At 70.5% G+C, this 57,671-nt stretch carries 50 protein-coding genes and 1 tRNA gene (2 of these 51 cut by a window edge); 17 read left to right on the top strand and 34 right to left on the bottom strand.

What is annotated here, in order from left to right:
* The 4 genes from mfd to HCT63_RS05165 all read right to left on the bottom strand — a co-directional run.
* Window positions 1–1,663, bottom strand: the start of a protein-coding gene (gene mfd / locus HCT63_RS05180) for a transcription-repair coupling factor (RefSeq protein ID WP_167001715.1). It extends 1,925 nt beyond the left edge of the window; the window shows 1,663 of its 3,588 coding nt (coding positions 1–1,663); the start codon lies at window positions 1,661–1,663; the stop codon falls past the left edge of the window.
* Window positions 1,664–1,768: 105 nt separating this feature from the next.
* On the bottom strand, window positions 1,769–2,962 hold the full coding sequence (locus tag HCT63_RS05175; protein ID WP_167001714.1) for a ScyD/ScyE family protein: 1,194 nt from the start codon (window positions 2,960–2,962) through the stop codon (window positions 1,769–1,771).
* A 105-nt stretch (window positions 2,963–3,067) separates the two neighbouring features.
* The gene (locus tag HCT63_RS05170) at window positions 3,068–4,159 is read right to left on the bottom strand and encodes an LCP family protein (protein ID WP_167001713.1); all 1,092 of its coding nucleotides are present in this window, start codon (window positions 4,157–4,159) and stop codon (window positions 3,068–3,070) included.
* Window positions 4,160–4,231: 72 nt separating this feature from the next.
* Window positions 4,232–4,978 carry a 3'(2'),5'-bisphosphate nucleotidase CysQ gene (locus HCT63_RS05165; protein WP_167001712.1) on the bottom strand — a complete coding sequence of 249 codons (747 nt, stop codon included), beginning with the start codon at window positions 4,976–4,978 and terminating at the stop codon, window positions 4,232–4,234.
* A gap of 112 nt (window positions 4,979–5,090) precedes the next feature.
* Here HCT63_RS05165 and HCT63_RS05160 point away from each other — a divergent pair, with 112 nt between their 5' ends.
* Window positions 5,091–6,239: a glycosyltransferase family 4 protein gene (locus tag HCT63_RS05160; protein WP_167001711.1), complete on the top strand. Its 1,149-nt coding sequence runs from the start codon at window positions 5,091–5,093 to the stop codon at window positions 6,237–6,239.
* Between the two features lie 4 nt (window positions 6,240–6,243).
* Here the strand turns inward: HCT63_RS05160 and HCT63_RS05155 are convergent, their stop codons facing one another.
* A complete protein-coding gene (locus HCT63_RS05155) occupies window positions 6,244–6,690 on the bottom strand; it encodes an adenylyltransferase/cytidyltransferase family protein (protein ID WP_167001710.1) in 447 nt (148 codons plus the stop codon).
* 186 nt (window positions 6,691–6,876) lie between these two features.
* On the opposite strand from HCT63_RS05155, the gene HCT63_RS05150 reads away from it, so the two are divergent.
* From HCT63_RS05150 to HCT63_RS05130, 5 genes are read left to right on the top strand one after another with little or no spacing between them, the layout of a single operon-like run.
* Window positions 6,877–7,623 carry a CDP-alcohol phosphatidyltransferase family protein gene (locus tag HCT63_RS05150; RefSeq protein ID WP_167001709.1) on the top strand — a complete coding sequence of 249 codons (747 nt, stop codon included), beginning with the start codon at window positions 6,877–6,879 and terminating at the stop codon, window positions 7,621–7,623.
* An 11-nt stretch (window positions 7,624–7,634) separates the two neighbouring features.
* Window positions 7,635–8,789, top strand: coding sequence for a DUF1972 domain-containing protein (locus tag HCT63_RS05145; RefSeq protein WP_167001708.1), 1,155 nt, complete (start codon window positions 7,635–7,637; stop codon window positions 8,787–8,789).
* Window positions 8,773–10,059, top strand: coding sequence for a hypothetical protein (locus HCT63_RS05140; RefSeq protein WP_167001707.1), 1,287 nt, complete (start codon window positions 8,773–8,775; stop codon window positions 10,057–10,059). Before HCT63_RS05145 ends, HCT63_RS05140 begins: the two co-directional genes overlap by 17 nt.
* Window positions 10,056–11,288 (top strand): hypothetical protein, encoded by a 1,233-nt coding sequence (locus HCT63_RS05135; RefSeq protein ID WP_167001706.1) that lies wholly within the window; start codon window positions 10,056–10,058, stop codon window positions 11,286–11,288. The genes HCT63_RS05140 and HCT63_RS05135 overlap by 4 nt, the downstream gene beginning before the upstream one ends.
* Complete coding sequence (locus HCT63_RS05130; RefSeq protein ID WP_167001705.1) at window positions 11,285–11,956, top strand: hypothetical protein; 672 nt, start codon at window positions 11,285–11,287, stop codon at window positions 11,954–11,956. The genes HCT63_RS05135 and HCT63_RS05130 overlap by 4 nt, the downstream gene beginning before the upstream one ends.
* Here the strand turns inward: HCT63_RS05130 and HCT63_RS05125 are convergent.
* The gene (locus tag HCT63_RS05125; RefSeq protein WP_167001704.1) at window positions 11,941–13,578 is read right to left on the bottom strand and encodes a polysaccharide biosynthesis tyrosine autokinase; all 1,638 of its coding nucleotides are present in this window, start codon (window positions 13,576–13,578) and stop codon (window positions 11,941–11,943) included. The two genes, HCT63_RS05130 and HCT63_RS05125, sit on opposite strands and share 16 nt — an antisense overlap.
* A 234-nt stretch (window positions 13,579–13,812) precedes the next feature.
* Between HCT63_RS05125 and HCT63_RS05120 the strand changes: the two genes are divergently transcribed.
* Both HCT63_RS05120 and HCT63_RS05115 read left to right on the top strand, forming a co-directional pair.
* Window positions 13,813–15,315, top strand: coding sequence for a formyl transferase (locus tag HCT63_RS05120; protein WP_167001703.1), 1,503 nt, complete (start codon window positions 13,813–13,815; stop codon window positions 15,313–15,315).
* Between the two features lie 91 nt (window positions 15,316–15,406).
* Window positions 15,407–16,465: a hypothetical protein gene (locus HCT63_RS05115; protein WP_167248924.1), complete on the top strand. Its 1,059-nt coding sequence runs from the start codon at window positions 15,407–15,409 to the stop codon at window positions 16,463–16,465.
* Window positions 16,466–16,495: 30 nt separating this feature from the next.
* Here the strand turns inward: HCT63_RS05115 and HCT63_RS05110 are convergent, their stop codons facing one another.
* Window positions 16,496–17,641 carry a GNAT family N-acetyltransferase gene (locus HCT63_RS05110; RefSeq protein ID WP_167001701.1) on the bottom strand — a complete coding sequence of 382 codons (1,146 nt, stop codon included), beginning with the start codon at window positions 17,639–17,641 and terminating at the stop codon, window positions 16,496–16,498.
* Window positions 17,642–18,005: 364 nt separating this feature from the next.
* Between HCT63_RS05110 and HCT63_RS05105 the strand changes: the two genes are divergently transcribed.
* The gene (locus tag HCT63_RS05105) at window positions 18,006–19,640 is read left to right on the top strand and encodes a right-handed parallel beta-helix repeat-containing protein (RefSeq protein ID WP_167001700.1); all 1,635 of its coding nucleotides are present in this window, start codon (window positions 18,006–18,008) and stop codon (window positions 19,638–19,640) included.
* Between the two features lie 24 nt (window positions 19,641–19,664).
* Here HCT63_RS05105 and HCT63_RS05100 read toward each other — a convergent pair whose 3' ends face one another.
* The 9 genes from HCT63_RS05100 to HCT63_RS05060 form a co-directional block, all read right to left on the bottom strand.
* Complete coding sequence (locus HCT63_RS05100; protein ID WP_167001699.1) at window positions 19,665–23,210, bottom strand: PKD domain-containing protein; 3,546 nt, start codon at window positions 23,208–23,210, stop codon at window positions 19,665–19,667.
* Window positions 23,211–23,323: 113 nt separating this feature from the next.
* A complete protein-coding gene (locus tag HCT63_RS05095) occupies window positions 23,324–26,896 on the bottom strand; it encodes a PKD domain-containing protein (RefSeq protein WP_167001698.1) in 3,573 nt (1,190 codons plus the stop codon).
* 132 nt (window positions 26,897–27,028) lie between these two features.
* Window positions 27,029–27,667 carry a hypothetical protein gene (locus HCT63_RS05090; protein WP_167001697.1) on the bottom strand — a complete coding sequence of 213 codons (639 nt, stop codon included), beginning with the start codon at window positions 27,665–27,667 and terminating at the stop codon, window positions 27,029–27,031.
* A complete protein-coding gene (locus HCT63_RS05085; RefSeq protein ID WP_167001695.1) occupies window positions 27,667–29,058 on the bottom strand; it encodes an exopolysaccharide biosynthesis polyprenyl glycosylphosphotransferase in 1,392 nt (463 codons plus the stop codon). Before HCT63_RS05085 ends, HCT63_RS05090 begins: the two co-directional genes overlap by 1 nt.
* A 138-nt stretch (window positions 29,059–29,196) precedes the next feature.
* Window positions 29,197–29,781 carry an aminoacyl-tRNA hydrolase gene (gene pth / locus HCT63_RS05080; RefSeq protein ID WP_167001694.1) on the bottom strand — a complete coding sequence of 195 codons (585 nt, stop codon included), beginning with the start codon at window positions 29,779–29,781 and terminating at the stop codon, window positions 29,197–29,199.
* A 27-nt stretch (window positions 29,782–29,808) separates the two neighbouring features.
* A complete protein-coding gene (locus HCT63_RS05075) occupies window positions 29,809–30,465 on the bottom strand; it encodes a 50S ribosomal protein L25/general stress protein Ctc (protein WP_167001693.1) in 657 nt (218 codons plus the stop codon).
* Window positions 30,466–30,704: 239 nt separating this feature from the next.
* Window positions 30,705–31,685 (bottom strand): ribose-phosphate diphosphokinase, encoded by a 981-nt coding sequence (locus tag HCT63_RS05070; protein WP_167001692.1) that lies wholly within the window; start codon window positions 31,683–31,685, stop codon window positions 30,705–30,707.
* Entirely contained in the window at window positions 31,682–33,154 is a 1,473-nt protein-coding gene (gene glmU, locus HCT63_RS05065; RefSeq protein WP_167001691.1) for a bifunctional UDP-N-acetylglucosamine diphosphorylase/glucosamine-1-phosphate N-acetyltransferase GlmU, read from the bottom strand. The genes HCT63_RS05070 and glmU overlap by 4 nt, the downstream gene beginning before the upstream one ends.
* A 36-nt stretch (window positions 33,155–33,190) precedes the next feature.
* Window positions 33,191–33,270: transfer RNA gene (locus tag HCT63_RS05060), tRNA-Gln, on the bottom strand.
* A 168-nt stretch (window positions 33,271–33,438) separates the two neighbouring features.
* Between HCT63_RS05060 and HCT63_RS05055 the strand changes: the two genes are divergently transcribed.
* Window positions 33,439–34,383: an acyl-CoA desaturase gene (locus HCT63_RS05055; protein ID WP_167001690.1), complete on the top strand. Its 945-nt coding sequence runs from the start codon at window positions 33,439–33,441 to the stop codon at window positions 34,381–34,383.
* A gap of 44 nt (window positions 34,384–34,427) precedes the next feature.
* Here HCT63_RS05055 and HCT63_RS05050 read toward each other — a convergent pair whose 3' ends face one another.
* Window positions 34,428–34,661: a hypothetical protein gene (locus tag HCT63_RS05050; protein WP_167001689.1), complete on the bottom strand. Its 234-nt coding sequence runs from the start codon at window positions 34,659–34,661 to the stop codon at window positions 34,428–34,430.
* 160 nt (window positions 34,662–34,821) lie between these two features.
* On the bottom strand, window positions 34,822–35,688 hold the full coding sequence (locus HCT63_RS05045; RefSeq protein ID WP_167001688.1) for an alpha/beta hydrolase: 867 nt from the start codon (window positions 35,686–35,688) through the stop codon (window positions 34,822–34,824).
* Window positions 35,689–35,965: 277 nt separating this feature from the next.
* Here HCT63_RS05045 and HCT63_RS05040 point away from each other — a divergent pair, with 277 nt between their 5' ends.
* A complete protein-coding gene (locus HCT63_RS05040) occupies window positions 35,966–36,616 on the top strand; it encodes a TetR/AcrR family transcriptional regulator (RefSeq protein WP_208322270.1) in 651 nt (216 codons plus the stop codon).
* A 128-nt stretch (window positions 36,617–36,744) separates the two neighbouring features.
* Here HCT63_RS05040 and HCT63_RS05035 read toward each other — a convergent pair whose 3' ends face one another.
* Both HCT63_RS05035 and HCT63_RS05030 read right to left on the bottom strand, forming a co-directional pair.
* Window positions 36,745–37,272 carry a Clp protease N-terminal domain-containing protein gene (locus HCT63_RS05035; RefSeq protein WP_167001686.1) on the bottom strand — a complete coding sequence of 176 codons (528 nt, stop codon included), beginning with the start codon at window positions 37,270–37,272 and terminating at the stop codon, window positions 36,745–36,747.
* 1 nt (window position 37,273) lies between these two features.
* Window positions 37,274–37,486 (bottom strand): RNA polymerase subunit sigma-70, encoded by a 213-nt coding sequence (locus HCT63_RS05030; RefSeq protein ID WP_167001684.1) that lies wholly within the window; start codon window positions 37,484–37,486, stop codon window positions 37,274–37,276.
* Window positions 37,487–37,600: 114 nt separating this feature from the next.
* Between HCT63_RS05030 and HCT63_RS05025 the strand changes: the two genes are divergently transcribed.
* Window positions 37,601–38,095 (top strand): MarR family transcriptional regulator, encoded by a 495-nt coding sequence (locus HCT63_RS05025; RefSeq protein WP_167001682.1) that lies wholly within the window; start codon window positions 37,601–37,603, stop codon window positions 38,093–38,095.
* Window positions 38,096–38,144: 49 nt separating this feature from the next.
* Here the strand turns inward: HCT63_RS05025 and HCT63_RS05020 are convergent, their stop codons facing one another.
* The 11 genes from HCT63_RS05020 to rsmI all read right to left on the bottom strand — a co-directional run bounded on the left by HCT63_RS05020 (window position 38,145) and on the right by rsmI (window position 51,991).
* Window positions 38,145–40,238 (bottom strand): efflux RND transporter permease subunit, encoded by a 2,094-nt coding sequence (locus HCT63_RS05020; RefSeq protein ID WP_167001680.1) that lies wholly within the window; start codon window positions 40,236–40,238, stop codon window positions 38,145–38,147.
* A gap of 43 nt (window positions 40,239–40,281) precedes the next feature.
* A complete protein-coding gene (locus HCT63_RS05015) occupies window positions 40,282–42,039 on the bottom strand; it encodes an ABC-F family ATP-binding cassette domain-containing protein (RefSeq protein WP_167001678.1) in 1,758 nt (585 codons plus the stop codon).
* 63 nt (window positions 42,040–42,102) lie between these two features.
* Window positions 42,103–43,020: a 4-(cytidine 5'-diphospho)-2-C-methyl-D-erythritol kinase gene (locus HCT63_RS05010; protein WP_167001676.1), complete on the bottom strand. Its 918-nt coding sequence runs from the start codon at window positions 43,018–43,020 to the stop codon at window positions 42,103–42,105.
* 9 nt (window positions 43,021–43,029) lie between these two features.
* Window positions 43,030–43,887, bottom strand: a complete 858-nt coding sequence (gene rsmA / locus HCT63_RS05005) for a 16S rRNA (adenine(1518)-N(6)/adenine(1519)-N(6))-dimethyltransferase RsmA (RefSeq protein WP_243842887.1) — start codon at window positions 43,885–43,887, stop codon at window positions 43,030–43,032.
* A gap of 8 nt (window positions 43,888–43,895) precedes the next feature.
* Window positions 43,896–45,002, bottom strand: a complete 1,107-nt coding sequence (locus tag HCT63_RS20660) for a resuscitation-promoting factor (RefSeq protein WP_167001672.1) — start codon at window positions 45,000–45,002, stop codon at window positions 43,896–43,898.
* A gap of 156 nt (window positions 45,003–45,158) precedes the next feature.
* Window positions 45,159–46,004: a TatD family hydrolase gene (locus tag HCT63_RS04995; RefSeq protein ID WP_208322269.1), complete on the bottom strand. Its 846-nt coding sequence runs from the start codon at window positions 46,002–46,004 to the stop codon at window positions 45,159–45,161.
* A complete protein-coding gene (metG, locus tag HCT63_RS04990) occupies window positions 46,001–47,851 on the bottom strand; it encodes a methionine--tRNA ligase (RefSeq protein WP_167001669.1) in 1,851 nt (616 codons plus the stop codon). Before metG ends, HCT63_RS04995 begins: the two co-directional genes overlap by 4 nt.
* 23 nt (window positions 47,852–47,874) lie before the next feature.
* Window positions 47,875–49,053 (bottom strand): hypothetical protein, encoded by a 1,179-nt coding sequence (locus HCT63_RS04985; protein WP_167001667.1) that lies wholly within the window; start codon window positions 49,051–49,053, stop codon window positions 47,875–47,877.
* Window positions 49,050–49,877 carry a hypothetical protein gene (locus HCT63_RS04980; protein ID WP_167001665.1) on the bottom strand — a complete coding sequence of 276 codons (828 nt, stop codon included), beginning with the start codon at window positions 49,875–49,877 and terminating at the stop codon, window positions 49,050–49,052. The genes HCT63_RS04985 and HCT63_RS04980 overlap by 4 nt, the downstream gene beginning before the upstream one ends.
* Window positions 49,870–51,054 (bottom strand): hypothetical protein, encoded by a 1,185-nt coding sequence (locus tag HCT63_RS04975; RefSeq protein ID WP_167001663.1) that lies wholly within the window; start codon window positions 51,052–51,054, stop codon window positions 49,870–49,872. The genes HCT63_RS04980 and HCT63_RS04975 overlap by 8 nt, the downstream gene beginning before the upstream one ends.
* Before the next feature lie 112 nt (window positions 51,055–51,166).
* A complete protein-coding gene (gene rsmI / locus HCT63_RS04970; RefSeq protein ID WP_167001660.1) occupies window positions 51,167–51,991 on the bottom strand; it encodes a 16S rRNA (cytidine(1402)-2'-O)-methyltransferase in 825 nt (274 codons plus the stop codon).
* Between the two features lie 76 nt (window positions 51,992–52,067).
* Here rsmI and HCT63_RS04965 point away from each other — a divergent pair, with 76 nt between their 5' ends.
* From HCT63_RS04965 to HCT63_RS04955, 3 genes are read left to right on the top strand one after another with little or no spacing between them, the layout of a single operon-like run.
* Complete coding sequence (locus tag HCT63_RS04965; RefSeq protein WP_167001658.1) at window positions 52,068–53,744, top strand: phospholipid carrier-dependent glycosyltransferase; 1,677 nt, start codon at window positions 52,068–52,070, stop codon at window positions 53,742–53,744.
* A 28-nt stretch (window positions 53,745–53,772) separates the two neighbouring features.
* Complete coding sequence (locus tag HCT63_RS04960) at window positions 53,773–54,018, top strand: ribbon-helix-helix domain-containing protein (protein ID WP_167001656.1); 246 nt, start codon at window positions 53,773–53,775, stop codon at window positions 54,016–54,018.
* Between the two features lies 1 nt (window position 54,019).
* A complete protein-coding gene (locus HCT63_RS04955; RefSeq protein ID WP_243842886.1) occupies window positions 54,020–54,361 on the top strand; it encodes a type II toxin-antitoxin system PemK/MazF family toxin in 342 nt (113 codons plus the stop codon).
* Between the two features lie 2 nt (window positions 54,362–54,363).
* Here HCT63_RS04955 and HCT63_RS04950 read toward each other — a convergent pair whose 3' ends face one another.
* Both HCT63_RS04950 and HCT63_RS04945 read right to left on the bottom strand, forming a co-directional pair.
* Complete coding sequence (locus HCT63_RS04950) at window positions 54,364–55,611, bottom strand: DUF6596 domain-containing protein (RefSeq protein WP_208322268.1); 1,248 nt, start codon at window positions 55,609–55,611, stop codon at window positions 54,364–54,366.
* Window positions 55,596–55,973, bottom strand: a complete 378-nt coding sequence (locus HCT63_RS04945; RefSeq protein ID WP_167001652.1) for a YciI family protein — start codon at window positions 55,971–55,973, stop codon at window positions 55,596–55,598. Before HCT63_RS04945 ends, HCT63_RS04950 begins: the two co-directional genes overlap by 16 nt.
* A 224-nt stretch (window positions 55,974–56,197) precedes the next feature.
* On the opposite strand from HCT63_RS04945, the gene HCT63_RS20655 reads away from it, so the two are divergent.
* Window positions 56,198–56,329: a hypothetical protein gene (locus HCT63_RS20655; protein ID WP_255490693.1), complete on the top strand. Its 132-nt coding sequence runs from the start codon at window positions 56,198–56,200 to the stop codon at window positions 56,327–56,329.
* Window positions 56,330–56,646: 317 nt separating this feature from the next.
* On the opposite strand, the gene HCT63_RS04940 is transcribed toward HCT63_RS20655, so the two are convergent.
* The gene (locus HCT63_RS04940) at window positions 56,647–57,477 is read right to left on the bottom strand and encodes an aldo/keto reductase (protein ID WP_167001650.1); all 831 of its coding nucleotides are present in this window, start codon (window positions 57,475–57,477) and stop codon (window positions 56,647–56,649) included.
* Window positions 57,478–57,626: 149 nt separating this feature from the next.
* Between HCT63_RS04940 and HCT63_RS04935 the strand changes: the two genes are divergently transcribed.
* Window positions 57,627–57,671: the 5' end (the start) of a sigma-70 family RNA polymerase sigma factor gene (locus HCT63_RS04935; protein WP_167001648.1), read on the top strand. 528 nt of this gene lie beyond the right edge of the window; the window shows 45 of its 573 coding nt (coding positions 1–45); it begins with the start codon at window positions 57,627–57,629; its stop codon lies beyond the right edge, outside the window.

Below are 57,671 nucleotides of genomic sequence, written 5' to 3'. Positions count from 1 at the left end.
CGATGACGAGGTACTCGCGGACCGCGCCCTGCACCGTCCGCTGCATCATCTCGACGTACTTGCCGACGCCGTGCTGCTCGTGGACGACGTAGTCGCCGGGGGTCAGCTCGAGCGGGTCGATCTGCTTCTTGCGCCGCGAGGGCATCTTGCGGTCGTCGCGCGGCGCGGCGGCGGTCTGACCGACGAGGTCGTCCTGGGTGAGGACGACGAGGTCGACGCCTTCGGCGACGAAGCCGTGGTCGATCTCGCCGCAGACCACATGGACGACGTGGGGGGTGAGGTCGTCGGCGGTGATCGAGGCGTGGAACCGGCCCGGGATGTCGTGCTCGCCGAGCACCTCCACGCTGCGCGCCGCCTGCCCTTCGCCCGGCGTCACGAGCGCGACGCGGGTGCCCGCGGACAGCCAGCCCTTGAGGTCGACCAGGGCGCGCTCGACCTCGCCGCGGTATGACGGGGTCGGCGCGAACGGCAGGTTGACGCTGTCGGCGTCCCCGATGGTTGAGCCTGTCGAAACCGAGCCACCGGTGGTTGAGCCTGTCGAAACCGAGCCTGTCGAAACCTCCTCGTCCCTCACGAACGGCGACGTGGACCACCAGGCCCGCCCGGACGCGAGGGTGTGCTGGCGGACGTCGCCGAGGCTCCAGTACGCCGCCGCGCCGAGGTCGATCGGCGCCTTGCCGCCGCCGGCAGCGGCCGCCCAGGACGCCGCGAGGAACTCCTCGCTCGTCGCCACGAGGTCGTGCGCCCTCGTACGGACACGCTCGGGGTCGCAGACGAGCACCGTCGCGTCGGACGGCAACAGGTCGACCAGCAGCTCCATGCCGTCGACGAGAGCGGGCGCGAGCGACTCCATGCCCTCGACCGCCACCCCCTCGGCCAGCTTGTCGAGCATCTCGGCGAGCTCGGGGTGCGCGTCGGCGAGCTCGCGGGCCCGCGCCCGGACCTCGTCGGTGAGCAGCAGCTCGCGGCACGGCGGCGCCCACACGTGGTCGACAGGATCGGTCGAGCGCTGGTCGGCGACCGAGAAGTGGCGGATCTCGTCGACCTCGTCGCCGAAGAACTCGACACGCAACGGGTGGTCCTCGGTCGGCGGGAACACGTCGATGATGCCGCCGCGGACGGCGAACTCGCCCCGCTTGGTCACCAGGTCGACACGCGAGTACGCCGCGTCTGCGAGGCCGCGGACCAGGTCCTCGAGGTCGGCCTCGTCGCCACGCCGCAGCGTGACCGGCACGAGGTCGGCCAGGCCCTTGACCTGGGGCTGGAGCACCGACCGGATCGGCGCGACGACGACCTTGAGCGGGCCCGCGTCCGGGGTGGAGCCGGGATGCGAGATGCGTCGCAGCACCGCGAGGCGTCGGCCGACGGTGTCCGAGCGGGGCGACAGCCGCTCGTGCGGCAGGGTCTCCCACGCAGGGAAGTCCGCGACGAGATCCGGGCCGATGAGCGACCCGATCTCCTCGCTCAGCTCCTCTGCCTCGCGGGCAGTCGCGGTCACGACGAGCACGACCGGGCTCGCCGGCGCCAGGGCAGCGGCGAGGAACGGACGCAGGGACGGAGGGGCCGACAGGTCGAGCGCCGTCACGCCCGCGCGACGGTCTGCGACCGTACGGGCGAGCGTGGGATCGGCGGCGACGACCTCGGCCAAGGCGTGCAAGGACATCGTCTCCAGCCTAGTCGCACGCCCCAGCCGTACCTCATCGCCCGCCAGACAGAGGTCTCGACATCGGCGTCGCACGGACGACACCGATGTCGAGACTCCTCTCCGTCAGCGGCGGTGACGGTGCTGCGACAGCCTGTACTTCACGAGCGTCGACTCCGGTGCTGGCGGCCTGCCGGCGAACAGGTCCTCGAGCTCGGGCGACGACGTCGCGTACAGCGAGCCGCCGGCGTACTCGACCGAGGTCGCCCACGGCAGCGGCGCGAACGGCTTCGGCGTACGGCTGCCGCGCTTGAGCACGGACAGCTGGTTGCCGAAGATCTCCGCCACGTAGATGTCGCCCTTCGGCGTCACCGCGAGGTTCGTCGCGCCGAGGAAGCCGCCCGCGACCTTCACGGTCCGGCCGGAGACCGGGTTGACCTTGTAGACCGCGCCGCGCGCACCGAGGCTCGGGTCCTCAGGACCGCCGGGCAGCAGCGACACATAGAGCCAGCCGTCGGGTCCCCACTCGACGTCGGTCGGCACCGGGTCGAAGTAGTACGACAGGCCGACCGCGCACGCCGGGATCCCGAACGCCCCCGCGAGCTCGGCGGTGATCTTCAGCGGCTGCCCGGGCATGAGCGCCAGCGTCGTGATCCGCCCGCTCGCGCTGATCCGCTGGATCGAGTTCGCGCCCGCGTCGGCGACGAAGGTGGTGCCGAACGGCCCCGGCAGCGTCGCGTACGGGTGCGGGTTGACGTCACCGGTGTACGTGGAGGGCGGCGGGCCCTCTCCCGTCTCCGGATCGGGTGCGGGCCACTGCGCCGCGCACTCGGCGCTGATGCCGCGCGCACCGTAGACGACGTCGCCGTCGGGGTTGTTCGCGATCTCGTACGCCCCGGTGTCCGCGACGACCTTGACGGTTCCGCGCCTGTCGATCGACTTGATGCCGGTGAACCCGCCCGGGTTCTCCGGATCGCCGGAGAAGCCCGTCTCCGCGAACAGGACCTTGCTGCGCGCGACCGACACGCCACCGACCTCGGGCGGCTGCTCAGAGCCCGCCGGCGGCGTCGCCTGGTAGATGTCGCTCCGGGCTCCTCGCTTGGGGATCTTGGTGAGGGTGCCGGAGAAGTTCTGGGTCACGTACGCCGTTCCGTCGCGGGCGACGGCCGAGCTCAGGGCGGTGAACAATCCGTCGGCCACCGTCGTGGCAGCCGGTGGCCTGGGCGGCTTGTGACCGCCGTGCGCCTGAGCAGGCGCGATCGCGAGGCCGAGCGTCAGCGCCGTTGCGGCACCGACGACGAGGACAGGTGCTCGTCTCATGGAATTCCCCCGTGGGTCTGCTGAGAGTCGCCGAGATCGACCGGTGGACACCGCAGACACTCGCACCCGAACCAGACGAGAATCCGGACATTTCACCAATACGCGTCAGCTGACGGACGCCGGGAGACCCGCCGCGTTGGCCTCGACCCACTCGGCGGCCCGGTCCTCCCGGACCGCGCCCCACAGCTCGCGCCCCTTGTCGCGGTCGAGCCGGACAACGCTCTGGGCGCCCTCGCGCCCGGTGCCCTTGACCGGAGCGGTGGTGAACGCGATGTCGTCGGCACGCAGGTTGCGCAGCGACAGCAGCAGCCCGCGCATGTCGCCCGTGGTCCACTCGGCGTCGACGGTCAGGTGCTCGGTCACCGCGTCGAGGACGCCGTACGCCTTGGTGGGGCTGCTCAGGGTGTCGGCCGACAGCGTCTGACCCATCAGGGCCCGCAGGAAGTTCTGCTGCCGCTTGATCCGGTCGAAGTCGCCCCCGGGAAGTCCGTACCGCTGGCGGACGTAGAGCAGCGCCTCCTCGCCGTCCATGCGGTGCGTCCCGGCCTCCCACGTCTTGTCTCGGGCGGAGTCATGGACGGTCTCCGGGACGACGACCTCGACGCCGCCGAGCTCGTCGGTCAGCTCGCGGAAGCCGTCCCAGTCGACGATCGCGATGTGGTCGATGCGCAGGTCGGTGAGCTGCTCCACGGTCTCGACCGCGAGCGAGGGCCCGGCGAAGGAGAACGCCGCGTTGATCTTGTTCTCGCCGTACCCGGGGATGGTCACCCAGGAGTCGCGCGGGATCGAGACGATCGACGCCCCCTCGCGGTCGGCGTCGACGTGGAGCACCATCAGCGAGTCGGTGCGCTGCTCACCCGGGAGCCAGGCCGGGGAGTCGGCGTCGTCGCCCGTCGTGGGCTCGTCCGAGCGCCGGTCGGTGCCCATGAGCAAGATGTTCACTCCGTCGCCCTGCGCGGGCGCGGGACGGTTCTCCAGCCCGGTGAACGCGTCGTCGACACGGTCGACCTGCCCCACGAGGCGCTCCTGGAGATACCACGCGACCCCGCCGAGGGCGAGCGCAAGCACCACGACGCACGCCAGCAGGCCGAGGAGGACGTTGCGCAGCGTGTGACGCCGACGCGGGGACTGCGGCGGTGCCGACGCCGCGTCGGGCGCCGGCTCGTTGGTCTCGTCGGTCGTGGGGCTCTCGTTCATCGCAGCGCCAGCGTACGCAGATAGCGGTGAGGTGCGCGCACGAACGGGCCGACGGGTGGTGTGGTCCCGGCCTCAGCCCAGGCGGCCGGCGACGAACGAGGCGACGGTCTCGGCCAGCTCGGGACGGCAGACGAGGAGGTCCGGAAGCCACGGGTTCTCGCGGTTGTACTCCAGCGGACGACCGTCCGCACGGCTGGTGTGCAGACCGGCGGCGCGGGCGACCACGACCGGCGCAGCCGAGTCCCACTCGTACTGACCGCCCGCGTGGACGTAGACATCGGTGAGGTCCCGGACCACCGACATCACCTTGACCCCGGCAGACCCCATCGGGACCAGCTCGGCGCCGATCTCCTCGGCCAGCTCGCCGACGAACGCCGGAGGGCGGCTGCGGCTGACCGCGATCCGGACCGGCCCCTCGCCCCGCGACGGCACGGTGAGCGGCGACGCGGTGCTGAAGGTCTCCCCCAGCGCGGGCTGCGCGACCGCGCCGACGGTCAGGTCACCGCGCTCCCACAGCGCGACGTGGACGGCCCAGTCGTCGCGAGGCGGCTCGGAGAACTCGCGCGTGCCGTCGAGCGGGTCGATGATCCACACACGCTCGGCGGCGATGCGGGCCGCGTCGTCGGCGGCCTCCTCACTGAGGACGGCGTCGCCCGGCCGGTGCTCGGCCAGCAGCCGCGCGAGGACCGCCTGGCTCGCCGCGTCACCGGCGTCCTTGAGCGCCTTGCCCTCCAGCCCGCCGCGGCGGACCTCCAGGAGCTCGGTGCCGGCCTGCTCGGCCAGCCAGACTGCCAGGGCGCCGTCGTCAGCGAACGTCATGCGCCCATTCTGTCGCCACCCTCAGCGCAGCCCGACCACGGGAGTCAACGAGGCCCGTCACAGTGGGCCGCCCGCTACGCTGGGCTGGCCGACATGAGGAGGACTACACCGCATGCCCTCGACCAGGACGCCTCGCGGCACCGTGCTGGTGGCGACACCGTCAGCCGACGTCTACGGCTCCGACCTCCAGCTGCGCGAGACCGTACGCGCCCTGCTCGCCGCAGGGTGGCGCGTCCGCGTGGCCGCAGGCAGCGACGGTCCGCTCCTCGCGATGCTGCGCGAGGACGGCGCCGAGGCCATCGCCCTTGGATTCCCGGCGCTGCGTCGCGCATACGCCTCCCCGGTCGGCCTGCTGCGGCTGGCGCGCGACCTCGCGGGCGCGGCCCCCCGCGCCACGCAGGCGCTGCGCACCGCCCGTCCGGACGTCGTGCTCGTGAACACGCTCACGCTGCCGTGGTGGACCGCGCTCGCGCGCGCCCACCGGGTCCCGGTCGTGTGCCACGTCCACGAGGCCGAGCAGTCCGACCCCCGGCCGCTGCGGGTCGCCCTGGCCCGCCCCCTCGCGCTCGCGACGACGGTCGTCGCGAACAGCGAGGCCACCGTCTCTGAGCTCGCCGACGTCAACCCCCGCCTTGGTGAGCAGGTGCGCCTCGTCCACAACGGCGTACGCGGACCCGACACGGCGCCCGCGCCACCGCCGTGGGGTGCCCGGCGCCTGCTCGTCGTCGGACGCCTGTCCGCCCGCAAGGCGCCCCACGTCGCGCTCGACGTCCTGGAGCGACTCATCGCGCAGGGGCGGGACGTCGAGCTCGAGCTGTGCGGGAGTGCACTCACGGACCAGACCGCGTACGAGGCAGAGCTCCGCGAGCGCGCCTCACGCCCGCTGCTGGCCGGACGGGTACACTTCTCCGGGCACGTCGCCCCGATCTGGCCGGCGCTCGGTCGTGCCCACGTGCTGCTCGCCCCGTCCCGCGGAGAGTCGCTCGGCAACGCGGTGATCGAGGCCCAGCTGGCGGGGCGCCCCGTCGTCGCGACCGCCGTACAGGGACATCTCGAGTCGGTCGTCGACGGCGAGTCCGGGCTGCTCGCGCCTGTCGACGACGCCGAGACGATGGCCGCCCAGGTCGGACGGATCCTGGACGATCCCGCCCTGACCGCTCGGCTGGTCGACGGCGGCAGGAACCGCGCGACCACGATGTTCTCGCCGCAGCGCTACGCCGAAGAGATGCAGGACGTGGTCGCGTCGGCGGCCCGCCGCTGACCGGTCAGGCCTCGACCGCCATCGCCGGAAGGTCCTCGACCCTGCCCAGGGCACGGCGCAACTGGGTGCTCGACGTGTGAACCGTGTAGGGGAAGTAGACGACCTCGACACCCACCGACGCGAAGTCGCGCTCGAGCTTGTCGCCGCGGGGCGTGCCGCGCCAGTCGTCGCCCTTGAAGATGCGGTCGAAGCGCAGCACCTCCCAGGTCGCCAGCTTGTCGGGCACGACCTCGACGTGGACGTCGTCGACGACGCTGATGTGGCGGACGATCTCGACGCGCTCGGCGATCGGCACGAACGGCTCGAAGCCCTTCGCGCGGACGCACATCTCGTCGGAGACGACACCCGCGATGAGGAAGTCGCAGCGCTCCTTGGCCTGCTTGAGCACGTTGAGGTGGCCGACGTGGAACAGGTCATACACTCCGGGCGCGTACCCGACGACGTGGCTCAATGGGATCACCTCTCCGAGACTTCCAGCAGCAACGAGACTAGAGCGCACGGGGGGTATCTCGTCGCGGAATGTCCATAATCGGCCCGACTCGTGCGGGGTGCGCCCAATCCTGGTGTTCCGGGTCCTCCTCGTCCGAGGAGATGGAAGACTGTCCCGAAGACCTCACCGCATCGACCGAGAGTCCCCATGTCTGTCACCGCGACCTCGCGTACGTCACGCATCCGCTCCAACGCGGCGGCGCTGTCGGCGGCCCAGAAGCCGTCGCGCGGCACCGCCGCCTACTCGCGCTACGTGAATCGCCCGCTCGGGCGACGCGTCGCGGCGGTGGCGGCGGCGTTCGGCGTGACGCCCAACCAGGCGACCGCCGTGAGCGCCACGCTGTCGTTCTCTGGGCTGCTGCTCCTGTGTTTGGCCGAGCCCAGCCTCGGCGTCGGCCTCGCGGTGTCCGCCCTGCTTGCGGCCGGCTACGTCATGGACTCCGTCGACGGCCAGATCGCACGGCTCACCGGCACCGGATCGCGCAGCGGCGAGTGGCTCGACCACACGGTGGACTGCTTCAAGACCTGCAGCTTCCACCTGGCGGTGCTGATCTCGTTCTTCCGCTTCCCGCCGGTCGAGTCCGACTGGGCGCTGCTCGTCCCGGTCGGGTTCCAGATCGTCGACATGGTGACGTTCTTCGGGCTGATCATGATGCCGTTGCTGCGCCAGGGTGCCGACGAGCCCGCGCCGACCGCCGACGCGCCCCCGGAGAACCCGTTGCGCACGTGGGCGATCCTGCCGACCGACTACGGCATCTTCTGCTGGGTGTTCGTCCTCATGGGCTGGCCGACCCTCTACTTCGCCGGTTACACCGCGCTGTTCGTGATCAACGCGCTCGTCCTCGCGGTCGTCCTGCGCAAGTGGTGGCGCGAGCTGAAGGCGATGGACCGATGAAGGCGGGACCGATGAGAGTGGCCCTGATCGGCACCCGCGGCGTGCCGGCCCGGTACGGCGGCTTCGAGACCGCTGTCGAGGAGATCGGGCGACGCCTCGTCGCCTCCGGCCACGACGTGACCGTCTACTGCCGGCCGGTCGATGGCGAGCCGCGCCCCGCGTCACACCTCGGGATGCGACTCGTCCACCTGCCTGCGGTGCGCCGCAAGACGCTCGAGACGCTCTCGCACACGGCGCTGTCGGTCGCGCACGCGGTGACCCGCAGACGTCGCTTCGACGCGGCGATCGTCTTCAACGCCGCCAACGCTCCGTTCGTCCCCGGGCTGCGGCTGCGCCGGATCCCGGTCGCGGTGCACGTCGACGGGCTCGAGTGGCGGCGCGCCAAGTGGACCGGCGCGGGGCGGCGCTACTACCGGACGGCCGAGTCCGCGTCGGTCCGGTGGGCCGACGCGCTGATCGCCGACGCTGTCGGGATCGCCGACTACTACGAGGAGGAGTTCGGCGTCGCGACGACGTTCGTCCCGTACGGCGCCCCGATCCTCGACTCCCCGGCACCCGACAAGCTCGCCGCGCTCGACGTGGAGCCCGGGCGCTACCACCTCGTCGTCGCCCGCTTCGAGCCCGAGAACCACGTCCGCGAGATCGTCGCCGGATACCGCGCGTCGCGTGCCGAGCACCCGCTCGTCGTCGTCGGCTCCGCCCCGTACGCCGACGCCTACACGGCCGAGATCGAGCAGCTCGCCGCCGGCGACCCCCGCATCCGCCTGGTCGGCGGCGTCTGGGACCAGGACCAGCTCGACCAGCTGTACGCGCATGCGACGACCTACCTCCATGGCCACTCCGTCGGCGGCACCAACCCTTCCCTGCTGCGCGCGATGGGGGCCGGGGCGCCGGTCATCGCGTACGACGTCGTGTTCAACCGCGAGGTGCTCGGCGACTCCGCCCCGCGCTTCGCGACCCCCGACGACCTCGCCCGCCTCGTCGAGAAGGCCGAGGGCGACCCCGAGGGGACACGGGAGGCCGGACGGCTGCTGCAGGAGCGGGCGGCGCAGCGCTACCGCTGGGACGACGTCGCGGACGCCTACGCAGACCTGCTCGTACGGCTGACCAACGGGTACTCCACCCGTGGCGCGGCATCGGGGCGTCGCCGTGGTCGAGCCGACTGACCAGACCACGCGCCCCCGCGGCCCGCGGATCCCGACCGCGGTCGTCGCCCTGCTCGCCCAGGCCACTCAGACGGGGGTGAGCTTCCTCCTCCAGGTGGCTGCCGCACGGGCCCTGGGCGCGGACGGCTTCGGCGTGTACGCGCTGCTGTTCGGCGCCGTGGTGATGACGACCGCGGTGACGACCGGCCTGGTCGGTGACACCCTCACCGTGCTCGACCGCCGCGACGACCGGATCCGTACGGCGCTCGCCCTGCTCGCCGCCGTGAGCGTCGTGGCCTCGACGCTGCTGTCGTACGTCGGGGCCGTCGTCTGGACGTCGCTGTCGCCTGCGGGGTGCCTCGCGTTCGCCGTCGCGACGGGTGCCTTCGTCGCGGCCGACCTGGTCCGCCGGCTGCTCATGGCGACAATGCACTTCTGGCGGCTCGTCGCCGGCGACCTGGTCTCGCTCGTCGTGACGGCGGGCGTGGTCGTCGCCGTGCTCCTCGAACCGGGCGCCCCCTCGGTCACGGGGTTCCTGCTCGCCCTGGCGGCTGGCCAGGCGGCCTCCGGCGTGACCGGCTGGATGCTGGTCCCCCGGCACGAGCGCACCGTACGCCCCTGGGCCCAGCCCGACCTCGCGCGCGTGCTCCGCTTCGGGAGCTGGCGCGCCGCCCAGCAGTTCGTCCGTCCCACGATGCTCAACGTGATGCGCTGGACGGTGCTCGCGGTCGCCGGGGCGGCCGCCGTCGGCGAGCTGGAGGCGGCGCGCGTGTACGTGGCTCCGGCGATGCTCGTCGTCCAGGGATTCGGTTCCTATCTGCTCTCCTCGTACGCCGCGAGCGGCGACCACACGCTCCGCTCCCTGCTCGCGCGGGCGGACCGTGCCGCGGCGATCATGCTCGCGGCCACGCTCGGGGCGAGCCTGATCTCCGTCCTCGCCCTGCCGGTCCTCGGCCCGCTGATCACCGGCGGCTCGTTCGACCTGGACGTCGTCGCGGTCATCGGGTGGGCCGTCTATGCCGGCTCGTGCGCGGCGGTCCTGCCGTACGGGAGCCTGGCCGCCGTACGCGGCCGACCCGGGCGCGTCTTCGGGATCCGCGTCGCCGACTCCGTGCTGTCGATCGGGCTGCTCGTCCTCGCGCTCCAGCTCGGCACCTCCACGCAGTGGGCGCCGCTGTGGATCTCGTTCGGCTCGTTCGCCGGGGGCATCCTCTGCCGTCAGCTCCTCATCGTCCCCGTGGTCCGGCGCGAGCGTCCGCCGCAAGAGACGCCCCAGGCGGTGGTCCGGTGAGCACCGCCGAGGCGGTCGAGCAGCGGGCGCTGGCGGCGTCCGACGAGACGGGCAGCCCGTTCAGCCTGCGGATCCGGTTCACCCGGCTGCAGCTCGTCATGATCCTGCTGGTCGTCTCGGCGATCTCGTGGCGGCGCGGCGTCTACTACTCCGGCGGCGCCGACGCGGTGGTCGTCGCCAAGGCGATGCTCACGGTCATCGCGCTCGGGCTCGCGTTCACGCTGCCGAAGCCCGACCGCCGGTGGAGCCAGGTCGAGGTGACTCCCGTCCTCGGCATGCTCGGCTACCTCGCGATCGCCGTGATCAGCGCGCTGCTGATCAGCGACGAGACCGTCGCCTCGATGATCCTCGTCATCCGGCTGATCATGCTCGCAGCCGCCCTCGTCCTGGTGGCGCGTGCACGACCCTGGCGCGAGGTCGTCAACGCGATGCTCGTCGCCATGCTCGTCGTCGGCGCCTTCGCGTCGATCACCGGCATCGGGACGCTCGCCAGCGGCCGACTGGAGGGCGGCATCCCCCCAGTCGGGCCCAACCAGATCTGCCTGATGTTCAGCCTCCCCGCACTGGCGGTGGCACACCGGTGCATCTTCCGGTCCGCGACCGCCCTCGACGTCCTCGCCCTCCCGCTGCTCCTCGGTCTCGTCTGGGCGACGGGCTCACGGACCGGCCTCGCCGCCCTCGTGCTCGGCATGGCGATCATGGTGGTGATCGCGCCGCGGATCTCCGTCCCCGTCTTCACCGCCGCCGTGCTCAGCATCCCCGCGGTGGCTGCCGTCGTGGGCCTGACCTCGGTGATGGAGGAGTTCGTCGGTCGCGGCGACACCGCCAGCCTGCTCACGCTCAACTCCCGTACGGTCGCGTGGTCCGCGGCGATCGACTATCCGGACAACCTGCTCGAACGCCTGATCGGCGGAGGCCTGGCCCTGCGTCAGATCCCGGTCTCGGCGATGTATCGCGATACTCAGATCCTCGATAGCACGTGGGTGTCGGCATACCTCCAGGTCGGCCTGCTCGGTACGCTCGCCCTCGTCGCCGCGATCGTGACCACGCTCGTCGCCTCCCGACGCTGCACCCGTCCCACCCGCGCGTTCTTCGTCGCGGCGATCGTGATGCTCGCGCTCGTGAGCATCTTGGAAAGCGGCCTCTTCGACACGTCGGTCAGCTTTATCGTGTTCTTCACGACCACGCTGGCGATCTACGCCCACCCCAAGCGAAGGCAGATGGCATGACGTTCCGCATCCTCACCGTGTGCTCAGCGAACGTCTGCCGGTCCCCGTTCGCCCAAGCCCTGCTGCGCCGCTCGCTGGCCGACGCGGGAGCACCGTTCGTCGTGGCCAGCGCCGGTGAGAACGCCTCGAACGGGCACGACGCGTGCACGGTCGTCGCCGACGGCCACCTCGCAGCCGGTCCCGAGCTCGGCGACCACCGGTCTCAGGGACTGACCGTGAGCGCCGTCGAGAGCGCCGACCTCGTGCTCGCCGCCGACCGTCCGTCAAGGGCCGCTGTCGTCCGCCTCCAGCCCACCTCTCACGCCCGCTCGTTCACCTTGCGCGAGGCCGCCGTGCTCTGCGCCCACGCGATCAGCGAGGAGCGCGCCTCCTACGACGATCCGGTGGACGCGCTCCTCGCCCTGGTCACGGAGATGTCGGACCTGCGGGGCACCGTCGAGATGCCGCGAGCGTCTCGCCACCGCGTGGCCCGCAAGCCGTGGCGCCGGGTCGAGGTGCACGGCAACGACGTGCCGGACGCCCACAAGACGGTCGACGCGGTCCCCCACTCTCTCGTCACGCGACTGATCGCCGAGAACACCACGATCGTGGCCTCCGCCCTCAGCGACGTCGTCCGTGACGCGTCGGGCGGGACGGGCCCCGGTCGCGCTCGCTACGCCCTCGGCTGAGCGCCACCGGAGACGATGCCCGAGGAGTCATCGGCCGCCTCGTCTCCGTGGTCGGGATCGTCACGGTCGTCGTGGTCGTCACCGTCGTGGTCATCGTCAAGCATGTCGTCGGTGATCGCCGGGAGGACCGCCGTCGTGGCGGCCAGGGGCGGCTGCCAGCCCGTACCGTCGTCGTCGCCCTCCTCGTCCTCCCGTACGACGCTGTCGCCCCGTACGGGCGGCTCGTTGGTCGTCGGCGTGAGCTCGGTGCGCTGAGTGGCGACGTCGGCTGCGTAGGAGTGCTCGCCCGAGCGCCCTTCGCGACGGACTCCCACGACCACGGTGCCGAGCACCTTGACCCTGGCCGCGTCGGCCTTGTCGAGCGAGCGGCTGAGGTCTTCCTTGAGCGTCTTGCCCGAGCGGACGACCAGGAGCAGACCGTCGACCTTCTCGCCAAGCACGGTCGCGTCGGTGACCGGCAGCATCGGCGGAGCGTCGTAGACGACCACGTCGAAGCGCTCCGACAGCGCATCGACGAGGTTGCCCATCGCCGCCGACTCGAGCAGCGCCACCGGGTCCGGCGGGAGCGAGCCGGCAGGCAGGATCTGGAGCAGGGCGTGGTTCCAGCTGACGAGGACGTCGTCGAGCGACGCCTCGCCGACCAGCACGTCCGACAGCCCAAGGTTGCCCTCGACTCCGAGATAGCCGGCGGCTCGGGGGCGGCGCAGGTCGGCCTCCACGAGGCAGACCGACGCCCCGCCCTGCGCGAGGCTGATCGCGAGGTTGCACGCGGCGGTGCTCTTGCCCTCGCCCGACAGCGGCGATGTGACGACGAAGTGGCGCACCTCGTGGTCGATCGAGGCGAACCGCAGGGCGGTACGGATGGTGCGGTAGCGCTCGGCCGCCTCGGACCGCCAGTCGAGCGCGACCAGCGGCATGCGCTGCGAGGCGGGCTGGTTGGACGTGGTCCCCAGCGGGGAGATACCCGTGACCTCGCGGACGTCGTCGGCGTTCTTGATCCGGCGGTCGTAGTGGTTGCGGATCACGGCGGCGACCATGCCGACGGAGAGCCCGAGGAGGGCACCGAGCACGAGGTTGATCAGCGTGCGCGGCGACGACGGGGACGCCGGTGGCGACGCGGGCGCCGTGACCGAGACCCGGACGTTGGTCACGGGCTCGCCGGTGCGCGAGACGGTGCCGTTGCTCTCGATGTCCTCGATCACCTCACCGAGGGACTCGGTCACCGCGTTCGCGAGAAGCGCCGCCTGGTCGGGGTCCGTGTCGACGACGGACACCTCCATGATGACCGTGTCGGGCGGGCTGGTCATCGACGTCTTCTTGGCGAGCTCACGCACCGTGAGGTCGAGGCCGAGGTCGCTGATGACCGGCTCGAGGACGCGCGGACTGTCGACGAGCGAGGTGTAGGACTTCACCCGCTGCACCGCGAACTGCGAGTTCTGGAAATTCTGGGACTGCTGGCCGCGGGTGCCGTCAGAGACATTGACGAACGCCGTCGCCGTCGCGGTGTAGCGGACGGTCGCGGTCGCGTTGTAGGCGACGGCCGCGAGGATCCCGACGATGAGGAACGACACCCATACGCGCCAACGCCGTTGCAGGATGGCGGCGTACTCCGAGAAGGTCACGCGTCACCTCCGGCTCCCTCACTACGCCCGACGACACCGTGCCCCGAGCCTCTTCAGCATAGTGACCCACCTGGCCGCTGTCTCAAAGGTCGTCAAGTCACAAGCACCACACGGCCGGAGTGACCGAAAACGCCCCACCAGGTCACGGTCGCCGGTTATGATTCCGGTTCCGACAGGAGGGGCCCGTCGGTCGGTGTTCTCGGCATGCCCTCTCGACGTTCCGGACGGGGGACCGTGCACGTTCAGATCCTGCTGCGCCGCGACCAGGTGCGGCACTGGCACCACGACCTCGTGGCCGCGCTCGACGCGCGCTCCGAGGTCGATGCAGTGACCGTCGCGTGGGTGACGGGTTCGCGCGACCCTGACCCGCGCCTCGAGCGGCTGCTGCGTGCCGACCGCGTCCTGCACCGCCTACCGGCGGGACGCTGGGCCGGTGTCGCGCCGGGTCTCCTCGACGCCCGAGGCACCAACGGCGACGCGGCACCCGACGTCACGCTCGACCTCGTCGAGGCCGGACGGCACGACGGCGTGCGCACGCTCGGGCTGACCTTCGACGGCCACCCCGGCGACGACGCCCTCCTCGCTGCACTGACGGCGGGGCGTCTGCCCGTCGTCGCCGTCGTCGACCGCGCTGACGGGCGTACGGTCGCGAGCGGGCGACCCGGGAGCGAGCTGCCCGGCCTGCTCCCCCGCGCCCTCGACGACGTCCTCGCCGGAGTCGTCACGATCATCGTGGCGGCAGTCACCGACCGTGGCGTGCGCGTCGACGGCGCCACGAACGGCACCGCCGCCAACGACGCAGTGCAGTCGTGGCCTCGCCGCGTCGCCACGACCACTGCCCACGCCGGCATCCACGGGCTCTATCGGCGCCTCTACCGTGCCCCCCACTGGCGGGTCGGCTGGCGCTTCGTCGACGAGGGCGCCGACGACGTCCTCGACCTCGGCACGGTGACGACGACACCGTGGAACCGGTTGCCCGACGACGGCTACCACTTCTACGCCGACCCCTTCCCTCTGCTGCACGACGGGCGTCACCACCTCTTCGTGGAGGACTTCGACCACCGCGTCGGGCGGGGCGTCGTGTCGGTCGTCGAGATGACGCCGGAAGGCCCGACCGGCACGCCCTACCCGGTCCTCGAACGTCCCTACCACCTGTCGTACCCGTGGGTCGGTGAGGACGAGGGCGAGCTGTGGATGATCCCCGAGTCCTCGGCGGCCGGGACGCTCGAGCTCTACCGTGCGGTCGCCTACCCCGACCGGTGGGAGCACGTCGCGACCCTCCTCGAGGGCGCCGAGATCAGCGACGCCACCCCGTTCCACCACGACGGACGGTGGTGGATGACGGCGACCGTACGCCATGGCGGCTCGTTCTCCGACACCCTCCACCTCTGGCACGCCGACCGGCTCCGCGGCCCGTGGACGCCGCACGCCGCCAACCCCGTCCTCGTCGACATCGCCACCGCTCGCCCCGCAGGGCGCGTGGTCGAGCGCGACGGCCGACTCCTGCGCCCCGTCCAGGACGGGCGCACGGGGTACGGCGCCGCCCTTGCGCTCGCAGAGATCACCCGGCTGGACGACACGGCCTTCGAGCAGCGCCACGTCGCCTCGCTCGCTCCCGGCGGGACCTGGGGAGGGTCTCGCCTGCACACCCTCAACCGCGCAGGACGACTGGAGTGCATCGACGGCTCCGCGCGGTCGCCGCGAATCCGCCGACGGCCCGCCGCCGAAAGGACCTGACCTCCGCTGCTCGCGGCGTGCAAGTCACCGCGACCTGGCCTTCTGTGATGGCTACGGTCAGCCTCCATCCACTACTCGCGGAGGCCCGGACGTGCCAACTGAACTCCCCCTTTCCTCATTCTCGGGCGTCGATGACGACGCCAGACTCGCTGCCTTCATGACGTACGCTGCCGCGCAGACCTACAAAGGCACCACCGTCGTCCTCGACGAGGACAGGACCTACACCTTCAACAACCAGCAACCGCTGTACTCGGGCTTCTCCATTCGCGGCGCAATCCGACCAGGAGACCAGAATCGGAGCGGTCACCCGAGCTCCAACCTGATTCAGGTACGCACGACCGGCGGTTGGTTCTACCTGAACCAGGCGCAGACCTTCGCCTGCGCATTCCAAGGCTTGACGATCGACGGAACGGCGTCGAACCGTCTGATCGAGGGGCACTCCAGCCGGGTCCTGTGGACCTCGAGCTTCCGCGACATCACATCGGTGAACGCCGCAGGCGTCCTTGGCTCATCCACCCAGCAGTTACTCATGACTGCGTGCTCAGGGGACGGGTATTGGAACATCAACAACGTCCGCAACCGAGGACTTGCACTTGGCGGATCCGACTGTCGGTTCAACTTCAGTATGTGTCTCCTGGACTCGCCGACTGCTCTGCTCCCCGACACCGCGTTCCTTGCCAGCTTCGAGTACCTCTCAAAGACCAACCTTCAGAACTTCTACGTGACAGCGGAAGGCCACTCGGCATTCAGCATCACCGGTACTGGTGACTTCGTCAGCTTCGTCGACTGCGCAATCGAAGGACGGAACGCGGGCGCACCTTGTAAGGGATCCCTGATCCGCCTGACGGGCGACACTCGAGTCACAGTCCGCGACACCTGGCTCGCCTATGCAATGTCGGATCCGACAGCCACCGGACGAAACGACGCGGGCTTCGTCCATGCGACGAATGGATCGGTCCTCCTGGACGGATGCGTGGTCGAGCACGCATCCGGCGTCGCTGAATCGACGCCGATTCTCTACGCGTCAGGTGGGAAGCACATTGTCCGGAACATGCGAGCGATCGGCTTCACAGGGAAGCCGGTCGTGAAGCAGACCACCGCGGGACTCATCGATGCCGACTCGACCGTGACTGTCGTCACGGGGCCGTAACGCCCTGTCACTCGGGGCGACTTGACAGGGCTACCCGCGGCGTCCGCGGAGGGAAGCCATGACCTCGGACAACCCCCGTCCCCGCAGGTGCTCGTCCCGATAGGCGAGGGCACGCTTCGCGAAGTGTCGCGCAGCGGTGTTCTGAGCAGCTGCGGTCTTCGCCGCCCACCCGACCGGCGTCTTGGTCATGTGCACGGCGAACATCGGCGTCGCCTCCGCGCCGAAGTCCTGCTTGTAGCCCTCGTGCCCCAGTGTCAGGTCGTGGTAGGTCTTGCCGTTGGCGATGCTGACCTTGATCAGCTCCTCGACCATCACGAGCCCGAGCGAGTAGTTGCGGTAGCGGTCGAAGTCGTACCCGATGAGGACGAAGAGATCGCGCGAGGAGTCGCTGAGCCCGAAGGAGACACCGACGATCTCGTCGTTGATCGTGAGAACAGTCGTACTGCCCGGGCCGCCCTTCGTCGCCCCGTCGTGGGCTGCACGACGATAGAACTCGTAGTACTCCGGATCCTGCACGAGGTCGATCGCACGCCGATCAGAAAAGCGGGAACGCCTGAACTCGCGCATCAACGCAAACGCACCATCGATCTCGTCGACATCCTTGAGCTCACGTAGTGCGAGGACCCGCTGCTTGCGACCGATCCTCTTGCGCTTGTTGTCCAGATGCCGGGTGAAGTCCAAATCACGCGCGGAACGCCAGTCTTCGAAGGACGTGCCCAGCTCGATCACGTGGGCGTCGTACTGAAGGCGAACGACGTCTGGTCCTCCGAGCAGGGCCGTCAGACGGGTGGCCGATGCAGGCACCTTCGGGACTGTCAGAAGATCCGCCGGCCCGAGCGCGTGACGGATCGCCTTGGGGACCGACGGGTCCGCGAGCAGCGCGGCCTCCACGTCCGCGGCGATGACAGGGACCGTGTAGTCGCTGACGCCAAGGTCAGCGAATTCCAGGCGGCGCACGCGTCCTCGGCGGCGCACGAGCGGGAGCACAGCGACCAACCGTCCGTCGGACCTGATCGTGACGACCGCCGGGTCCGCGCCCATACCCTCCGCGAGCGTCGCGTAGATCTCGTTGAGCCAGTTTGGGTGCTGGAAGAGCGTCGCCGTCGCCGACGCGTAGAGGGACTCGTACTCGTCCGACAACCAGTCGAAACGCTCAGAACAGTCGACGACGTACACCGATCCCCCACAGTCATTGACATGGCGGCCAGAACCGAGGCAGCCGCCGGTTGAAATATAGTCCTCGCCCACGAGCACCGGGCCCGAACGGGCAGATCCCTACCCAACCCACCTGCGATTGCCGATCCGAGTGTCGCGGCAAAGAATGACGGAGAGGACCGAATTCTTGGGATCTGTCGTCATAGGGGGTGATTGACGTATGCCGGAACCGGCACTCGGATCACGCGTCCAGAGGACGCTTTGGAGGTACATCCTGCCGGTCCTGGCTGCATCGACGGTCACGGTCGCGCTGATTCCGAATGCGGATCGGCAGGCCGTCGGGGCGACGGCAGGTGCGGACGGCCCCCCCTTACAGCCCGAACTGATGCTGGCGGCAGCAGCAGGCCGGACCTACTACGTCTCCACGAGGGGGAACGACGGCGCCTCGGGGACGATCGGAGCGCCGATGCGGACGATCGGTGCGGCCGTCTCGCGCGCTGGTTCCGGCGACACCATCGCGATCCGCCGCGGGACCTACCACGAGTCCGTCAAGGTCCCCGACGCCAAGCGCCTGACCATCCGTGCGCACGCCGGCGAGGCCGTGGTGCTCGACGGGAGTCGGCGCGTGACAGGTTGGAGCCGGTCCGGGAGGCACGCGGTCGCACGCTGGACGACCCGCTTCGACGCGAGCCCGACGTACTCGTGGGGCGTCCCGGACAACCGTGCAGAAGGCTGGCAGTTCGTCAACCGCCGCTTTCCGATGGCCGCGCACCCGGACCAGGTCTGGGTCGGCGGGAGGCGCCTCCGCCAGGTGGGCTCGGTCGCGAGCCTTCGTGCCGGCACGTTCTTCGTCGACTACACGCGTGGGCTCCTCTACCTCGGCAGTCCGCCCGGCGGACGCGAGGTCCGGGCGAGCGCGCTCGCCAAGGCACTCAGTCTCAGGGCTCCCGGCACGGTCGTGAGCGGCATCGACGTCCGCCGGTACGCGCCGTCGGTCCCCCACATGGGCGCCGTCACGATCACCGGCGCACGCACCCGGCTCACGGACGTGTCGATCGACCAGAACGCGACGACCGGCCTGCATGTGGCCGCACGCAACGTCGTGCTCGACCGGGTCCGTACGCGGGCGAACGGCATGATCGGAGCGAGCGCGACGTACGCCGACGGCCTGCACATCTCCCGCATGACCAGCAAAAGCAACAACACCGAGCACTTCAACACCGCGCCTGTCGCCGGGGGGATGAAGATCGGACGTGCCCGCAACATCGTCGTCCGCCGGAGCGTCTTCCGCGGCAACCGAGGGACGGGTCTGTGGCTGGACGAGTCGGTCGAGGGCGCGAAGGTGCTCGACAGCCGATTCGTGCGCAACGTCCGCCACGGCTTGTCGGCGGAGATCTCAGCGAACGTCCTCATCGCCGGCAACCACGTGAAGAACAACCGCGGGCACGGCGTGAAGGTCAACAACACCGGGAGCGTCTCGATCTGGAACAACACCATCGTCGGCAACGGCCGAGCGGTCAACGTCGTCCAGGACGCGCGCCGGCCCAGCTCGCGGACGACGGCGGGCCGCGACCCGCGGCGCGCGTTCCCCGACCGGCGGATGACGTGGCGCATCAGTCGGGTGACGATCCGCAACAACATCCTCGCGGTCAATCCCCGGCGCGGGAACTGCGTGCTCTGCGTCGAGGACTACACCGGCAGGCGAACCGCCCGGCAGATGGGCGTCACCGCCAAGGGCAACGTCTACCGCCGCCCTGGTAAGCGCCCGGCATGGCTCGTCGTGTGGTCGCGTGGTTCACGGGACCCGGCCACCTTCCGTACGGTGGCGCAGTTCCGTCGGGCAACCGCACAAGAACGGCGCCACCTGCTCGTACGCCGCAAGAAGGTCGCCACGCGCTCGGGAACGGCGACGCGTTTCGTCGCGCGCAAGGCTCGCCGCATCGCGACGCCGCTGCCGGCCGGGATCGCCATCGCTACCGCGCGCGCTCGCGGCCTCCGTGTGCTCGGGCGCTGGCGTTGAGCCAGCCCCGAGCCCAGGGAACGTTCATGGCAATGCGACCGCGTTGACCTCGTCGAACGACGCAAAGATCGGCGCGTTGGTGGCCGAGCCGGACAAGTACGGGCTGAAGGCGATCCCGCCCGGCGCCTGCAGCGCCGTGGCGGAGTCGGTCGTCGACACCAGCCATGACGCCGGCTCGCTCGTGCCTGCGCGCCAGACCTTGGCCCTGATCGTCGTCGGCGACGTGCCCGTCGCCTGGACGCGGATGCGCCAGGTGTCACCTGCGGCGTGGGGTCCCGCGACCACACCCGTCGCCATCGTCGTCTCGGACGCACCCTCGATCCGGGTGAGGGCCGCCGAGAGGCTGCCGTCCGCCAGGAACCGCGTCTTCAGACCGTACGAGCCGACACCTGCAATGGTGCGGGCGCTCGCCGTGATGTAGATGCCGCCGCCGGTCGCGACCTTGTCGAGGCTCACGCTCAGCGTCAGATCGGCGCTGGTCGAGGAGACCCCGTTGAGGGCGATCGATGGCCCGGCGCCCGCAGAGCCCATCCTGATCCGGCCCACGCCGTCGGCGACCGAGAAGTTCGTCGCGGACCCGGTCCGGGTCCACGCCCCACCGGTCTCGGCGCTGCCCCAGCCGTCCACGACCGTACGGGCGAACGTGTCCACGGCGAATGGCTCCGGCGGGCCCGACACCGTCACCGGGTGGGTCACCGTCCCGGTCGCACCGTCGTCGTCGGTGACGGTGAGGGCGATGTCGTACGTGCCCGGTGCCGAGTAGGCGTGGGTCGCCGTGGCCCCGGTCGCCGTCGACCCGTCGCCGAAGCTCCAGGCGTACGAGGCGATCGTGCCGTCGGAGTCGCTCGACGTTGCTGCATCGACGCTCACCGCCAGGTCGTTCTTGGTCGTGGTGAACGCGGCCGTCGGTGCCTGGTTGGGCGGCGGCGCGGTCACCGTGACCTGGCGCGTGAGGACGTCGGTCGCGCCGCCGTCGTCGGTGACGGTGAGCGTGACGTCGTACGTGCCGGAGTCGGCATAGGTGTGGGTCGCGGTCGCCCCGGTCGCTGTCGCACCGTCGCCGAAGTCCCACGCGTGGGAGGCGATGGTGCCGTCGACATCGAACGACGTCGTGCCGTTGACCGACACCGTCAGGTCCTGGGTCGAGGAGGTCATCGCCGCCGTCGGCGCCGCGTTCTGGCCCTGGCCCGTCGTGCCAGCTTGGTAGTGCGCGGCGACGTCGGCGTCGCTCAAGGCCGACTTGTAGATCGCGACCTCGTCGAGGCTGCCCTTGAAGTTGCCGCTCGAGCTCGCTGCGTTCGGCCACGACGACAGGTTGTCGCCGCCGAGGCGCCAGTATCCCCAGTAGCCGTTCTGGCCGGTCTTGACGTCGGTCCGCGAGGCGACCTTGGCGCCGTCGACGTAGAGCTTCATGCCCTCCGAGCCGAGCGAGGCCACGACATGGTGCCATTGCCCGTTGTTGACCTTGGCGGTGCTCGCGATGACGGCGGCGGTCCCCGCGTAGACACCGAAGTGCACGCGGCCTGACGAGTCGAGGTAGACGTGACGGTCGAAGTTGGACGACGAGCCCGTCATCTTGTCACCGAAGCCGAGGAGCTTGCCGCCGCTGCCGGTCGTCGTCTTGACCCACGTCTCGAGCGTGAAGACGTTTGGCGGGGTCTCGGCCACCTGGCTGGAGGCGTTGCCGTGGGAGAAGATGTTGCCGAACGTCACCGACTTGTTGGCGTCGCCTGAAAGCGCCCCCGTACCGCCCCAGGTGTAGGAGCCGTTCAGCTTGACGTTGCCCTGCCCGAGCGTGTCGGCGCCGGCGGAGCCGCTCGACTCGCCCAGACGCCAGTAGTACTCCGGCTCGGAGGCGTGAACCGCGTTCAGGTAGGCGCTCGGCGTCCCGCTCGCGGAGACCGTGACGTCGACCCACGGCGAGTTCGCGATGTTGCCGTCAGGGTCGGTCACCGCCACGCGATAGCGGTGGGTCGCCCCCGGCGTGAGCCCGCGGTCGGTGAAGCCCATGGTCGTGCGGTTCCACCAGCGGGCCCGCGCGACGCGCTGGTGCACGAGGCCCGCGTTGTTCTGGGTGTCGCGATAGACGCGATACGTCAGTGAGTCGTTGTCGTCGTCCTGGTTGGCCTTCCAGTTGACCCGGACTGCGCCCGGCTCGGTCGAGACCACATTGATCGGATAGGTCGTGCTGTACAGCTGGGGCCCACGCGTACGAGGCGCGAGCGCGCGCTTGGCGTAGCGGACGATCCCCTGCTGGCCGGTGTAGTTCACGCGCGTGAACTCGCCGCCCATGAGGACGTAGTCACCCGAGCCCGTGACGGTCCACGGGCCCTGGGCCTGGCCGGTGTAGGTGCCGGCGTTCATCGTCGGGAACCACGCGAGCAGCTCGGAGCGCGGCTGACCGGCGAAGTTGGCATAGCCGTGCGGCTCGGTCGTGACGGTGCCGGTGGCCTGCTTGCCGAAGGCGATCGCCCGGGAGAACGTCCAGTTGGGCTCGGTCTGCGGGAAGCCGTCGATGTTGCCGCAGTAGTGCGCGTGACCGGCGGTATAGACGGCGCCGTCCTGCGGGTGGGCGGAGTAGGTGTCGCCGTGGCAGTCGTTGATCCACTGCAGCGCGCCGTCGGACCAGCGGGCCGCGAACGTCCCCTCGACGTTGCCACCGCCGCCGAACACGTAGCCCGTCCCGTAGACGTTCTGGTCGTCCGCCGACAGCGAGGTGATCGAGGCCTCGGTGCCGCCGTTGCGGACCACGCTGTTGGAGAGCCACGGCTTGAGCGCACCCGTCGACGCGTCCACGGCAGCCAGCCCGTAGCCGGGGTTCGACGAGCCGTTCATCGTCGTGAAGCTGCCGCCGGCGACGATCGTCGAGCTGTCGGGCGACAGGACGATCGACGTCACGGGACCACCCGCGGCGATCGGCGCCCAGGCGAGAAGTGCACCGGTCTGCGCGTCGAAGGCCGCCAGGTTGCCGCGCGACTGCGTGCCGACGCCAAGGAAGTTGCCCGCCGCGTAGACGACGTCGTCTGTGGCGACGATCGAGTACACGTGGTAGTTCACCGGCGGCGCGAAGCCCGCGACCACGGCGCCCGTGGTCGCATCGAAGGCGGCGATGCGGTTGCGCGTCGTGCCGTCGACCGAGGTGAAGTCACCGCCGACGTACACACGGGACTTGTTGGGCGAGACGGCGACCGTACGCACCTGGGCGTTGAAGCTCGGCGAGAACGTCGCGTCGAGGACGCCGGTCGCAAGGTCGTAGCGCAGCAGGTTGCCGCGCGGTGTCTCACCCGTGCCCGCGGCCGCGCCCGCCGGGCGCGCGCTGCTGAAGCTGCCCCCTGCATAGACCGCGCCGCCGACGATGGCCTGCGACCACACGACGCCGTCGACCTGCACGGTCGGGAGGGCGTCGGCGGTGACCGTCGTCGGCGTCTTCGGATCGGTCGGGTCCGCGGGCGCCGAGTCTGCAGCGGCCGGGCCGGCGGTGGCGGTCATGGCAGCGGCCACGACGAGCGCCGCCGTCACCGCCCCTGCGAGTCGGCGCACCACATGGCGCCGGGGACGAGCTGTCGACATGAGTCTTCTCCACCCGAGACGTGCCGGCAGCGCCGACGCTGTTCCAATGATGCGCATCCGTAGGCTATGGGCGCAGGGCCCACGCCACGGTTGTTTTCACGATCCGGTCGTCCTCATTCCGTACGAGCGACGAGGTCGTCGAAGCTCGCGACCACAGGAGCGTTCGTCGCCGAGCTGGACAGGTACGTCCACAGGCCGAGCGCGCCGGCCGCTTGGAGAGAGGCTGAGGAGTCGCTCGAGGTCAGCCGCCACGCCGCGGGCTCGGCGGTCCCGGCCTTCCAGACCTTAGCGCGCAGCGTTGTCGGCGACGTCCCCGAGGCCGCGACACGCACCTGGAGTGCCTCCCCGGCGGCCACCGTGAGGCCGCTGATCGTGCCGCTGGCCAGCGAGGTCTCGACCCCGGCGACGGTCCTGCCGATGTTGAGCGACACACTGCCGCCCGCGACCAGCCGCACGTCGGCGAAATAGTGGTCACCGTTCGCGACGCGCCTCGGGTGGAAGCTGAGGTAGGTGCCGCCACCGGTCGCCGCCTTGTCCGCGCTCGCCGTCACCGAGAGATCGGTGCTGGTCGAGGAGACCCCGTTCAGTGCGATGCCTGGACCTGCTCCCGGCGTCCCCATGCGGATCTTGCCGGTGCCACTCGAGACCGAGAAGTTCGTCGCCGACCCAGTCCTGGTCCAGGCCCCGCCGGTCTCTGCGTTGCCCCAGGCATCGACGACGGTCCGTGCAAACGTGTCCCGCGCGAACGGCGCCGGAGCTCCAGCCACGATGACGTCCTTCGTGAGCGTTGCCGTCGCACCGTCGTCATCAGTCACGATCAGGGTCACCGGGTAGGTCCCCGCAGCGGCGTACGTGTGCGACGGGTTCACCCCGGTCGCCGTGCCGCCGTCACCGAACGTCCACGCGTAGCCGGTGACCGTGCCGTCGGTGTCCGACGAGCCGCTGCCGTTGGGGTTCACCGTCAACCCGTCCGTCGGTGTCGTGAAGGACGCTGTCGGCGGCTGGTTGGGCGGCGGCGTCGACACCGTCACCTGACGCGACGTCTGGTGGGTCGCGTCGTCGTCGTCGGTCACGGTCAGGGTGATCGTGTAGGTCCCCGCGGCGGCGTACGTGTGCGACGGGTTCACTCCGGTCGCCGTGCCGCCGTCACCGAAGGTCCACGCGTGGCCCGTCACCGTGCCGTCCGAGTCAGACGAGCTCGATCCGTTGACCGTCACCTTCAGGCCGTCGATCGTCGGAGTCGGGAACGACGCCGTCGGCGGCAGGTTCGGGACGGGCGCGCCCGTCGCCGCCGCGTAGTGCGCGGCGATCTCGGTGTCGCTGAGGACGGACGAGTAGACCGCCGCCTCGTCGATGTCACCGGTGAAGAACGCGGTGGTCGGGATGGACGGCCAGTTGTTGAGGGTGTCCCCACCGATCCGCCAGAACCCGCGCGAGAGGTGCTCGCCCACCGTGACGTCCGTACGGTCGGCGACCTTCGCGCCGTCGAGATAGAGCTTCATGCCGTCCGGGCCCAGCGAGGCCGCGGCGTGGTGCCACTGACCGTCGTTGTAGGTGGCCGGGCTCGTCACTACCTTGCGGGTCTGGTCGGGCTTGACTCCAAAGTTGATCCGACCGGTGTTGTCCATGTAGAGGTGCCGGTCGGCCTTGGACGAGTTGCGGTCGGCGCGGTTGCCCCAGCCGAGGATCTTGCCGCCCGTGGTCGACGTTGTCTTGAACCACGTCTCGAGCGTGAGCACGTCGAGCGGGTTGTCGGTCGCCGGCGTCGCCGCGTACCCCGTGGTCGTGCCGTTGAAGCTCGCGGCGGGGTCGCTGTCGCCACCGACCGCGCCGGCCGCCGGGCGGAGCACGCCGGCGTTGACGTTGAGCGGCGTGAAGCCGGTGAGGTCACCTGCGGTCCCCGTCGCCTCGCTGAAGCGCCAGTAGTGGTCGGGCTGACTGCGCTGCACCGCCTCGCGGTAGGCGCTCGACGTGTGGGAGCCGGCGACGGTCACGCTGACCCACGGCGACTGCGCGACGTTGCCCGCCGGGTCCGTCGCAGTCACCCGGTACTGGCGGGTGGATCCGACCGGCTGTCCGGTGTCGGTGAATCCGTGGACGGGCAGGCGCCAGTACGGCGTGCGCACGACGCGGGTGTCGATCAGCCCGGCTGCGTTCTGGGTCTGCCGGTAGAGGCGGTAGGTGAGGTTCTCGTTGTCGGGGTCGTGGTTCGACCCGTACGTCACGTGGACCTCACCGGGCTTGGACGAGACAGCCTTCAGCGGGAAGGAGGCGCCCCCGAGCTGGGGGCCGCGGTCGTTCGGCGCGGTGCCGCGCACGGCGTACCGCACGAGGCCCTGCTGGGCGGTGCCGTTCACGCGGGTGAACTCGCCGCCCATGACGACGTAGGTGCTGTTGCCTGCCAGCGACCACGGGCCCTGGCTCTGGCCGGTGGCGGTGCCGGTGTTCAACTCTGGGTACCACGCCAGCTGCGACGGGGCGGGCTGACCGAGGTAGGAGTAGTAGCGGCCCTGGTCGGGCTCCCACGTCGCGGTGCGCGTGGCCGACTTGCTCATGGCCGTCCCCCGGTTGTACGGGTACGTGCCGACGCCACCGTCGCCCTGAGGGAAGCCGCCGATGTTCTCGCAGTAGTGGAAGTGACCGGCCTGGTAGATGACGTCGCCCACCGGGACGATGTCGTAGCTGTCACCGTGGCAGTCGTTGATCCATGTCAGGTCGCCGCCGTCCCAGTCCGCGGCGAACACGCCCTCGAGCGTGCCTCCGGACTTGCCGAACGTGTAGCCGGCGCCGTACACGTTGTCGGCGTCGGCCCGCAGCGTGAGGATCGCCCCGTCTGCGGTGCCGTTGCGAATCACGCTGTTGGCGCCCATGGGGAGGTTGGCACCAGTCGTCGCGTCGACCATGCCGAGGCCGTAGCCGGGGTTCGCCGAGCCGTTGAGAGTCGTGAAGGAGCCGCCGACCGCGATCTTGGTCCCATCCGGATTCATCGCGAGAGCGCGAACGGTGCCGCCAGACGCGACGGGAGCCCAGCTGAGGAGCGCACCGTTCGACGCGTTGAAGGCGGCGACGTTGTAGCGGTCCTGGTTGCCGACCCCGAGGAAGCTGCCACCCGCGTAGACGGTCGTGTTCGTCGCGGCGATCGCGTCGACCGACCCGTTCACCGACGGCGCGAAGCTGGCGACCAGGGCACCGGTGGCGGCGTCGAAGGCGGCGATCCGGCGTCGGGTCTGCCCGTTCACGGTGGTGAAGTCACCACCGACGTAGACACGAGAGCCGTTCGGCGACACGGCGACGGCGGTCACCTGCGCGTTCAGTGTCGGCGCGAAGGTGCTGATGAGGACACCGGTCTGCAGGTCGTACGCGAGCAGGTGGCTCCGCGCGACCGTGTTGGTGCCCGAGGGCGAGCCGGCCGGACGGGCGTTGGTGAAGCTGCCGCCGGCGTACACGCGGTTGCCGGCGATCCCCTGCGACCAGACGACGCCGTTGATCTGGACGGTCGGCAACGCGTCGGCCGTCACCGTCGTCGGTGTCGCGGGATCGTTCGGGTCGGCAGGTTGGGAGTCGGCATGGGCGGGGACGGCCGGGGCGAGGACCGCCGCCGTCAGCGCCGCACCGGCGAGGAGCCGCAGGGGGACGCTCCAGCGTGCTCGTCCGTGTCCGGTCCGCGTCGAGGTGTGGTTGAGCATCGCCCTACCGCCGTTCTGCTGACAGGCCCGCCCATCTGCGGGTCCTGAGTCTTCAAAGAGTTCTTGGAGTACGGCGCACCACGCGCCGTACCGGCATGTCCGCGACGGCGGGACTGACCCGCTCTCCGGACGTCATCGCACCGCTCCCGCGGTCGCGTCGCCCTCGAACACCGCGGGCGGCTGCCCCGCGGTGTAGGCGATCGTGATCTGCACACGTCCGCGAGCACCCTTGGGCACCCCGAACACGTACGTGCCCTCGGCCGAGTTGCCGGGCTCGAGGCTCGCCGGGAACGGCGCGACCCCCGGTCCGCTCAGCTCGACGCCTGGCGTCTGCTTCTTGCCATAGCTCACCTCGACGACCGCGCGTCCGAGCGCGATCGCCTCGTCGGCGCCGTTGTCGACCGCGATCCGCACCTGGAGCGCGGGGCCCGCGATCTCACCCGGTCCGCGCGCCGTGCCCTTGACGGCACGCAGGCTCGCCACGTTTGCGGTGAGGCCCGGTCCGAGCGTCGCCTTCTCGTCCAGGGCGACCGACTTCGCGGGCTCGACCTCCTCGACCGGCACGGTCTCCAGCGAACCCGGAGTGAAATCGCTCGACGGATTGTCCGGAAGCTGCTGGGCCGAGGCCTCAGAGCCCTTGCCTCCGTCGCCGCCGTCGGCCGACGGTCGTGCGACGAGGAAGACCACGACGAGCCCGACGACGATCAGGCCGACGGCCGCGCCGATCAGGCCGGTCAGTCGGCGCCGCCCCGAGTCGTTCGCCGTGTCCATCAGCGTGCCCCGTCGCCCTTGATCACCGCGCGTGCCGTCCTCGCGACGATCGCGAGGTCGGAGCGGATCGTCCAGTTGTCGACGTAGTCGATGTCGAGACGCACGGAGTCCTGCCAGCTGAGGTTGGAGCGCCCGCTCACCTGCCACAGGCCGGTCATGCCGGGCTTGACCTCGAGGCGGTGCCGGATCCAGGAGTCGTACGTCTCGGCCTCGCGCGGAAGCCCCGGGCGCGGACCGATCAGCGACATGTCGCCGCGGACGACGTTGATCAGCTGCGGGAGCTCGTCGAGCGACGTCTTGCGCAGGATCTTGCCGACGCGGGTCACGCGTGGGTCGTCATGAAGCTTGAACAGCGGGCCCGAGCCCTCGTTGAGCTCGAGGAGCTCGTCGACGAGCTCCTCGGCGTTGACGACCATCGTGCGGAACTTCAGCATCGCGAACGGCTCGCCGTTCATGCCCGTCCTGATCTGGCGGAAGAAGACCGGGCCGGGGCTGGACACCCGTACGGCGACCGCGACGGCGAGGAAGAGCGGGCTGAGGAGCAGGAGGAGCGCGCCGGAGCCGACGCGGTCGATCATGGCCTTGGCCAGGCTGACCAGGCGGGGACGGCGGCCAGGCCGCACCGACAGCACGAGACGGCGCCCGAGCACGCGAGGCTGCACGCGGTGCGGCCATGCGCCGTGCACCTCGGTCGCAACCGTGAGCTCGACGAGCGAGTGGTCGAGCGCCCAGTTGATCCTGCGCACGTCGTACGCACTGAGGGAGGGGCCAGGAGCGACCATCACACCGTCCACGGCGAGTCGACCGACCGCGTCACCCACGTCGGTGAGCGCGCCGACGACCGGCACACCACCTAGCGTGTGCGGCACCACGGCCTCGTCGTCCTCCGTGACGAGGCAGATCCCCTTCATCTCGATGTCGGAGCGCTCCGACCACTGCGCGAGGAAGTGGCCGACACCGTCGCGGTCACCCACGAGGAGCAGCGACACCGGAGAGGCGACGATCCGGCGCAGGACCACGGCGGACGCACTGAGAGTGGCCGCGGTGAGGACGACGAGAAGGCTGGCACGCGCCGTTGCCGGCGACATCACCTCGAACACGACCAGGACGAGGACGCCGACGCTGCCGCAGACGACCAGGCGGCGGGCCGGCCGGAGCGAGCGGGTGCGCTCGTACGCTGGGATCGTCGCGAACTCGACGGCGAGGAGCACGCCGATCGCGGCGACGACGAGCCAGAGCTCGTACCCGGTCGACGGGGCCAGGACAGCCGCAACGAAGGCGCTGCCGAGGGTCGAGAGCAGGAAGGCGAGGGCCGCCATGCGCGACCGGTTGCGCATCTTGACGACCAGCTGCGAGGGCGTCGTGAACGCTGCCCCTCGTGCTGTCGTCATGCGCTCGGAAGCGACCCCAAGATCCGTCACTGCACTCCACCCCGATAGTTGGTGCTACCCGATGGAGTGAATCAGATCACCGGTCCACGATGAGGGTGTTTCACAAAATCGTGGCGGGCGCCACGTCGGGGACTTCAGTCAGCTGTTGAACTCGCGCTGCGCGACCTCGAGACCGGCCGTGACCAGGGTCTCGACCGCATCTGCCGCCGTCTCCACCACGAGCGGCAGCTCCTTGCGCTCGGTGCTCGAGAAGGGCTTCAGGACGTAGTCAGCCGGGTTCTGGCGACCGGGCGGGCGACCGATGCCGACGCGCACCTTGTAGTAGTCGCCGGTACCGAGCGAGGCGCGGATCGACTTCAGCCCGTTGTGGCCGTTGTCGCCGCCGCCGAACTTCACGCGCATCGTCTCGTACGGCAGGTCGAGCTCGTCGTAGACGACCACGAGCTGCTCGGGCGGGATCTTGTAGAACGTCGACAGCGCGCGGACTCCGCCACCGCTCTCGTTCATATAGGACCGCGCCCTGCCCAGCACGACACGGACGCCGGGAACGCCGCCGAGGCGGCCCTCCACGACGTCCGTGCGGGTGGGCTTGTGCGACTTCCAGCGACCGCCGATCCGCTCCGCGAGCCGGTCGGCCACCGCGTAGCCGATGTTGTGACGCGTCTGGGCGTACGACGGCCCGGGGTTGCCGAGGCCGACGATCAGCCACGGTGAGTCAGTCACCGCGTCGCTCCCGTCTGCGTCAGGAGGTCACTCGGCGGCGGGAGCAGCCTCGGCGGCGTCGGCCACCTCGGCCTCGGCCTGCGACTCCTCGCGCTCGATGCCGGCCTCGGCCTCGGCGGTCTCGAGCTCGGCCTCGACCTGCTCGGCGGTCGGCGCGGCGACGACGTTCACGATGAGCGTGTCGGCGTCGACGGCCAGCGACGAGCCCTTGGCGAGCTGCAGGTCGGACGCGTGGATCTGCGCGCCGGCGTCCAGGCCCTCGACGGAGACCTCGATGGCCTCGGGGAGGTGGGTCGCCTCGGCCTCGATCGCGACGGTGGCGTTCTCGGTGACGACCATGGCGCCGCCGATGACCTCACCGACGACGTTGATCGTGATGTCGACCGTGACCTTCTCGCCCTTGCGGACGACGAGCAGGTCGGCGTGCTCGATGAAGCCCTTGATCGGGTCGCGCTGGACCTGCTTGGGCAGCGCGAGCTGCGCGTCGCCGTCCACGTCGACCGACAGCAGCGCGTTCGGCTGCTTGAGGGCGAGCATCAGCTCGTGGCCGGGGAGGGTCACGTGGATCGGGTCGATGCCGTGCCCGTAGAGAACCGCAGGAACCTTGCTCTCACGGCGGATACGGCGAGCGGCGCCCTTGCCGAACTCGGTACGCGTCTCAGCCTTGATCTTGATCTCGGACACGGCGGTGTTGCTCCTCTGGAACTCTGGGTATCTATGAGCGGTGGTCGCACCCCGGCGACGGTGGTCTTTCGGACGGCCGCATCGCGCACGCTGTCCGAGACACACCTTGTGTCCAAGACACCAAGTCGATCACGGCTGACGGAAAGCCAACCCTCGCCGAGGCAACTTCCCCATCCTACAAGGGCGGAACGAGCCCTGTCGAAACGGGTTGCAGGACGCGGGCGGCGGGAGCGGCGTGCTCAGGCCTTGCCGTCGAAGAGACTCGTCACCGAGCCGTCCTCGAAGACCTCACGGATCGCGCGCCCGAGCAGCGGCGCGATCGACAGCTCGGTGAGCTTGTCGAAGCGCTTCTCGTCTGGGAGCGGAAGCGTGTTGGTGATGATGACCTCGGCGGCCGAGCACTTCTCGAGCCGCTCGACCGCAGGGCCCGAGAACACCGCGTGGGTGGCGGCGATGATGACGTCGGCCGCGCCGGCCTCCATCAGCGCCTCGCACGCCTGGACGATCGTGCCGCCGGTGTCGATGAGGTCGTCGACGAGGATGCAGGTACGGCCCTGGACGTCACCGACGACGCGATTCGCGACGCTCGCGTTGGGCCGGTCGATGTCGCGGGTCTTGTGGATGAACGCCAGCGGGACGCCACCGAGCTTCTCGGCCCAGTTCTCGGCGACCTTGATGCGGCCGGCGTCGGGCGAGACCATGGCGAGACGCTTGTCGCCGTACCGCTCGAGGACGTAGTCGGTGAGGATCGGCATCGCCATCAGGTGGTCGACCGGGCCGTCGAAGAAGCCCTGGATCTGCGCGGTGTGCAGGTCCACCGTCATCAGCCGGTCAGCGCCGGCGGTGAGGAACAGGTCGGCCATGAGGCGGGCCGAGATGGGCTCGCGGCCGCGGTGCTTCTTGTCCTGGCGCGCGTAGCCGTAGAACGGCTGGATCACCGTGATCCGCTTCGCCGAGGCGCGCTTGAGCGCATCGACCATGAGCAGCTGCTCCATGATCGCCTCGTTGATCGGGGCGGCGTGGCTCTGGATCACGAACGCGTCGGAGCCGCGGACCGACTCCTGATAGCGCACGTAGATCTCGCCGTTGGCGAAGTCGTAGACGGAGGTCGGGACCAGTGCGGTTCCGACCTCCTTCGCGACCTCCTCGGCGAGCGCGGGGTGGCAACGTCCGGAGAAGAGCATGAGGTTCTTCTCGGTGGTGCGCTTGATACCGGTCACGAGGTGCTCTCCTGGACGTCGTCACTGTCGTCGCTGTCATGCTCCGCGCGGGCGCGCGCGGCGGCCTCCGCGGACGGGGTGCCCGGACGCTTCCGGGCGACCCACCCTTCAATGGTGCGCTGTGATCCGGCCGACACCGCCAGCGCCCCCGGCGGAACGTCCTCGCGGATGGTCGAACCAGCACCGGTGAACGCACCGTCACCGACGCTCACCGGCGCCACGAAGGTGTTGTTCGACGAGGTACGGGCGTGGGCCCCGATGCTCGTCCGGTGCTTGTTGACACCGTCGTAGTTGGCGAAGATCGTCCCCGCGCCGACGTTGGCGCCCTCGCCGATGTCGCCGTCGCCGACGTACGACAGGTGGGGCACCTTGGCTCCAGCGCCGAGCCGGGTGTTCTTCGCCTCGACGAAGGCGCCGAGCTTGCCGCCCTCACCCACGGTCGTGCCGGGGCGCAGGTAGGTGAACGGTCCGGTCGACGCGCCGGCCTCGATCACCGACAACGACCCGACCGTACGGACGACGCTCGCGCCGTCGCCGATCTCCATGTCGGTCAGCGTGCAGTCGGGGCCGATCACCGCGTCCGCGCCGATCGTCGTCGCCCCGAGCACCTGCGTGCCCGGGAGGATCGTCGTGTCCGCGCCGATCGAGACGTCCACGTCGATCCAGGTCGTCGCCGGATCGACCACCGTCACGCCCGCGAGCATGTGGCGCTCGACGATGCGGCGGTTGGCCTCGGCCGCCATCCGGGCCAGCTGCACCCGGGTGTTGACGCCCTCGGTCTGGACGGCGTCGTCGATCTCGTACGCCCCGACGGGTCGCGACTGCCCGACGGCGATGCCGATGAGGTCGGTGAGGTAGTACTCGCCCTGGGAGTTGTCCTTGCCGACCTGCCGCAGCGCGTCACGCGCCCACTCGGCGTCGAAGGCGAGGATGCCGGAGTTGATCTCGTCGATCGCGCGCTGCGCGTCGGTCGCGTCCTTCTCCTCGACGATGGCCGCGACCGTACCGTCGTCGTTGCGGACCACGCGTCCGTAGCCGTGCGGGTCGTCGACCCGGGCGGTGAGCACCGAGAGCGTACGGTCGTGCGCGCGGTGGTCCTCCAGGAAGGCCTCGAGCGTCTCGGGCTGGAGGAGAGGCACGTCCCCGTACACGACGACGATCGTCCCGGCGAGGTCGTCCCCGAGTGCCGCGAGCCCGATCGCGACGGCGTGGCCGGTGCCGAGCTGCTCCTCCTGGACCGCCTGGACGACGTCGGGGTCGATCTGCGCGAGGTGTTCGGCGACCTGCTCGCGCTGGTTGCCGACGACGGCGACGACGTGGTCGGGCGCGACCCCGCGCGCGGCGTGCAGCGCATGCCCGAGGAGCGACCTCCCGGCGAGGGGGTGCAGCACCTTCATCGTCTTCGACCTCATGCGGGTGCCCCCGCCTGCGGCCAGCACGATCACGCTGATTGGAGCCTGCTCGCTCACGCGTTCCTCTCCACCGTTCGTCGCTGGGCGGATGAGCTCCCCGGGTAGGAGTCGAACCTACGTCGCTTGATCCGCATTCAAAGTGCGGCGGGCCCTGCCGACAGACCAACCGGGGATCATCCGCACCCAGCGTACGGAACACCGACGCCCGCGCACACATCGGCGGTCCTCTTGATCTGTCGCGCACCTCGGGCAACACTGAAACCTACGGACGCGTAAGTTACGCTTCCCGAAATCCTTCCCCGACCACGACCGAGGCCCGACCCCTACCACGAGGAGTCCGCATGTCGGCACGGCTCGAGACCCCACTGCGCAACGAGGCAGGCTTCGGCGCCGAAGGCACGCCGCCGGGCAAGGTAGAGCAGCTCACCCTCGGCGTCTTCGTCGCCGTCCCGTTCCTCGCACTGCTCGCTGCAGTGCCGGTGGCATGGGGCGGGTGGCTCGGGCCCGTCGACCTCGCCCTGCTCGCCGTCTTCTACCTGATCGGCTCGCTCGGCGTCACGGTCGGGCTCCACCGCCTCTTCACCCACAAGTCGTTCAAGCCGAACCGTGCGGTCAAGATCGCGCTGGGCATCGCCGGCAGCCTTGCGATCCAAGGCCCGATCACCCGTTGGGTCGCCGACCACCGCAAGCACCACAAGTTCTCCGACCGCGAGGGCGACCCGCACTCGCCGTGGCGCTACGGCGAGACCATCCCCGCGCTGACCAAGGGTTTCGCGTACGCGCACCTCGGCTGGATGTTCAACGCCGAGCAGACGCCGCAGCGCCAGTACGCGCCGGACCTCCTCAAGGACCGCGACATCGTACGGCTGTCCAAGCAGTTCCCGATGTGGGTGCTCGTGTCGCTGGCCGCCCCCGCCGTGATCGGTGGCCTTGTCACCTGGTCGTGGCAGGGCGCCGTGACCGCGTTCTTCTGGGGTTCGCTGGTCCGGGTCTTCCTCGTGCACCACGTGACCTGGTCGATCAACTCGATCTGCCACACGATGGGCGAGGCGCCCTTCAAGTCGCGCGACCGCTCCGGCAACGTCTGGTGGTTGGCGATCCCGTCGATGGGCGAGTCCTGGCACAACCTCCACCACGCCGACCCCACGTGCGCGCGCCACGGTGTGCTGCGCGGGCAGGTCGACATCTCGGCACGGTTGATCTGGCTCTTCGAGAAGGCCGGCTGGGTACGCGACGTCCGTTGGCCGGTGGCGTCGCGCATCGACGCCAAGCGCGTCAGCGCCTGACACCTGACGCCTGCGGTCAGACCAGGCCCCGGCGTGGCGTGGCGTCAGTGCGGCGAGGCGTCGCGCTTGGTCTTGTGGCTGCCGACGTCGGCCTCGGCGATCCCCGTCACGAGTGCGCAGATGGCGCCGAAGATCGCCAGCGCGGTGCCGACGGACTCCCACGGATAGCTGTTGAGGACGCCATTGCGGACCAGCAGGATCACCACGAGGCCGGAGATGACGAACCCGGCGACCACGGCGACGACCACACTCCACTTGACGACGTTGCTGACGTGCATGCGACCTCCTCGGGAGACGTGCTCTCCTTCCACAGTCCGCCTGATCGTGAGGGACCGCAAGCCGTCTTGGGTCCGTCGTTCATCATGAGAGGGCCGGGCGCGATGCTTCCACCATCGCGCCCGGCCCGTTCTCCGGAGGGACTTCTCTGTCCCCGCCCGCTCAGTCCGGGCAGGAGCTGCGGTAGTCCGACAACGAGGTCGAGCTCGGCGCCGGGCAGAGGAACGGCGAGTAGCGCAGGTCGGCGTCGACGTAGCGCTTGAGCCAGGTCACCATGAGGCGTCCCTGCCAGTCCGGGTTGGTGTTGGCCGCCAGGTGCCCCTCGCTGCGGAGCTCCCCGTACGCGCGCTCAGTTGCCCCGGTCAGGCTGTTGTAGAACGGGATCGAGTGCGAGGAGTTCGGCGCGATCGTGTCGGTCTGCGCGCCGATGATCATCGTCGGCACGCGGACGCCGGGCCAGCTCTTCGTGGTGTGCCACGGCTGGAGCGCGACCGCGGCCTTGAGGCTCGAGCGCGAGTTGGCGGCTGCAAGGGTGCCGCCGCCGCCCATCGAGTGCCCCGACACGGCGAGGCGTGAAGCGTCGACACGCGACCTCGCCGAGCTGCGCTGCGTCAGGTAGTCGAGCGCGGCGAGGATCTGCCGGCCCCGGCTGTCCGGCTGGTCGAGAGTCGTCGTCGTGTCGATCGCGAACACCACGAACCCGTGCGAGGCGACGCGGCGCGCGAGCCCCGCGTACGCGCTCGATGTCGCCGTGAAGCCCGGGGCGAGTACGACACCGCCGAAGGTTCCGTCCGAGGTCGTCGACGGGTAGTAGATCGTCCCGCCGCCGAATCCGGTGACGAGCAGGCTCGACACCGAGGTCGAGCCGACGCTGTACGAGCCGTTGCCGAGCACGCTCGACGTGGTCGGGGCGGGGCCGCGTTCGTACGGGTTTTCCGCACCGACCGCGGTCGGTGCCGCGACACCGACGAGAGGGAGGGTCACGGTCGCGACGAGGGCCGCGAGCCGGACCACAAGCTGTCTGTACATCTCGTTCTCCTGTTCGATCTGCGGCCCGAGAACACCCCCAGCCGATCCGGGAGCCCGCGAAGTGAACGGGACGTTAACGACTCGATGACAAAAGGGGCAATAGCACCACAGAACTTCCTTCTTCTGCTAAAGATCCATGAAAACTAAGCGCTTGCTTAGTTGCTGGGACGCGGGATCGCCCGCCGTCGAGACGCCCCGCCGGACGCTGGGATACCGGGAATCTGCGCGCGACGACGCGCCCGCCGCCCTCACGGCGCCGTGAGGAAGAATGCCGAGAATGGCCAAGAACACCGATCCGGAGCCCAAGCGCAGCAGCAAGCGGATGACCGCTGCCGAGCGTCGTGAGCAGCTCATCGAGATCGCCCGCACCCTCTTTGCCGAGAAGGGCGTCGACGGCACGACCGTCGAGGAGATCGCCTCGCGGGCATCGGTGTCGAAGCCGGTCGTCTACGAACACTTCGGCGGCAAGGAAGGCCTCTACGCTGTCGTCGTCGACCGCGAGGTGCAGACCCTCCTCGGCGGGATGCGCTCGGCGCTCACCGAGGGCGGCCCCCGCGAGCTCCTCGAACGGGCCGCGTATGCCCTGCTCACCTACATTGACACGAGCTCGGACGGGTTCCGGATCCTGGTCCGCGACGCGCCCGTCGGCACACCCACCGGCTCGTACGTGAGCATCATCAGCGACATCGCGAGCCGCGTGGAGGACATCCTCGTCGGCGAGTTCAAGGAGCGCGGGTACGAGGCGAAGCTCGCTCCCATGTATGCCCAGATGCTCGTCGGCATGGTCTCCACGACGGGCCAGTGGTGGCTCAACGCCCGCAAGCCGAGCAAGGACGTCGTCGCCGCGCATGTCGTCAACCTCGCCTGGAACGGGCTCTCCCACCTCGACGCCAAGCCCGAGCTGCTCTCCCGCGACGGCGAGGAGTAGGCGCCGCCGCGACGGCGACGCCCCATCGGTGGCTCAACGTCCACCGACACGCAGCGGATGTACGCCCACGCACCGCCGCACCGCGCCGGGTGGACGCCTAGACGCCGCCGTACGGAGGCGGTGGACGCTCAGGCGCCGCCGGACACGAGGCGTACGACATCGGCCCGCAGCGCGGCGGGATCGTCACAGACCGCGGCGATCACGGTGGCCGTTCGGACGTCGTCCACCGCGAGCACGCCCGCAAGCAGCTGCGAGGCACCGATCTCCCGCCCGGGACCCGCGGCGGTGACACGGAGTGCCTGCTCCAACACGGCCTTGCTCTGGCGCGTGAAACGCAGATGCCCATGACCGCGCCCCGCCCGCTCGAGGGCACCCGCTCCGAACGTCGTCTCTGCCCGCTCGCGGACCGCGTCGACGTCGACCCCCAGCGCCGCGAGGGCCTCGGCGTCCAGCGCACCGGCGCCGCTGCGCGCGATCTCCGCCCGCAGCGCCTCGTACGTGACGCCGTGCCGCGCCAGCGCGCCGTCAGCCGGCTCCTGCTTCGCGAGTGCGCCCAGCACGTGCACCGGCTCGATGCGCCTGTCCCCCACGTCGTGCGCCTCCACCTGGGCATCGACGACCGCGGAGCGCGCCGTCGATGTGAACTTCTCGAACATGTCAGTCCTTCCCGTGCCGCTCGTGGCCACCGTGCTTCTTGTGCGCCGCCTGCCGGCTGACCCCGAGAGCATCGGCGACCTGCTGCCACGACCAGCCGAGCGAGCGGGCCCGCTCGACCTGGAGGCGCTCGAGCCGCTCGGCGAGGTCGCGCAACGCCCGTACGGCTCGGAGGCCGACCGCCGGGTCGTCATCAGTGGCTTCCTTCAGATCCATGCGTCAACATTGGTTGACACCATCGCGCTCGTCAACCTTTATTGACATCGTGCAGCCTGTGACCCGCGCGACGAAACATCTCGATGTCGAGAATCTCGACGGTACGCTGGCGGCATGCGAGACGAGGTCGATCGACTGGTCGCTGCCTGGCGGCGCGAGCGCCCGGACCTCGACGTCGATCCGATGGAGGTGCTGAGCCGCGTCTCCCGTCTGTCGCGCCACCTCGACCTGGCGCGACGCGAGGCCTTCGCCGACCAGGACCTCGACGGATGGGAGTTCGACGTCCTGTCCGCCCTGCGCCGCGCCGGAGCCCCGTACCAGCTCTCGCCCGGTCAGCTGCTGCGCGAGACGCTCGTGACCAGCGGCACGATGACCAACCGCATCGACCGCCTGACCGCGCGCGGGTTCGTCGAACGGCTGCCGGACCCCGCCGACCGACGCGGCGTCCAGGTGCGCCTCACCGACGAGGGACGTTCGACCGTCGACGCCGCGCTCGAGGCACTGCTCGCACGTGAGCGCGAGCTGCTGGCCTCGCTTGGCGGTGGCGACGCCCAGCGACTCGCGTCGCTCCTCCGCGGCCTGCTGCTGCCGTTCGACGCCCCCAGCTGAGGGCGGCGCCCGGCGGCGCCCCTCACGGCGTACGTGCGCGGCAGCCGGGTCAGCGGCGCTGCTGCAGCCGGCTGGGCCACCAGATCCGTGCGCCGATGTCGTACGACAGCGCAGGGACGAGCAGCGAGCGGACGATGAGCGTGTCGAGCAGCACGCCGAACGCGACGAGGAACGCGATCTGCGCCAGGAACAAGATCGGCAGCACCGCCAGCGCGGAGAACGTCGCCGCGAGCACCACACCTGCGGACGTGATGACCCCGCCCGTGACGACCAGGCCGTGCAGGATGCCCTGACGCGTCCCGCGCTCCACGGACTCCTCGCGAACCCGGGTCATGAGGAAGATGTTGTAGTCGATGCCCAGCGCAACGAGGAACACGAACGCATACAAGGGCACCGAGGGGTCTGCCCCAGGCCACCCGAAGACGTGGTCGAAGACCAGCCCCGCGACACCCAGCGTGGCGAAGAAGCTGAGCACCGTGGTCGCCACCAGCAGCACCGGCGCCAGGATCGATCGCAGGAGCACGATCAGCACGAGCAAGATGACGATCAGCACGACCGGGATGATGATCGTACGGTCGCGCTCCGCGACGTCGTCGCCGTCGATCTGCTGCGCGGTCGCCCCACCGACGAGCACGTCGTCGCCAAGATCGTGCAGGGCTGTGCGCAGGTCGCGGACGGTGTCCTCCGCCGCCGCCGAGTCGGCAGCGTCGTCGAGGGTGACCTCGATCATCACCCGTCCGTCGACGACCTTGGGGGTCGCCGCAGCCGCGGGAGCAGCGGCGGCGTCGGCCATCGGCTCGGCCGACGCGACACCGTCGGTGCCCTCGACCGTACGGACGACCTCGTCGAGGTCGGACTCCGGGGCGACCACGACGGCCGGCGACCCCGAGCCGCCCGGGAAGTGACGCGACAGCGCCTCCTGCCCCGCGACCGCCTCGACCTCACCGAGGAAGAAGTCGCTCTGCGAGACGCCCGACGCCTTGAAGGTCGGCGCGAAGGCGGCACCCAGCGCGAGGATCAGCGTCACGACCACCCACACGCGTCGGGGACGGCGGCTCACGAGACGGGCGACCCGTCCCCAGAGCCCGGCCTCCTCGGGCTTGGCGGTGCCGACGTGCGGACGGAACGGCCAGAACGCCGTCCGGCCGAAGAGCAGCAGCACGGCCGGAAGGAAGGTCAGCGCGGAGAGCATCGCGGCGGCGATGCCGAGCGCGGCGACCGGCCCGAGGCTGCGGTTGGACGTGAGGTCGGACAGCAGGAGGCACAGCAGGCCGAGGATGACGGTGCCGCCCGAGGCGAGGATCGGCCGCAGCGCACGACGCCAGGCGATCCACATCGCCTGGACGCGGTCCTCGTGGGCACGCAGCTCCTCGCGATAGCGGGCGACGAGCAGGAGGGCATAGTCGGTGGCGGCACCGACGACGAGGATGAACATGATGCCCTGGCTCTGCCCGTTGAGGGCCAGGATGCCCGCGTCGGCCAGCTGGTACACGACGAAGGCCGCGACACCAAGGCCGAGGACGGACGTCAGCAGGACCGCGAACGGCAGCAGCGGACTTCGGTAGACGATGAGGAGGATCACCAGGACGACGGCGAGCGCGACCCCGAGGAGCAGACCGTCGATGCCGGCGAACGCGGAGCCGAGGTCGGCGGCGAAGCCACCGGCCCCCGTCACGTACGGGGTCATGCCGTCGACGGGCTCGACCGCGTCACGGATGTCCTCGACGACGGTCTCGACCTCACCCTCGTACGACGGCGAGATCTTCAGGTACCCCGCGAGCGCACGGCCGTCCTCCGAGGGAACCGGCGGACTGACGGGCTGCTCGATGCCCTCGACACGAGCGACGGCCTCGAGCTGCTCCGCGACCGCCGCCCGAGCCTCGGCAGTGGCCGGCGCGTCGGACTCCCAGATGATGACAACTGGGACCGTGTCCGGGGCGAAGCCCTCTTGGAGCTTGGCGACCTCCGTCGACTCCGCGCTCTCGGGCAGGAAGGCGGCGTTGTCGTTCTCCGAGACCTCCGCCAGCTTGCCGGCGAACGGGCCCGCAGCCCCGCCGACGACGAGCCAGACGAGCACCAGGACGATCGGGAGGACCCACCGGAGTCGACGGGTCGAACGGTCGTTGGGTCCCTGCTGAGGCACTCTCACTCCACTTAGGTAGAAAATCTATCTTTCTGGGTGATGATCAACCTAACACGTCCGCGATATCGAGCCATGACGCCTCCAGCTCGTCGCGCTCTTCCACTATCCGCGTCAGCCGCTCCTGCTGCTCGGACAGCTTGCCGACGTCTGTCGCGTTCGCCGCCATCTCGGCCTCGATGACCGCGCTCTGCTCGGACAGCCGCGCCAGCCGCCGGTCGATGCGCGCGAGCTCCTTCTGCGCGGCGCGCTCCTCGGCCCCCGAGAGAGTCGAGCCCTTGGTCGCGACGGGCGGCGGCGATGCCGCTGCGGCCGCAGTGCCTGCGCGGGTACGGGACGCGAGGTCCTGCGGCCGGTATGCGTCGATGCCGCCGACGAGCATCCGTACAGACCCGTCCCCGGGCAGCTCGTACACCGTGTCCGTGACCCGTTCGAGGAAGTAGCGGTCGTGCGAGACGACCACCAGTGTCCCCGGCCATCGGTCGAGATAGTCCTCGATCACCGTCAGTGTATCGATGTCGAGGTCGTTGGTCGGCTCGTCGAGGAGCAGCACGTTCGGCTCCGAGAGCAGCAGGCGCATCACCTGGAGGCGCCGCCGCTCACCGCCCGACAGGTCGCCGATCCGGGACGTGAGCAGGTCGCCGGTGAACCCGAAGCCCTCGAGCAGCGAGGTCGCCCGCAGCTCGGACCCGCTGACGGAGTCGAGCACCCGCACGGTCGGGTCGAGCTCGTCGAGCGCCTGCGAGAGGTAGGCGACCGAGATCGTCTTGCCCCGCTTGACCCGGCCCCGGTCGGGATCGAGCGTCCCGGTGAGGAGGCGCATGATCGACGTCTTGCCGGTGCCGTTCGGGCCGACGAGCCCAACCCGGTCGCCGGGACCGAGGCGCCAGGTCGTGTGGTCGAGGATCGTCGCGGTCCCCCGGGTCAGGCTCACATCCTCCAGGTCGAGCACGTCCTTGCCGAGCCGCTGCGTCGCGAAGCGCTCGAGCTCCATGCGATCACGCGGCGGCGGCTCGTCGGCGATGAGCGCGTTGGCGGCGTCGATGCGGAACTTCGGCTTCGACGTGCGCGCCGGAGGACCGCGGCGCAGCCAGGCGAGCTCCTTGCGGACGAGGTTGAGGCGCCTGCTCTCGGTCGCCGCGGCCTGACGGTCACGCTCCGCACGCGCGAGCACGTACGCCGCGTAACCGCCGTCGTACTGGTCGACGACACCGTCGTGCACCTCCCACGTCCGGGTCGCAACCTCGTCGAGGAACCAGCGGTCGTGGGTGACGACGACGATCGCGCACTCGCGGTTGCGCAGGTGGCGCGCGAGCCACGCGATGGCGTCGATGTCGAGGTGGTTGGTGGGCTCGTCGAGGACGAGCAGGTCGTGCTGGCCGAGGAGCAGGCGCGCGAGCGAGGCGCGGCGACGCTCTCCACCCGACATCCCCTCGATGAGCCGGTCGAGCGGCACGCCGGCGAGCAGGACCGTGACGACCTCACGCGTGTCGGGGTCCGACGCCCACTCGTGGTCGGCCTTGCCACCGAGGACGGCCTCGCGGAGCGTGTGTGCCTCGTGGAGCTCGTCGGTCTGGTTGAGGAAGCCGACCTCGAGGCCCCGTACGTGGGTGACGCGTCCGGCGTCGACGGGCTCGATGCGCGAGAGCACCCGCAGGAGGGTGGTCTTGCCGCCACCGTTGCGGCCGACGACGCCGATGCGGTCCGAGGCGCCGACCCCGAGGCTCACGCCGTCGAGGAGCGTACGGGTCCCGTGGGTCTTGTCCACCCCGTCGAGATTCACGAGGTTCTGGGGCGGGGTCACCCTGCAAGCCTACGAGGCGGCCGTACGCGCTCTCGCGGCGCGCCGGTCCGGGCGGTGAACCGCTCAGATCAGATGTGCGCCGGGCTCGGGTCCTGTGGCCTGGACGGCGTCGACACACACGCCCTCGGCCAGCAGCATCCGCGCGAGCTGGGCGGAGTGGTCGGCGTCCTCCGCGAGGAGCATCACCGTCGGGCCTGAGCCGGACACCAGCGTCCCGAGGGCGCCGCCCTGCTCGCCGACCGCCAAGACGTCGCGCAGCTCCGGCCGGAGCGCGAGGGCGACCGGTTGCAGATCGTTGGACAAGGACGCACCGACCCCGGCGGCGTCGCCCGCCGCGAGCGCCGTCAGGAGCGTCGGGGGGACCTCGGGCATCGGCGGCGGAGCGTCCGCGTGCCGCGCGTCGTAGCCCGCATACACCTCGGCCGTCGACAGACCATGGTCGGCGATCGCGAAGACCCAGTGGAACCGGCCGCGCGCGAGGACGGGGCTGACCTCCTCGCCGCGCCCGCCGCCGAGCGCGGTGCCGCCGTGGAGGAGGAACGGCACGTCCGAGCCGAGGCCCGCCGCGATCTCCTCCAGCTCCGCCCGCGACGCACCCGTTCCCCACAGCGCGTCGCAGGCCACCAGCGCCGCGGCGCCGTCGGCCGACCCTCCGGCCATCCCGCCCATCACCGGGATCACCTTGCGGATCGACAGCGCGGCGCCCGACTTCACGCCGAAGGCGTCCCGGAGCGCGAGCGCCGCCTTGACGGCGAGGTTGTTCTCGTCGGTCGGCACGGGCGCCTGCTCGCGCCACCCGTCGCCGTCGAAGTGGACCTCGACGCTCACGGAGTCGCCGTCGACCTCGGTCGCCCGGACCTCGTCGCACAGGTCGACCGCCTGGTAGACGGTCGCGAGCGGGTGGTAGCCGTCCTCCCTGCGGGGTCCTACCCCGAGCGAGAGATTGATCTTGGCCGGCACCCGGACGGTCGTCGTACGCACCGCAACAAACTACCGGGAGGGCGTCACGTCGTCGCCGAGCGCACCGGCGATCGCGACGAACGCATCAAGATCGAGCGTCTCGCCGCGTGCCTGCGGCGAGACGCCGGCCGCGACCAGCGCCGCCTCCGCCTGCTCGGCGCCTCCCGCCACGCCCGACAGGGCGGCCCGCAGGGTCTTGCGGCGCTGCGCGAACGCGGCGTCGATGACCGCGAACGTCCGCGCGCGGTCGGCACCGGTCGGCGGCTCGCGCCGCGTCCATGCGACGAGGCCGGAGTCGACGTTGGGCGCGGGCCAGAAGACCGTACGGCCGACGCGTCCCGCGGGGCGCACGTCGGCGTACCAGCCGGCCTTGAGGCTCGGCACCCCGTACGTCTTCGACCCCGGGCCTGCGGTCAGCCGGTCGGCGACCTCGGCCTGGACCATGACGAGGCCGCGCTCGATCGTCGGGACGTGCTCGAAGAGGTGCAGCAGCACCGGCACCGAGACGTTGTAAGGCAGGTTGGCGACGACGGCTGTCGGTGCGGGACCGGGAAGCTCCCGCACCTGCATCGCGTCCGCGTGCACGACGTCGATGTCGCCGGTGCGCTCAGGCGCGTACGAGGCGATCGTCGCCGGGAGCGCCGCGGCGAGCCGGCCGTCGACCTCGACGGCCACCACGTGGCGTACCTGCTCCAGCAGCGCCAGCGTCAGCGACCCCAGGCCTGGCCCGACCTCGAGCACGACGTCGTCGGCGTCGACCCCGGCCGCGCGGACGATGCGCCGCACGGTGTTGGCGTCGATGACGAAGTTCTGGCCACGCTTCTTGGTCGGGACCACATCGAGCTCCTCGGCCAGCGCACGGACGTCACCGGCTCCGAGGAGCCTCACTGAGCCGCTCAGCGTGGGAGGCCCAGCTGCGAAGCGCAGTGCGGCCACGAGCCGTAGCCGCCACCGTTGGCGTCACGCAGCTTGGTGGCGACGGCGATCTGCTGCTCGCGGGTGTTCTCGTGTGGGTAGCCCTGGCCCCCGTACGCACGCCACGTCCCGAGGTTGAACTGCAGGCCGCCGTAGTAGCCGTTGCCGGTGTTGATGCTCCAGTTGCCGCCCGACTCGCACTTCGCGAGGCGGTCCCAGACCGAGCCGTCGCCGGTGTCGAGCGACGGGGTGTCGGGCTTGGTGCCGTGGCGCTCGACCTGCGCGCGCGCCGGGACGAGGACCACGGTCTTGATCGCCTTGCGGGAACGGATCTTGCCGTCGGCGCGGACGATCTCGTACGTGATGCGGGCCGAGCCCTTCTTGCCCTTGCGGACCACCTTGGTCTCGCCGGCCGCCATGTCGTCGTCCTCGCGGACCTTGGTCTTGAAGGCGACGTCCTCGGTCTTGGTGCGGACGACCTTGGCGATGCGCACGACCCGGACGCGCATGCCGGCGGTGAGCGTCGCGGACGGCTTGGGGGTGACCTCGTCGTGCTCGCCGAGGGTGATGCCGAGCCCGTCAAGCGCCTCGCGGACGGTGTCGCCCGCGGCGAAAACCGTACGACGGGTGCCGTCGGCGACGAGGCGGATCTTGTGCGGGCTGGTGATCGACATCGTCAGGCCGTCGCGGGGCACGCTCGCACTGCGGCTCGTCGAGAGCTCGGCGGCGGCGTGCGGACGGATCCCCAGCTGCTCAAGCGCCTCGTCGACGCGCAGGGCGGTCGTCCAGTAGGTCTTGGCCTCACCGTCGACGGTGAGGAGGAGCTGACGGGCATAGCGGACAGCGACCTTCGTGCCGTCCTTGATGCCGGATCCGACCGACGGCGCGACCACGTCACGCTCCCCGAGGTCGATGCCCTCGGCGTCGAGGACGTCGCCGACGGTGCCGCCGAACGTCCGGACCTGGGTCTCCTTGCCGTCGACGCTCAAGGTGACGGTCTTGTTGAACACGGTGAACGCCAGGACGCCGGCGACGATCGCGGCGACGATGACAGCGCTCACGGTGGTGACTGCGAGACGGGTACGCACGAGGCTCCCTCGGGGGTCGGGACACAAACTCTCGGCAGAGTAACCAGATCGTGACCTGAAACCCAACCCCCGTGATCTCGCTCACGCTCCACCGGGAAACTTACCGCGTTGTGGTTCACCGGTCACGCGTGGGCCCTTCAGGCCCCGCCGCGAGGGTCAGCCCCAGGTGCCCCCGAAGGCCGCGTCGGTGTTGGCGTCGATCGCGTCGCAGAGCTCGGCCAGATCGACCTCGAGGACCTGCGCCATCGCCCGTACGGTCGTCGGCACGAGGTAGGAGGCGTTCGGACGGCCGCGGTACGGCGTCGGCGTGAGGAACGGCGCGTCGGTCTCGACGAGCACCTGGTCCAGCGGGGTAACGGCGAGCGCGTCGCGTACGGGCTGGGCGTTCTTGAACGTCAGCGTGCCCGAGTACGACAGCCAGAAGCCGCGCTCGACGCAGGCCTTTGCGAAGTCGGCGTGCCCCGAGAAGCAGTGCATGACCGTACGCTCGGGCGCGCCGACCTCGTCGAGCACGGCCAGGACGTCCGCGTGGGAGTCGCGGTCGTGGATCACGAGCGTCTTGTCGTGCTTCTTGGCCATCGCGATGTGGGCACGGAACGACTCGTGCTGTGCGGCACGCCCCTCCTCGCCCGTACGGAAATAGTCGAGGCCGGTCTCGCCGACCGCCCTCACCCGCGGGCTGGACACGACGAGCGACTCGATCTCGGCGAGGGCGTCGTCGAGCTGCCCGTCGGCGGCCAGGCGCGGAGCCTCGTTGGGGTGCAGCGCGACACCGGCGATGATCGCGTCGTGGGCCTCGGCGACCTGAACCGCCCACTTCGCGCCGGGCAGGTCGCAGCCGATCTGGACGATCCGTGGGACGTTGACCGCGCGGGCGCGGTCGAGGGCGTCGAGCACCGACAGCTGCTCGGCCGAGTCGTCCATGTCGAGGTGGCAGTGGTTGTCCACCACCGGACGCGGCAACGGCTCCGGAAGCGGTGGCCGGTCTCCGGTCGCACTCACGCGGCGCCCTCGGGCTCGGCCGGGGCGGTGACGATCGGTGCCCACTCCGGGCCGGTCTCGCCGAGGGACGGGTCGAGCTTGGTGAACAACGGCGACGGCTTCACGAGAGGCGTGCCGGCGACGATCTCCGTACGACGCCACACGGCCTGCTCGACGGTGTAGTCACCGGTGATCACCGGGTAAGGATGGCCGAGCTCGGGGATGCCGACGCCGATCGGGTCGGCGGGGAGGTCGTCGATCACCTCGTGCACCTCCGGCTGCGCCGCCCACACGCCGGCACCGCCGAGCGTCTCGAAGACGCGCTGCGCGGCGTGCGGCAGGAAGGGCGTGAGCATCGTGTTGGCGTCGGCGACGACCTGGAGCACCGTGTGGAGGACAGTGGCCTGACGCTCCCGGTCGTCCTTGAGCTTCCACGGCTCCATGTCGGAGATATAGCGGTTGGCGGCCGTGACGACGCGCATCGCCTCGCTGATCGCCTGCTTGAAGCGGCTGCGCGCGAGGTGGGCGCCGACCGTGTCGAACCCGGCGGCCGCGACGTCGAGCAGCGCCCGGTCGGCCTCGGTCAGCGGACCCGGCGTCGGGATCTCGCCGAAGTTCTTGTGGGCCATCGACACCGAGCGGTTGACGAGGTTGCCCCACTCGTTCGCGAGCTCGAAGTTGGTGCGCCGCACGAACTCCTCCCACGTGAAGTCGGAGTCCTGGTTCTCAGGGCCGGCGACCGCGATGAAGTAGCGCAGCGCGTCTGGGCCGTACTCGCGCAGGAAGTCACGCACGTAGATGACGGTGCCGCGGCTCGTCGAGAACTTCGACCCGCTCATCGTGAGGTACTCCGAGGAGACGACCTCGGTCGGCAGCTCGAGCTCGCCGAGCGGGCCCGGCTCACCACCCTTGTCGCCCAGACCGCGGTAGCCGAGCAGGAGCGCCGGCCAGATCTGGGAGTGGAAGGTGATGTTGTCCTTGCCCATGAAGTAGGCCGACTCGGTCTCGGGGTCGAGCCACCACTCGCGCCACGCGCCGGGATCACCGGAACGCACCGCCCACTCGACCGAGGCCGACAGGTAGCCGATCACGGCGTCGAACCACACGTACAGCTTCTTGTCGGCGCGGTCGGCCCAGCCCTCGAGGGGAACCGGGACGCCCCAGTCGATGTCACGAGTGACCGCACGGGGACGCAGGTCGTCGATGAGGTTGAGGCTGAATCGCAGGACGTTGGGGCGCCAGTCCTCACGCGACTTGAGCCACTCGGCCAGCGCCGACGCGAGCGCGGGGAGGTCGAGGAAGAAGTGCTCGGTCTCGACGAACTCGGGAGTCTCGCCGTTGACCTTGCTGCGTGGGTTGATCAGGTCGGCCGGATCGAGCTGGTTGCCGCAGTTGTCGCACTGGTCGCCGCGCGCGCCGTCGTACCCGCAGATCGGGCAGGTGCCCTCGATGTAGCGGTCGGGCAGCGTGCGTCCGGTCGACGGCGAGATCGCCCCGGTGGTGACCCGCGGGACGACATAGCCGTTGCGGTGCAGACCGGCGAAGACCTCCTGCGCGATCGCGTAGTGGTTGCGCGTCGTCGTGCGGGTGAAGAGGTCGTACGAGACGCCGAGGCCGGCCAGGTCCTCGACGATGACCCGGTTGTAGCGGTCGGCGAGCTCGCGCGCGGTCGACCCCTCGGCGTCGGCCTGCACGAGGATCGGTGTGCCGTGCTCGTCGGTGCCCGAGACCATCAGCACGCGATCGCCCATCATGCGGTGGTACCGGGAGAAGATGTCAGAGGGAACTCCGAACCCGGACACGTGACCGATGTGGCGCGGGCCGTTGGCGTAGGGCCAGGCGACCGCGGTGAGGACCGTTTTGGACATGGACCCCATCCTACGGAGCGCGCTCAGCGCGCGGCGCCGCGCCCGCGTGGGCGGACGAGCCGCGTGACGATCATGCCGGGCGTCGTCCGCGCAAAGCTGCGCGCAGCGCGCTCGAGGCCAAGGCTGTCCCCCTGCTGCGCGGCGTCGATCGCACCGGCGAGGGCACGCGCCGCGAGGTCCGCCGGGACGTCGACGGTCTTGCGGATCTTCTCCGGCGTGTCCGCGGTGGGCGGCGGGACGATCAGCGTGTCCAGGTCACCAACGACACCGACACCGCTCGCCCGCAGCGCCGCGACCATCTCCGTGCTCGTCTCGTGGAGCTTCTCCACCGCCCACCGAGGCAGGACGACGCGAGGGGCCGCAGGGTCGGGCGCCACTCCCTTGAGCGCACGGGTGACCCCCATCCGTACGAAGCGGCGGTAGTCGGCCGGCTCCCATCCGCGCCCGCGGAACTCGGCGTTCAGCGCCCGTACGATCTCGACCTCGGGCAGCGTGAGGGAGCGGTTCTCGCGATCAGACTCCGGCTCGAGGATGCCGTCAGGAGCGCCGACCATCGCCTCGAAGGTCCGCAGCAGCGCCGTACGGTCGGAGTCGTCCACCACGACGACGCGAACGCGATCCGGCCCCAGCGCGTCGCTCCAGCGCTGGACGAGGAGATCGTGGCGATGGCGCAGCCAGAAACCTGAAGCGTCCGGGTCGGGGGTGGCGAGAGTCCTGCGCAACCACCGTCGGAACGGTGCAACCGCGCCGTTCTGGACGTACTGCTGCCACTGCGACGGCACGATCCGGTCCAGCCTGCGGAGGGTCACGACGACGTGCAGGCGCTCGGCGTCGAGGTCGCTCAGCGTGCGCGCGACGGCTTCGCCCCTGGCGTCGGCGAAGAACTCGCTGGAGACGACGACGCGTCCGTGCGCTGGCACCGAGGCGACGAACCGCGTCCAGTCCCGGAAGTCGAGCGGCGGCTCGCCGGTCATCGGTCCGTGACCGGTGAGCGCGGTGACTGCCTGGATCGGCGTGCGGGAGCGTCCGGGATAGCTCACGGCGTACGGGGCCAGCGCGTCGCGCGCGACGAAGAACGCGCTTTGCACGGCTGTGGTGCCGGTCTTGTGCGGGCCCACGTGAAGGAGGAGGGCGTCGTCGGGCAGGAGGATCTCGGATCGGTCAGATCCTGCCGCGCCCACCTCGGTTCCTCCCTCGCTCACGCCGGTCGCTCACCTGCCACACTGCCCGTGCGCGACTTGCGCAGGAGAGCGACGAGCTCACGCCAGCTCAGCTCCTCGGCTCGACGCCAGACTGCATGGCCCGCAGCGACCTCAGCCGGGTCGACCGTCGCCTCGATCGTCGCGACGAGGACGTCGGCGCCGGCGGCCGCGGATACCGCCCGCGGAACCACGCCGTCCCCTGAAGGACCGCGCTTGTCGACGTCCGCGAGATTGCCGGTGACGCTCGCGTCCGCTCCTCCGAGCGCGTCGACGAGGCGATGCGCGGCGACGACCACGTGCTCGGGGACACCGAGCGCAGCGCCCTTGGCCTGGCGTCGGGGCCACACGGTCGCGGCGAAGTACTGGTCGAACACGTCCTGCCCCCAGCCCCGCTTCGCGTACTCGCTCCGAGTGGCCTGCAGGAGCGCGGCGGCGTCCGCGGACGGCGGACGCCCCGCCTCGACGACCACGACGTGCACCTTCTCGGCAGACCCGACGGCGCCGACGAGACGCTCGAGGAGGAGGTCCGGCCGGTTCCAGACGGTTTGTGCGTCGTCGGCGAACATCTGATCCAGCCACGCCGTGTACGGGGTCTCGTCACCCGCCAGCGCGTGCGAGGCCCAGCGATGAGGCACGAGGTCTGCCCAGCTGCCGACGACGAGGGTCACGGCCTGTGGGCGTCGCTCCCCCGCCGCGCTCTCGATCAGCGTGTCGAGGCTCGCCAGCTCGTCGCCGAGCGTCACGTCGGTGCTGGCGGCACCGACCGCTGCGGGGAGCGTGGCGTCCTCGGTGCCAGCAAGGCGGACGATCCACGACTCAGCCACGTCGCACCGCCTTCAGCTTGCGTGCCGCGCGCCGTCCGAGCGTGTGCACGATGTCGCGGCGGGTGAGCGCCGCACCGTGACGGACGTTCTCCGGGAGCGCGCCGACGTGGTCCTCAGGATCGCTGAACAGAGGGATCGGCGGTTTCGCCAGGCCGGCCTTGACCACTCCGCTCGCGGCGAGCGCGACCACCTCGGCGAGCACCGTCCCCGGCTCGAGCTCCGTCGGGTTGGCGGCCTGGTCGGGACGTCTGGGCACATGCAGCACGTCGAGGTCGCCGATGACCCTGAAGCCGGCCTCGCGGATGGCGGCGATCTCACGCTCCGCGCGCTCGGCCAGCGGGGCGAACGCCCACTCCGGAGTGGCGACGTTCGGATCGTCGGGGTTGCGCGGAAGCGTCTTCATCGAACGCGAGGCACCGAACCGGATGTAGCGCTCGTGCACCTCACCGCGCCACTTCGGCGGCGTCACGATCTGGTTGAACCGGCGCAGCATCTCGACCTCGCCACGTGAGAGCGAGCGGTTCTCGCCGCCGGCAGCAGGCTTGAGCAGCCCAGGGGTCAGGTCGAGGAGCTGCTCGAAGGTCCGGGACAGGAAGTCGCGGTCGGTCTCGTCCACCACGACCAGCGTCATGTTCTCGGGCCCGACCACGTCCGCCCAACGGTCGGTCAGGTCGGCGTTGCCGTGCTGGAACCAGAAGTCGTGCTCGGGGTCGTCGATCACGTTCTTCAGCCAGGGGTCGAAGCCGCTCTTGAGCCCGCCCATCACCGACTGCTGCCACTTCGACGGCAGCATCTTGTCGTAGCGACGGAGCATCCGGACGACGTGCACCCGCTCGGGCCCGAGGTCGGCGTAGAGGCGCTCGATCGCCGGTGCGTGCGCGTTAGCGAGCGACTCGCAGCTCAGCACCACACGCTGGTCTCCGGCGCGGTGGATCTCGGCGACGAGCTCCTCCCACACGCTGATGTCGGCCGGGGTGTGGCCACGACGGCCCTTGGCCCCCGTGAGGGCAATGACCTCGCGGTACGGCTGGATCCCTCGCCCTGCGTAGTGGACTCCCTCGTCGGCGACCTGATCGCGCCGCGTGTGGAAGGCGTGCTGAACGGCTGTGGTCCCCGTCTTGTAGGGGCCGATGTGGACGAGTCGCGTCCCGGGGGCAAGGGGCTGAATATCCTGCATGGCTGCTTTCGTTGGGATACCTTCGCACCTCGGCGGCGAGGGCTTCGCACGTGAAGTCGATTTTGTTCGCGGTGGGCGAAACACGATACTACCGGCCCACGGAGCACCGCCCTCAGTGGTGGACGAGCTCGAAGACCGCGCGCCGCCTGACCCCCGTCTCGCGGGCGACCTCCGCGATCGCGTCCTTGCGCGACAGCCCTGACCGCTCGCGGTCGGCCACCATCGCGCGCAGGGTCTCCTCGTCGTAGGAGCGGGGTGAGGCCCCCTCGACGACGATCGTGATCTCACCCCGGACGCGCTCCTCCTCGCCGGGGCGAGCCCACACGAGGAGCTCCTCGAGGGTGCCGCGCCGCACCTCTTCGTACGTCTTGGTCAGCTCGCGGCAGACCGCACCACGTCTGTCCCGGCCGAGCGCAGCCGCCATCGCCTCGAGCGTCTCGTGGGTGCGGTGCGGCGACTCGAAGAAGACCATGGTGCGCGGCTCGTCGGCCAGCGCGGCGAGCGCGCGGTCGCGTTCGCCCGTCTTGCGCGGGAGGAAGCCTTCGAAGGTGAACCGGTCCACCGGCAACCCCGAGACGGCGAGCGCGGCCAGGGCGGCCGACGGGCCCGGAGCCGTCGTGACGTCCAGCCCGGCCTCGACCGCCGCGGCCACGAGGCGGTAGCCGGGGTCGGAGACGCTCGGCATGCCCGCGTCAGTGACCAGCAGCACCGTACGGCCGGCCTCGAGGTCGGCGACCAGCTCCGGCGTACGGCGAGCCTCGTTGCCCTCGAAGTACGAGACGACGCGTCCGCTGATCCGTACGTCGAGGTCGGTCGCGAGCCGCCGGAGGCGCCGGGTGTCCTCCGCCGCGACGACGTCGGCGGTCGCGAGGAGGTCGCGGAGCCGGGACGAGGCGTCCGCGGGGTTCCCGATGGGCGTGGCGGCGAGGATCAGCACCGGCCCAGCGTACGGGCCCGCAACACGGCTCCCCGATGACGCACGACGGCTCGATCCCGCTCGCTAGGGTTACGGCGTGTCCGTGTCCGTCGACCACCCGCCGGCCGTCGAGCCGTTGGGCCGTACGCGCGAGGGTGCCCGTCTGCCGCTGCTGGCCGAGCGCTTCCGCCCCCGCATCGCGGGCGCGCCGCGACTGGTCGGATGGCTCGCGCCCCTCGCGATCGCCCTGCTCGCCTTCGCCGCCCGCGTGTGGCGCCTGGAGTACCCGTCGCGTCTGCTGTTCGACGAGACCTACTACGCCAAGGACGCGTGGTCGCTGCTCAACTTCGGCTACGCCCAGGACTGGCTCGAGGACGCGAACGCCCAAGTCGAGGCCGGCCAGACGACCGGGCTGTGGACCGGGGAGCCGACACAGGTCGTCCACCCCGAGGTGGGCAAGTGGATGATCGCGATCGGCGAGCACCTCTTCGGGATGACCTCGTTCGGCTGGCGCATCTCCGCCGCGGTGGTCGGCGCGCTGACGGTTCTCGTGCTCGCCCGCATGGTGCGCCGCATGACGGGCTCGACCACGCTGGGCTGCCTGGCCGGGCTTCTGCTGGCCGTCGACGGAGTCCACTTCGTGATGTCGCGGCTCGCCCTGCTCGACGTCTTCCTCGCGTTCTGGCTGGTGTGCGCGCTCGCGTGCGTAGTGGCCGACCGCGACTGGGGCCGCGCACGCCTCGCCCGACGCGTCTCTCATTCGGCCAGCGCACACACCGAGGACATCGCCGGGTTCGGCCCCGTACGCATGCTCCTCCTGCGGCCGTGGCGCCTCGCGGCCGGCGTGTGCTTCGGGCTGGCGATCGGCACGAAGTGGAGCGCGCTGTACGTCCTCGCCGTCGTGGGCGTCGCGGTCTGGGTGCTCGACGCGCTCGACCGCAACGCCCTCGGCGTGCGAGGGGCGTGGTGGCGCTCGATGATCGTCGACGGGCTGCCGGCGTTCGTGTCGCTGGTCCTGGTCGCGCTCGTCGTCTACGTGCTGACGTGGATGGGCTTCCTCATCAACCACGAGGTCTTCGAGGCGCGGTTCGGCCACGGGTACGGGGACGCGCCACCATGGGGCAGCTATCTCGACGGCGGCGACAAGGGCCCTCTCGGTGAGGCGTGGCAGGCGCTGCGGTCCCTGTGGCACTACCACCAGATGGTCTACTCGTTCCACACCGGCGACTACCTCGCCGGCAAGTCGCACCCCTACCAGTCCGACCCGTGGGGATGGCTCGTCCTCAACCGGCCGGTCGGGGTCGACGCCCAGACCGACCTGCCCGCCTCGACCGCGGGGTGCGACGCGACCGGCGGCTCCACATGTCTGCGGCAGATCCTCATCCTCGGCAACCCCGTGATCTGGTGGGGCGGGCTGCTCGCGCTCGGAGCGTCGCTCTGGCTGTGGATCCGTGAGCGTGACTGGCGCTTCGGGCTTCTCGTGCTCGTGGTCGCTTCCGCCTGGCTGCCGTGGTTCGCCTACGACGACCGTCCGATCTTCCTGTTCTACGCGACGGCGTTCATCCCGTTCACCTGCGCGGCGATCGCCCTCGTGGCCGGACGCCTCCTGCGGGCGTCGCGGCGCAGCCGGCGGAGCTGGTGGGGTCCGGTGGCGCTCGGCGCGTACGTCGCGGTCGCCCTGGTGTGCTTCGCGTTCTTCTTCCCGATCTGGACCGACATGCTCGTCACGCACGAGGAGTGGCTGCACCGCATGTGGTTCGCACGCTGGATCTGAGCAGTATTACCTAGTTATACTCGACCTCGTGAAGACCGCCATCTCTATTCCTGACCCGCTCTTCGCGCGCATCGACGCCAAGGCCGCCGAGCAGGGTCTCTCGCGCTCGGCGTTCTTCGCCACAGCGGCCGAGCGCTACCTGGACGAGCTCAGCCATGACGACCTGACCCGCAGGATCGACGTGTTCTTCGCGACCGAAGGCACCGACCCGCGCGATGCGGTCGTGGTCGAGTACGGCAGGGCACGTCTCGCCGCCGACGCCGAAGGCTGGTGACGTGATCCGTCGCGGCGACGTGCACTGGGTCGATCTCGGTCCGCCGCACTCCAGCGCGCCCGCCCTCCGACGCCCTGTCCTGATCGTCTCGTCGGACGGCTTCAACGCGAGCCGCATCGCCACGGTCGTCGTCGCGGCACTGACCTCCCACCTCCGGCTCGCCTCGATGCCGGGCAACGTCTTCGTCAGCAGAGCCGCGACCGGGCTCCCCAAGGACTCCGTCGTCAACGTCTCCCAGCTCGCCACTCTCGACAAGAGCGACGTCGGCGAGCGTGCAGGCGCCCTGACCCCCATCCTGCTCGCGGAGGTCGACGACGGGATCCGCCTGCTGCTAGGCGTCTGAGCTCACGAGCCTTCGGCGCGGCGGGCCGCGAGATGCTCGCGGGTGGGGTGGTCGGTGGTGAGCGAGATCGCCTTTGCGTACGCGGCATCCGCCTCCTCCCTGCGCCCGGCCTGCGCGAGCAGGTGCGCCCGCGTCGCCCACGCCGGCTGGAACCGGCGCGCGCCCTCGTCGTCGATCGCGTCCAGCAGCGTGAGCCCCGCCTCGGGTCCGTCGACGCGACCGGTCACCGCGGCCAGCGCGACGCGGGCGCCGAGCGTCGGTACGAGGCGCACGAGCGCGCGGTGGAGCTTGAGCAGCGTCGGCCAGTCGGTCCGACTCGTACGCGCCCGCGCGCAGTGGACGGACTGGATCGCCGCCTCCAGCTGGAACCGCCCGGGCACGGCGCCACCTCGTACGGACGCCCGGCCGAGAAGGTCCTCCCCCTGCGAGATCAGCGCGGCGTCCCACCGGTCGACGTCCTGCGCGTCGAGCGGCACGAAGCGGCCCTCGTCGCTCGTGCGCGCGTCGGCCCGCGCGAGCGACAGGGCGACCAGCGCGGCGAGCCCGAGCACCTCCGGCTCGTCGGGCATCAGCGCAGCAAGGAGCACGGCGAGGTAGTGCGCCTCCCCCGCCGTGGAGGCCCGCAGCGTCGTGCTCGGGACGGCTGCCCAGTCGATCGCGTACGCCCCGTACACCGCCTCGAGCACGGCGGGCAGCCGCGCCGGCATGGCGTCCGTGCCTGGGACGACGAAGGGGATCCGGGTGTCGCGGATGCGCCGCTTGGCCCGTACGAGCCGCTGCGCCATCGTGCTCGTGGGGACGACGTACGCCTCGGCGATCCGCCGGGCCTCGAGGCCGAGGACCGTCTGGAGCATCAGCGGCGTGCGCACCGCGGGGTCGATCGCCGGGTGCGCGCACACGAACATCAGTGCCAGCCGCCCGTCTGGGATCTCGCTGGCCTCAGCGGTCGAGTGACCGGAGCCCGAGCCGGCCTCCTCCGGCCCCTCCTCCAGCGGCGCCGACGTCCGGTACGCCGCCGTCCGATAGAGGTCGCGCAGCCGGTTGCGTCCGGCCGTGAGCAGCCACGCCTCCGGGTTCGCGGGCACTCCCCGCTCCGGCCAGGTCGCCAGCGCCCGCTCGAACGCGTCGGCGAGCGCGTCCTCCGCCGCGGCGAGGTCACCGGTCGGCGCGGCAAGGAGGGCGAGCAGGCGACCGTACGAGGTACGCGCCGCCCGCTCGGCCTCCTCGTACGCGCTCAGGGCTGGTACCACTGCCGCTCACGGCTCCAGGTGAGCGTCGTCGGGCGGACCTCGACGGACCCGTACATCACCCCGGGGCACTTCTGCGCCCACGCGAGCGCGGCATCAAGATCGGGGACGTCGATGACGACGACCCCTCCGACGTACTCCTTGGTGTCGGCGAACGGCCCGTCCTGGATCTTCGGCTCGCCGTCGACCGCGGTCACCGTCGTCGCGGCCTCGGGGAAGCCGAGGATCTGCGTGGTGACGAAGACGCCCGCGTCGTCGAGCGCCTTGGCGTACGCGTCGAACGCCGCCTCCACAGGCGCCATGTCCTCCTGGCTGATGCCCGCCTCGCGCGGGTCGGTGTTGTGGATGAAGAGTGTGTAGAGCATCGTTACGTCCTTCCGTCGGTGTGATCGTGACACCGTGATGACGGTTCGGGCGACCCTCGATCGACACCCGCTCTCGCAGAACCCGGCCGGTGAGCCACATGTGCCGTACGTGAGCGACCCCGACAAGGTGCGCTCACTCCCAGCAAACGTGGCTCACCGGGGTTGTCCACAGGGTGGCGACGCCGTGGCGGCACCGAACGGCCCCGCCACGGCACAGTTCGGCCATGCATCGGCTCGAACGGCAGGCACATCTCAACAGCGTCCACGTGACACGGCGTGAGGCGATCGACGCGGGCTACGGCGACGCCGAGCTCGCACGCTTCCTCGTGCTGTGCTGGGAGTTCGGGATCTCCTGACCTGAGCCGCAGGTCGGGATGACGCTTGCAGACGGCGGTAGCGCCGAGGTCGACTTCTTCTGGCCGCTCGAGGGTCTGGTCGTCGAGATCGACGGCATGCTCACATACGTCGACCAGCCGGGTGGAACGACCGCGCAGGCGAGGATACGGGCGGAAAAGCGACGCGAGCCGCGAACCGCGCACGGACCGCGGCGTACGTCCGGCGCGAGCTCGCGCGGGCCGCGCGCATGCGTCGGTGAGCCACCTCCACCACAGGTGAGCGCACCATGTCGGGGTGGCTCACCCCCAGCAGACGTGGCTCACCGTCCCTCAGTCCGTCAGAACTCCTCGTGCGTCATCGGGTCGCCGCCGCTGCGGTCCTGCGGGCGGTCGCCGATCAGCGTCATCTCCTCGTCGCTCAGCGCGAACCCGAAGACCTCGAGGTTCTCGCGCTGGCGTGCCTCGCTCCCCGACTTCGGGATCGGGACCACTCCGCGCTGGACGTGCCATCGCAGCACGACCTGCGCGGGGGTGACGCCGTGCCGGTCGGCGATCTCACCCAGCGCCACCTCGGTGAGCAGGTCGGTCTTGCGCGCGAGCGGCTGCCACGCCTCGGTCACGATGTCGTGCGCGGCGTCGTACGCGCGCAGCTCCTCCTGCACGAAGTACGGGTGGAGCTCGACCTGGTTCACCGCGGGGGCCACGCCGGTCTCGTCGACGAGGCGGTCGATCTGCTCGGGCGTGAAGTTGGAGACGCCGAGGCTGTTGAGGAGCCCGTCGTCGCGCAGGCGGATCATCGCCCTCCACGAGTCGACGTACCGGTCGAGGCGCGGGAGCGGCCAGTGGATGAGGTACAGGTCGACGTACTCGACGCCGAGCCGCTCACGTGACTCCCCGAACGCGCGCAGCGTCGACTCGTACCCCTGGTCCTCGCCGCGCAGCTTGGTCGTCACGACGATCTCGTCGCGAGGGACGTCGGTCCTCGCGATGGCCTGACCGACCCCGGCCTCGTTGCCGTACGAGGTCGCCGTGTCGACAAGTCGGTAGCCGACCTCGAAGGCGACGCGTACGGCCTCGGCGGCCTCGAGGTCGTCCATCGGGTACGTGCCGAGCCCGATCAGCGGGAGCTCGAGACCGTCGTTGAGCGTGCGGGTCGGTGCGATGGCCATGACTTGACCTTCGCACCGCCGCGCCGCCCGCGCAGCGTGGATGGCAGCCCTCGATCCGAGCATGCACACGGTAGTCGTCGGTGACTCAATCATGAGACGGTCGTCCTCCTCGCGACATGGACCAGGTGAGGCCACGCGAACGGAGCGCCATGACGACCGACCTGCCGACGGAGCACGCCGCCGACGACCGGCTG

Source organism: Mumia sp. ZJ430, assembly GCF_011751845.1.
Taxonomy (GTDB): Bacteria; Actinomycetota; Actinomycetes; order Propionibacteriales; family Nocardioidaceae; genus Mumia.
The sequence above is the reverse complement of the archived record's forward strand: the minus strand, read 5'-3'. Positions and strand labels throughout refer to the sequence as shown.

Excerpts from the sequence above, each read along its gene's own strand:
- HCT63_RS05055 (WP_167001690.1), top strand. The coding sequence starts at position 33,439 with ATGTCGGCACGGCTCGAGACCCCACTGCGCAACGAGGCAGGCTTCGGC.
- HCT63_RS05050 (WP_167001689.1), bottom strand. The coding sequence starts at position 34,661 with ATGCACGTCAGCAACGTCGTCAAGTGGAGTGTGGTCGTCGCCGTGGTC.
- HCT63_RS05145 (WP_167001708.1), top strand. The coding sequence starts at position 7,635 with ATGAGAGTGGCCCTGATCGGCACCCGCGGCGTGCCGGCCCGGTACGGC.
- HCT63_RS20655 (WP_255490693.1), top strand. The coding sequence starts at position 56,198 with ATGCATCGGCTCGAACGGCAGGCACATCTCAACAGCGTCCACGTGACA.
- HCT63_RS04945 (WP_167001652.1), bottom strand. The coding sequence starts at position 55,973 with ATGCTCTACACACTCTTCATCCACAACACCGACCCGCGCGAGGCGGGC.
- HCT63_RS04940 (WP_167001650.1), bottom strand. The coding sequence starts at position 57,477 with ATGGCCATCGCACCGACCCGCACGCTCAACGACGGTCTCGAGCTCCCG.
- HCT63_RS05160 (WP_167001711.1), top strand. The coding sequence starts at position 5,091 with ATGCCCTCGACCAGGACGCCTCGCGGCACCGTGCTGGTGGCGACACCG.
- HCT63_RS05150 (WP_167001709.1), top strand. The coding sequence starts at position 6,877 with ATGTCTGTCACCGCGACCTCGCGTACGTCACGCATCCGCTCCAACGCG.
- metG (WP_167001669.1), bottom strand. The coding sequence starts at position 47,851 with ATGTCCAAAACGGTCCTCACCGCGGTCGCCTGGCCCTACGCCAACGGC.
- HCT63_RS05040 (WP_208322270.1), top strand. The coding sequence starts at position 35,966 with ATGGCCAAGAACACCGATCCGGAGCCCAAGCGCAGCAGCAAGCGGATG.
- HCT63_RS05085 (WP_167001695.1), bottom strand. The coding sequence starts at position 29,058 with ATGACGACAGCACGAGGGGCAGCGTTCACGACGCCCTCGCAGCTGGTC.
- HCT63_RS04975 (WP_167001663.1), bottom strand. The coding sequence starts at position 51,054 with ATGCAGGATATTCAGCCCCTTGCCCCCGGGACGCGACTCGTCCACATC.
- HCT63_RS05170 (WP_167001713.1), bottom strand. The coding sequence starts at position 4,159 with ATGAACGAGAGCCCCACGACCGACGAGACCAACGAGCCGGCGCCCGAC.
- HCT63_RS05130 (WP_167001705.1), top strand. The coding sequence starts at position 11,285 with ATGACGTTCCGCATCCTCACCGTGTGCTCAGCGAACGTCTGCCGGTCC.
- HCT63_RS05090 (WP_167001697.1), bottom strand. The coding sequence starts at position 27,667 with ATGGACACGGCGAACGACTCGGGGCGGCGCCGACTGACCGGCCTGATC.
- HCT63_RS05100 (WP_167001699.1), bottom strand. The coding sequence starts at position 23,210 with ATGTCGACAGCTCGTCCCCGGCGCCATGTGGTGCGCCGACTCGCAGGG.
- HCT63_RS05165 (WP_167001712.1), bottom strand. The coding sequence starts at position 4,978 with ATGACGTTCGCTGACGACGGCGCCCTGGCAGTCTGGCTGGCCGAGCAG.
- HCT63_RS05175 (WP_167001714.1), bottom strand. The coding sequence starts at position 2,962 with ATGAGACGAGCACCTGTCCTCGTCGTCGGTGCCGCAACGGCGCTGACG.
- HCT63_RS05030 (WP_167001684.1), bottom strand. The coding sequence starts at position 37,486 with ATGGATCTGAAGGAAGCCACTGATGACGACCCGGCGGTCGGCCTCCGA.
- HCT63_RS05025 (WP_167001682.1), top strand. The coding sequence starts at position 37,601 with ATGCGAGACGAGGTCGATCGACTGGTCGCTGCCTGGCGGCGCGAGCGC.
- HCT63_RS05105 (WP_167001700.1), top strand. The coding sequence starts at position 18,006 with ATGCTGGCGGCAGCAGCAGGCCGGACCTACTACGTCTCCACGAGGGGG.
- HCT63_RS05035 (WP_167001686.1), bottom strand. The coding sequence starts at position 37,272 with ATGTTCGAGAAGTTCACATCGACGGCGCGCTCCGCGGTCGTCGATGCC.
- HCT63_RS05095 (WP_167001698.1), bottom strand. The coding sequence starts at position 26,896 with ATGCTCAACCACACCTCGACGCGGACCGGACACGGACGAGCACGCTGG.
- HCT63_RS05045 (WP_167001688.1), bottom strand. The coding sequence starts at position 35,688 with ATGTACAGACAGCTTGTGGTCCGGCTCGCGGCCCTCGTCGCGACCGTG.